General features: G+C 60.7%; 59 protein-coding genes and 3 tRNA genes (2 of these 62 only partly in view). 38 read left to right on the plus strand and 24 right to left on the minus strand.

The window, feature by feature from the left end; all coding sequences use genetic code 11:
* Positions 1–195 carry the start of a translation elongation factor 4 gene (lepA, locus tag CLV74_RS04405; RefSeq protein ID WP_106263003.1) on the minus strand. Its footprint begins 1,605 nt before the window's first position, so 195 of the gene's 1,800 nt are visible here — the first part of the coding sequence; it begins with the start codon at positions 193–195; its stop codon lies beyond the left edge, outside the window.
* A gap of 95 nt (positions 196–290) precedes the next feature.
* Entirely contained in the window at positions 291–755 is a 465-nt protein-coding gene (locus CLV74_RS04410; RefSeq protein ID WP_106263004.1) for an Lrp/AsnC family transcriptional regulator, read from the minus strand.
* A gap of 130 nt (positions 756–885) precedes the next feature.
* On the opposite strand from CLV74_RS04410, the gene CLV74_RS04415 reads away from it, so the two are divergent.
* A complete protein-coding gene (locus tag CLV74_RS04415) occupies positions 886–1,932 on the plus strand; it encodes a Glu/Leu/Phe/Val family dehydrogenase (protein ID WP_106263005.1) in 1,047 nt (348 codons plus the stop codon).
* 71 nt (positions 1,933–2,003) lie between these two features.
* Positions 2,004–2,318 (plus strand): hypothetical protein, encoded by a 315-nt coding sequence (locus tag CLV74_RS04420; RefSeq protein WP_245888456.1) that lies wholly within the window; start codon positions 2,004–2,006, stop codon positions 2,316–2,318.
* Here the strand turns inward: CLV74_RS04420 and CLV74_RS04425 are convergent.
* A complete protein-coding gene (locus CLV74_RS04425; protein ID WP_106263006.1) occupies positions 2,315–2,758 on the minus strand; it encodes a low molecular weight protein-tyrosine-phosphatase in 444 nt (147 codons plus the stop codon). The two genes, CLV74_RS04420 and CLV74_RS04425, sit on opposite strands and share 4 nt — an antisense overlap.
* Positions 2,759–2,812: 54 nt before the next feature.
* On the opposite strand from CLV74_RS04425, the gene CLV74_RS04430 reads away from it, so the two are divergent.
* Complete coding sequence (locus tag CLV74_RS04430) at positions 2,813–3,508, plus strand: NAD-dependent deacylase (protein WP_106263007.1); 696 nt, start codon at positions 2,813–2,815, stop codon at positions 3,506–3,508.
* A gap of 61 nt (positions 3,509–3,569) precedes the next feature.
* Here the strand turns inward: CLV74_RS04430 and CLV74_RS04435 are convergent, their stop codons facing one another.
* From CLV74_RS04435 to meaB, 4 genes are all read right to left on the minus strand, one after another.
* Entirely contained in the window at positions 3,570–4,088 is a 519-nt protein-coding gene (locus CLV74_RS04435; protein WP_106263008.1) for a copper chaperone PCu(A)C, read from the minus strand.
* A gap of 52 nt (positions 4,089–4,140) precedes the next feature.
* A complete protein-coding gene (locus CLV74_RS04440) occupies positions 4,141–4,488 on the minus strand; it encodes a hypothetical protein (protein ID WP_146134897.1) in 348 nt (115 codons plus the stop codon).
* A 102-nt stretch (positions 4,489–4,590) separates the two neighbouring features.
* Positions 4,591–4,881: a 50S ribosomal protein L28 gene (rpmB, locus tag CLV74_RS04445; RefSeq protein ID WP_106263010.1), complete on the minus strand. Its 291-nt coding sequence runs from the start codon at positions 4,879–4,881 to the stop codon at positions 4,591–4,593.
* A gap of 139 nt (positions 4,882–5,020) precedes the next feature.
* Positions 5,021–6,007 (minus strand): methylmalonyl Co-A mutase-associated GTPase MeaB, encoded by a 987-nt coding sequence (gene meaB / locus CLV74_RS04450; RefSeq protein ID WP_106263011.1) that lies wholly within the window; start codon positions 6,005–6,007, stop codon positions 5,021–5,023.
* 97 nt (positions 6,008–6,104) lie between these two features.
* Between meaB and hrpB the strand changes: the two genes are divergently transcribed.
* The gene (gene hrpB, locus CLV74_RS04455; RefSeq protein WP_106263012.1) at positions 6,105–8,540 is read left to right on the plus strand and encodes an ATP-dependent helicase HrpB; all 2,436 of its coding nucleotides are present in this window, start codon (positions 6,105–6,107) and stop codon (positions 8,538–8,540) included.
* Between the two features lie 137 nt (positions 8,541–8,677).
* Here hrpB and glyA read toward each other — a convergent pair whose 3' ends face one another.
* Positions 8,678–9,973 carry a serine hydroxymethyltransferase gene (gene glyA / locus CLV74_RS04460; protein WP_106263013.1) on the minus strand — a complete coding sequence of 432 codons (1,296 nt, stop codon included), beginning with the start codon at positions 9,971–9,973 and terminating at the stop codon, positions 8,678–8,680.
* Positions 9,974–10,137: 164 nt separating this feature from the next.
* Here glyA and CLV74_RS04465 point away from each other — a divergent pair, with 164 nt between their 5' ends.
* Positions 10,138–10,899 carry an NAD kinase gene (locus CLV74_RS04465; RefSeq protein ID WP_106263014.1) on the plus strand — a complete coding sequence of 254 codons (762 nt, stop codon included), beginning with the start codon at positions 10,138–10,140 and terminating at the stop codon, positions 10,897–10,899.
* Between the two features lie 91 nt (positions 10,900–10,990).
* On the opposite strand, the gene prpE is transcribed toward CLV74_RS04465, so the two are convergent.
* A complete protein-coding gene (prpE, locus tag CLV74_RS04470) occupies positions 10,991–12,883 on the minus strand; it encodes a propionate-CoA ligase PrpE (protein WP_106263015.1) in 1,893 nt (630 codons plus the stop codon).
* Positions 12,884–13,232: 349 nt separating this feature from the next.
* Entirely contained in the window at positions 13,233–15,512 is a 2,280-nt protein-coding gene (locus CLV74_RS04475; RefSeq protein ID WP_106263016.1) for an NADP-dependent malic enzyme, read from the minus strand.
* Positions 15,513–15,709: 197 nt separating this feature from the next.
* Between CLV74_RS04475 and CLV74_RS04480 the strand changes: the two genes are divergently transcribed.
* From CLV74_RS04480 to CLV74_RS04505, 6 genes are all read left to right on the plus strand, one after another.
* The gene (locus tag CLV74_RS04480; RefSeq protein ID WP_106263017.1) at positions 15,710–16,105 is read left to right on the plus strand and encodes a cytidine deaminase; all 396 of its coding nucleotides are present in this window, start codon (positions 15,710–15,712) and stop codon (positions 16,103–16,105) included.
* The gene (locus CLV74_RS04485) at positions 16,105–17,412 is read left to right on the plus strand and encodes a thymidine phosphorylase (protein ID WP_106263092.1); all 1,308 of its coding nucleotides are present in this window, start codon (positions 16,105–16,107) and stop codon (positions 17,410–17,412) included. The genes CLV74_RS04480 and CLV74_RS04485 overlap by 1 nt, the downstream gene beginning before the upstream one ends.
* Entirely contained in the window at positions 17,409–18,620 is a 1,212-nt protein-coding gene (locus CLV74_RS04490; protein ID WP_106263018.1) for a phosphopentomutase, read from the plus strand. The genes CLV74_RS04485 and CLV74_RS04490 overlap by 4 nt, the downstream gene beginning before the upstream one ends.
* A complete protein-coding gene (locus CLV74_RS04495; RefSeq protein ID WP_106263019.1) occupies positions 18,617–19,615 on the plus strand; it encodes an adenosine deaminase in 999 nt (332 codons plus the stop codon). Before CLV74_RS04490 ends, CLV74_RS04495 begins: the two co-directional genes overlap by 4 nt.
* Positions 19,612–20,256, plus strand: a complete 645-nt coding sequence (upp, locus tag CLV74_RS04500) for a uracil phosphoribosyltransferase (protein WP_106263020.1) — start codon at positions 19,612–19,614, stop codon at positions 20,254–20,256. The genes CLV74_RS04495 and upp overlap by 4 nt, the downstream gene beginning before the upstream one ends.
* Positions 20,257–20,477: 221 nt before the next feature.
* Positions 20,478–21,365 (plus strand): SPOR domain-containing protein, encoded by an 888-nt coding sequence (locus CLV74_RS04505; protein WP_106263021.1) that lies wholly within the window; start codon positions 20,478–20,480, stop codon positions 21,363–21,365.
* A 15-nt stretch (positions 21,366–21,380) separates the two neighbouring features.
* On the opposite strand, the gene CLV74_RS04510 is transcribed toward CLV74_RS04505, so the two are convergent.
* From CLV74_RS04510 to CLV74_RS04550, 9 genes are all read right to left on the minus strand, one after another.
* On the minus strand, positions 21,381–22,406 hold the full coding sequence (locus CLV74_RS04510; RefSeq protein WP_106263022.1) for a hypothetical protein: 1,026 nt from the start codon (positions 22,404–22,406) through the stop codon (positions 21,381–21,383).
* 67 nt (positions 22,407–22,473) lie between these two features.
* Entirely contained in the window at positions 22,474–24,099 is a 1,626-nt protein-coding gene (locus CLV74_RS04515; RefSeq protein ID WP_106263023.1) for an AMP-binding protein, read from the minus strand.
* Positions 24,100–24,282: 183 nt separating this feature from the next.
* The gene (locus tag CLV74_RS04520) at positions 24,283–26,481 is read right to left on the minus strand and encodes a 3-hydroxyacyl-CoA dehydrogenase NAD-binding domain-containing protein (protein WP_106263024.1); all 2,199 of its coding nucleotides are present in this window, start codon (positions 26,479–26,481) and stop codon (positions 24,283–24,285) included.
* Between the two features lie 32 nt (positions 26,482–26,513).
* Positions 26,514–27,725 carry an acetyl-CoA C-acetyltransferase gene (locus tag CLV74_RS04525; RefSeq protein ID WP_106263025.1) on the minus strand — a complete coding sequence of 404 codons (1,212 nt, stop codon included), beginning with the start codon at positions 27,723–27,725 and terminating at the stop codon, positions 26,514–26,516.
* Positions 27,726–27,760: 35 nt separating this feature from the next.
* Positions 27,761–28,399, minus strand: a complete 639-nt coding sequence (locus tag CLV74_RS04530) for a glutathione S-transferase family protein (protein WP_106263026.1) — start codon at positions 28,397–28,399, stop codon at positions 27,761–27,763.
* Between the two features lie 254 nt (positions 28,400–28,653).
* The gene (locus CLV74_RS04535; protein ID WP_106263027.1) at positions 28,654–28,866 is read right to left on the minus strand and encodes a hypothetical protein; all 213 of its coding nucleotides are present in this window, start codon (positions 28,864–28,866) and stop codon (positions 28,654–28,656) included.
* A 61-nt stretch (positions 28,867–28,927) separates the two neighbouring features.
* Positions 28,928–30,706, minus strand: coding sequence for an acyl-CoA dehydrogenase C-terminal domain-containing protein (locus CLV74_RS04540; RefSeq protein WP_106263028.1), 1,779 nt, complete (start codon positions 30,704–30,706; stop codon positions 28,928–28,930).
* Positions 30,707–30,739: 33 nt separating this feature from the next.
* Positions 30,740–31,147, minus strand: a complete 408-nt coding sequence (locus tag CLV74_RS04545) for a MerR family transcriptional regulator (RefSeq protein ID WP_106263029.1) — start codon at positions 31,145–31,147, stop codon at positions 30,740–30,742.
* Positions 31,148–31,284: 137 nt separating this feature from the next.
* Positions 31,285–31,662, minus strand: a complete 378-nt coding sequence (locus CLV74_RS04550) for a MerR family transcriptional regulator (protein ID WP_106263030.1) — start codon at positions 31,660–31,662, stop codon at positions 31,285–31,287.
* A gap of 115 nt (positions 31,663–31,777) precedes the next feature.
* On the opposite strand from CLV74_RS04550, the gene CLV74_RS04555 reads away from it, so the two are divergent.
* Genes CLV74_RS04555 through CLV74_RS04565 form a run of 3 tightly spaced genes read left to right on the plus strand, consistent with a single transcriptional unit; the run spans position 31,778 to position 34,006 of the window.
* Complete coding sequence (locus CLV74_RS04555; protein WP_106263031.1) at positions 31,778–32,206, plus strand: PaaI family thioesterase; 429 nt, start codon at positions 31,778–31,780, stop codon at positions 32,204–32,206.
* On the plus strand, positions 32,203–32,694 hold the full coding sequence (locus CLV74_RS04560) for a PaaI family thioesterase (RefSeq protein WP_106263032.1): 492 nt from the start codon (positions 32,203–32,205) through the stop codon (positions 32,692–32,694). The genes CLV74_RS04555 and CLV74_RS04560 overlap by 4 nt, the downstream gene beginning before the upstream one ends.
* Positions 32,687–34,006, plus strand: coding sequence for an MATE family efflux transporter (locus tag CLV74_RS04565; RefSeq protein ID WP_106263033.1), 1,320 nt, complete (start codon positions 32,687–32,689; stop codon positions 34,004–34,006). The genes CLV74_RS04560 and CLV74_RS04565 overlap by 8 nt, the downstream gene beginning before the upstream one ends.
* Positions 34,007–34,055: 49 nt before the next feature.
* On the opposite strand, the gene CLV74_RS04570 is transcribed toward CLV74_RS04565, so the two are convergent.
* Both CLV74_RS04570 and CLV74_RS04575 read right to left on the minus strand, forming a co-directional pair.
* On the minus strand, positions 34,056–35,114 hold the full coding sequence (locus CLV74_RS04570; RefSeq protein ID WP_106263034.1) for a quinone-dependent dihydroorotate dehydrogenase: 1,059 nt from the start codon (positions 35,112–35,114) through the stop codon (positions 34,056–34,058).
* Positions 35,111–35,452 carry a DUF952 domain-containing protein gene (locus CLV74_RS04575; RefSeq protein ID WP_106263035.1) on the minus strand — a complete coding sequence of 114 codons (342 nt, stop codon included), beginning with the start codon at positions 35,450–35,452 and terminating at the stop codon, positions 35,111–35,113. Before CLV74_RS04575 ends, CLV74_RS04570 begins: the two co-directional genes overlap by 4 nt.
* A gap of 114 nt (positions 35,453–35,566) precedes the next feature.
* Here CLV74_RS04575 and CLV74_RS04580 point away from each other — a divergent pair, with 114 nt between their 5' ends.
* The 6 genes from CLV74_RS04580 (at position 35,567) to CLV74_RS04605 (ending at position 42,428) form a co-directional block, all read left to right on the plus strand.
* Positions 35,567–37,120, plus strand: coding sequence for a bifunctional metallophosphatase/5'-nucleotidase (locus CLV74_RS04580; RefSeq protein ID WP_425430965.1), 1,554 nt, complete (start codon positions 35,567–35,569; stop codon positions 37,118–37,120).
* A 153-nt stretch (positions 37,121–37,273) separates the two neighbouring features.
* Positions 37,274–37,933, plus strand: coding sequence for an SOS response-associated peptidase (locus CLV74_RS04585; protein WP_106263037.1), 660 nt, complete (start codon positions 37,274–37,276; stop codon positions 37,931–37,933).
* A gap of 35 nt (positions 37,934–37,968) precedes the next feature.
* Positions 37,969–38,042 (plus strand) — tRNA-Gly (locus tag CLV74_RS04590).
* Positions 38,043–38,246: 204 nt separating this feature from the next.
* On the plus strand, positions 38,247–38,531 hold the full coding sequence (locus tag CLV74_RS04595; RefSeq protein WP_106263038.1) for a DUF2218 domain-containing protein: 285 nt from the start codon (positions 38,247–38,249) through the stop codon (positions 38,529–38,531).
* A 100-nt stretch (positions 38,532–38,631) separates the two neighbouring features.
* A complete protein-coding gene (locus CLV74_RS04600) occupies positions 38,632–40,431 on the plus strand; it encodes an ABC transporter transmembrane domain-containing protein (protein WP_106263039.1) in 1,800 nt (599 codons plus the stop codon).
* Positions 40,432–40,550: 119 nt separating this feature from the next.
* Entirely contained in the window at positions 40,551–42,428 is a 1,878-nt protein-coding gene (locus CLV74_RS04605) for an acyl-CoA synthetase (RefSeq protein WP_106263040.1), read from the plus strand.
* A 60-nt stretch (positions 42,429–42,488) separates the two neighbouring features.
* On the opposite strand, the gene CLV74_RS04610 is transcribed toward CLV74_RS04605, so the two are convergent.
* Positions 42,489–43,235: an SDR family NAD(P)-dependent oxidoreductase gene (locus CLV74_RS04610; protein WP_106263041.1), complete on the minus strand. Its 747-nt coding sequence runs from the start codon at positions 43,233–43,235 to the stop codon at positions 42,489–42,491.
* 184 nt (positions 43,236–43,419) lie between these two features.
* Positions 43,420–43,494, minus strand: a tRNA-Thr gene (locus CLV74_RS04615).
* Positions 43,495–43,662: 168 nt separating this feature from the next.
* Here CLV74_RS04615 and CLV74_RS22750 point away from each other — a divergent pair.
* The 18 genes from CLV74_RS22750 to CLV74_RS04705 all read left to right on the plus strand — a co-directional run bounded on the left by CLV74_RS22750 (position 43,663) and on the right by CLV74_RS04705 (position 55,092).
* Positions 43,663–43,818 (plus strand): hypothetical protein, encoded by a 156-nt coding sequence (locus CLV74_RS22750; protein ID WP_170107980.1) that lies wholly within the window; start codon positions 43,663–43,665, stop codon positions 43,816–43,818.
* Entirely contained in the window at positions 43,818–45,086 is a 1,269-nt protein-coding gene (gene murA / locus CLV74_RS04625; RefSeq protein WP_106263043.1) for a UDP-N-acetylglucosamine 1-carboxyvinyltransferase, read from the plus strand. The genes CLV74_RS22750 and murA overlap by 1 nt, the downstream gene beginning before the upstream one ends.
* Positions 45,083–45,547 carry a DUF2948 family protein gene (locus tag CLV74_RS04630; protein ID WP_211299006.1) on the plus strand — a complete coding sequence of 155 codons (465 nt, stop codon included), beginning with the start codon at positions 45,083–45,085 and terminating at the stop codon, positions 45,545–45,547. Before murA ends, CLV74_RS04630 begins: the two co-directional genes overlap by 4 nt.
* Before the next feature lie 127 nt (positions 45,548–45,674).
* Positions 45,675–46,976, plus strand: coding sequence for a histidinol dehydrogenase (gene hisD, locus CLV74_RS04635; protein WP_106263045.1), 1,302 nt, complete (start codon positions 45,675–45,677; stop codon positions 46,974–46,976).
* 13 nt (positions 46,977–46,989) lie between these two features.
* Positions 46,990–47,403: an arsenate reductase (glutaredoxin) gene (gene arsC / locus CLV74_RS04640; RefSeq protein ID WP_106263046.1), complete on the plus strand. Its 414-nt coding sequence runs from the start codon at positions 46,990–46,992 to the stop codon at positions 47,401–47,403.
* Positions 47,400–48,110, plus strand: a complete 711-nt coding sequence (gene arsH, locus CLV74_RS04645; RefSeq protein WP_106263047.1) for an arsenical resistance protein ArsH — start codon at positions 47,400–47,402, stop codon at positions 48,108–48,110. The genes arsC and arsH overlap by 4 nt, the downstream gene beginning before the upstream one ends.
* Before the next feature lie 76 nt (positions 48,111–48,186).
* A complete protein-coding gene (locus CLV74_RS04650; RefSeq protein ID WP_106263048.1) occupies positions 48,187–48,666 on the plus strand; it encodes a UPF0262 family protein in 480 nt (159 codons plus the stop codon).
* A gap of 3 nt (positions 48,667–48,669) precedes the next feature.
* The gene (locus CLV74_RS04655; RefSeq protein ID WP_106263049.1) at positions 48,670–49,134 is read left to right on the plus strand and encodes an arsenate-mycothiol transferase ArsC; all 465 of its coding nucleotides are present in this window, start codon (positions 48,670–48,672) and stop codon (positions 49,132–49,134) included.
* A 1-nt stretch (position 49,135) separates the two neighbouring features.
* Positions 49,136–49,537: a ketosteroid isomerase-related protein gene (locus CLV74_RS04660; RefSeq protein ID WP_106263050.1), complete on the plus strand. Its 402-nt coding sequence runs from the start codon at positions 49,136–49,138 to the stop codon at positions 49,535–49,537.
* On the plus strand, positions 49,534–50,121 hold the full coding sequence (locus tag CLV74_RS04665; protein ID WP_106263051.1) for a GNAT family N-acetyltransferase: 588 nt from the start codon (positions 49,534–49,536) through the stop codon (positions 50,119–50,121). The genes CLV74_RS04660 and CLV74_RS04665 overlap by 4 nt, the downstream gene beginning before the upstream one ends.
* Before the next feature lie 373 nt (positions 50,122–50,494).
* Positions 50,495–51,373, plus strand: coding sequence for a carbon-nitrogen hydrolase family protein (locus tag CLV74_RS04670; protein WP_106263052.1), 879 nt, complete (start codon positions 50,495–50,497; stop codon positions 51,371–51,373).
* Between the two features lie 80 nt (positions 51,374–51,453).
* Positions 51,454–51,672, plus strand: a complete 219-nt coding sequence (gene infA, locus CLV74_RS04675) for a translation initiation factor IF-1 (protein WP_007205486.1) — start codon at positions 51,454–51,456, stop codon at positions 51,670–51,672.
* 2 nt (positions 51,673–51,674) lie between these two features.
* The gene (locus CLV74_RS04680; protein WP_106263053.1) at positions 51,675–52,253 is read left to right on the plus strand and encodes a Maf family protein; all 579 of its coding nucleotides are present in this window, start codon (positions 51,675–51,677) and stop codon (positions 52,251–52,253) included.
* Positions 52,250–53,287: a ribonuclease E/G gene (locus CLV74_RS04685; protein ID WP_106263054.1), complete on the plus strand. Its 1,038-nt coding sequence runs from the start codon at positions 52,250–52,252 to the stop codon at positions 53,285–53,287. Before CLV74_RS04680 ends, CLV74_RS04685 begins: the two co-directional genes overlap by 4 nt.
* A gap of 3 nt (positions 53,288–53,290) precedes the next feature.
* A complete protein-coding gene (locus CLV74_RS04690; protein WP_106263055.1) occupies positions 53,291–53,473 on the plus strand; it encodes a DNA gyrase inhibitor YacG in 183 nt (60 codons plus the stop codon).
* Between the two features lie 77 nt (positions 53,474–53,550).
* Positions 53,551–53,625, plus strand: a tRNA-Phe gene (locus CLV74_RS04695).
* Positions 53,626–53,798: 173 nt separating this feature from the next.
* Entirely contained in the window at positions 53,799–54,257 is a 459-nt protein-coding gene (locus CLV74_RS04700) for a MarR family winged helix-turn-helix transcriptional regulator (protein ID WP_106263056.1), read from the plus strand.
* A 73-nt stretch (positions 54,258–54,330) separates the two neighbouring features.
* Positions 54,331–55,092 (plus strand): SDR family NAD(P)-dependent oxidoreductase, encoded by a 762-nt coding sequence (locus CLV74_RS04705; protein ID WP_106263057.1) that lies wholly within the window; start codon positions 54,331–54,333, stop codon positions 55,090–55,092.
* A gap of 4 nt (positions 55,093–55,096) precedes the next feature.
* On the opposite strand, the gene pqqE is transcribed toward CLV74_RS04705, so the two are convergent.
* Positions 55,097–55,338: the end of a pyrroloquinoline quinone biosynthesis protein PqqE gene (gene pqqE, locus CLV74_RS04710; RefSeq protein WP_106263058.1), read on the minus strand. The gene runs 865 nt beyond the window's last position; 242 of the gene's 1,107 nt are visible here — the last part of the coding sequence; the start codon falls outside the window, past its right edge; it ends in the stop codon at positions 55,097–55,099.

Consider the following 55,338-nt stretch of genomic DNA (forward strand, 5'->3'; position numbering starts at 1 on the left):
CTCGATCCGGACGGTGTTGGCCTTGATCGTGATGCCACGTTCGCGCTCGATATCCATCGAGTCGAGAAGCTGTGCTTTCATATCGCGTTCGGCCACGGTGCCGGTCAGCTGGATCAGGCGATCCGCCAGCGTGGATTTACCATGGTCGATGTGCGCGACGATCGAAAAGTTACGGATGTTCGAGAGCTCTGTCATGGATGGCGATATGCGTTGGAAAAGGGGATTGGTCAAGCGACTCGATAGGGGGATCGGGGCCTATTTCACACTTGTTTCGCAGCTTTAAGGTGGTCTCAGGCCAGCGGCAAGGTGTCCCGTTGGACAAGGGGCCGCAGGGCGAAGGATGTGGTCATGGACCGGATGCCGCTGACCTGCATCATATGACGCTCCAGAAAGCGGTCATAGGCGGTCAGATCGCGGGCCACGATCCGCAGCAGGATATCGCGCGATCCGCTCATGAGGTGGCATTCGATCACCTCGTCGAAGGCACTGATCTGGCGGGTAAAATCTTCGACCGCGCGGGTGGATTGCTCGGCCAGTTCCACAAAGACAAAGACCGTCAGGGTCAGGCCCACCTGCGCGGCGTTGATGCGGGCGCCATAGCCGCTGATGACGCCGGATTTCTCCATCTGGGCGACGCGGCGGGCGCAAGGCGTTGTCGAGAGGCCCACGCGCTCGGCCAGCTCGGTCATGGGAATCCGGCCCTCTTTTTGCAGGATGGCAAGGATACGGATGTCTTTGGTGTCTAGGGAATGCATGGTGTTTTGTGTGGCTTTATTAGTGAATATCACTCAGAATGTGGATAACATTGGGTGATATTTGGCGAAAGACCTTAGTTCAGGTTTGATAGATTCCTCCGCAATAGAGTTTTTCGCAGGGAATGGCAGAATGCTGACCAAACTGGATCAATCGGGATATGAAGGCGTTTACCGGGTCGAGGATGCGGCCAGCGGCCTACGCGGCTATATCGCTGTGCACTCGACCGTGCGCGGTCCGGCGGCAGGTGGTCTGCGGATGCGCCCCTATGCGGCCGAGGCCGAGGCGCTGGAAGATGTGCTGCGCCTCAGCGCGGGCATGACCTACAAGAATGCCGCAGCCGATCTGCCTTTGGGCGGCGGTAAGGCCGTGATCATCGGTGATCCTGCCAAGGACAAGTCTGAGGCCCTGCTGCGGGCCATGGGCCGCGCAGTTGAGGCGCTTGAGGGCAAGTACTGGACCGCCGAAGACATGGGCATGAGCCCCGATGACATGGCCGTTCTGGCGCAAGAGACCAAATATGTCGCGGGTCTGGGTCAGGGCGACTTCGCCAGTGGCGATCCGTCGCCCGTCACCGCCGCAGGTGTTCTGGGCTGCATGGAAGTGGCGGCGCGTCACGCGTTCGGCTCTAGCAATCTGCAGGGCAAAACCGTTGCCGTTCAGGGGCTTGGCCATGTGGGTATGTATCTGGCCGAAGGGCTGCACCGCGCTGGTGCCAAGCTGATCGTGGCCGATACCAACGCCCGTGCCGTGCAAGAGGCGATGGAGCGGTTCGAGGCCGTGGCCGTGGCACCCGAGGCGATCCACGGGGTCGAAGCGGATATCTACGCCCCTTGCGCCATTGGCGGCACCGTGAACATGGGCACCATTCCCGAGATCAAAGCCAAGCTGATTTGCGGTGCGGCGAACAACCAGTTGGCCAGCCGCCGCGAACGCATGCTGCTTGAGGCGCGCGATATCCTTTATGCGCCCGATTACGTGGCCAACGGGGGCGGGATCATCAACGTCGCGGCCGAGATCCTCAAGATCGAAACCCGTGCTCCTTGGGTCGCGGCGCGGCTTGGCCGTCTTGAGGAAACCATGGATCAGATCCTGAACCGTGCCTTACGCAATCGGCAAACACCTGCCGACGTTGCCGACGCACTGGTCGAAGAGCGTCTTACGGTCAAGGCTGCGTGATTGAAATGTTAACGGTTTTGCGGCATGCTTTTTGCAATTCTCAAAAATAGAGAAACAAGAGGCAGACCCACATGATCCGCAAAACCGTTCTCATGATTACCGCAGCCAGCGCTTTCACTGTTGGCACCGCAGGCGTGTCCCACGCCGGTGCCGTTGAAAAAGCTTGCCGTGCGTCCGACCGTCCCGCCGCCACAGCCAGCCTGTGCCGCTGCATCGGCTCGGTCGCTGACCGCACCCTGACCGGCGCTGACCAGCGTCAGGCCGCCGCCTTCTTCAAGGACCCGGACAAGGCGCAGGAAATCAAGATGTCCAACAGCCGCCGCCACAGTGAATTCTGGGATCGCTACAAAGCCTTCGGCGCGGCTGCGGAACAGTATTGTTCCTAAACGGGCAGGGCCGCTAGCAGGCCCTTGGCGCAGACCTCGACCATATCGAGGGTTTTGTCGAATTCCCGAGTATAATAAGGGTCCGGTACATCAGTGCCGGGCCTTTTGCTGTATTCAGAGAACAGTTTCACCGGCGTTTGGTTCCCCGCAGGGCGCAGGGATTCGATGTCCGTGATGTTGTCCCGATCCATCCCGATAATCAGGTCGAACCTATCGAAATCCGCCGCCGTGAACAGCCGTGCACGCAGATCTGATAGATCATAACCGCGTGCCTTGGCGGCCCGTTGCATGGGGCCGTAGGGCGGCTCTCCGATGTGCCAGCGACCGGTGCCTGCGCTGTCCAGCGACAGGGCGCGATTGCCCGCCAGCGCCCGCGTGACCCCCTCGGCCGAGGGCGAGCGGCAGATGTTGCCAAGACAGACAAAGAGGATGCTGGTCATGGGGCGGCTCCTTTGACAGGGTGGTCCTGTAGGGGGCTAGCAGAGGCAGGGGCTATGGAAAAGATCGTGATTCTCACCGGCGCAGGGATTTCTGCGGAAAGCGGGCTGGGGACGTTCCGCGATGAAGGCGGCCTTTGGGCGCAGCACCGGATCGAGGATGTGGCAACCCCCGAGGGCTTTGCCCGCAATCCCGCGCTTGTCTACAATTTCTACAATGCCCGCCGCGCACAGGCCCGCGAGGCGATCCCCAATGCGGCCCACGGGGCTTTGGCGCAGTTGGAGCGGGACTTTCAAGGCGAGGTTCTGATCATCACCCAGAACGTTGATTGCCTGCATGAGGCCGCGGGCAGCCGCAATGTCTTGCACATGCATGGCTTTTTGGAAGGGGCGCTGTGCGCCGCGTGTAATCACCGCTGGGAGGCGCCCTTGGTGATGAAAGGGGCGGATCAATGTCCGCGCTGCCTACAGACCGCCACGCGCCCTGATATCGTCTGGTTCGGCGAGATGCCCTATTACATGGAAGAGATCTGGGACCACCTGCGCAGCGCCGATGTATTCGCGGCGATCGGCACCAGCGGTAACGTCTATCCGGCAGCGGCCTTTGTGCAGGATGCGGATCGCGCAGGCGCCCATACGGTTGAATTGAACCTAGAGCCCTCGGCGGTCGTGTCGGACTTTGCCGAGGTGCGGGCGGGTAAGGCCAGCGAGACCGTGCCTGTGTGGGTCGAAGAGCTGCTGAAGGGCCGCTGAGCGGGCATGAAAAAGGGCGGGCCGTGATGGCGCCGCCCTTCGTGTTGGTGGTGCAGGGGGCTTAGTTGGCCGCCTTGCCGTGCTGCATTTGGCCGTGATCCATATCACCGTGCTTCATGTCGCCCTGTTTCATCTGGCCGCCCATCGGGGTGTCCAGCTTGACGGGGATGTCGAGTTCGACCTCGCCCGCTTTTTCAAAGACCAGCGTGACGTGGATGGTCTGGCCGTCCTCGAACGGGGCGTTCAGGCCCATGAACATGACGTGATCCCCGCCGCGCTGTAGGGCATGGGTGCCGCCTGCGGGGATGGGAAAGCCGTCTTCGTCTTCGCGCATTTGCATCACGCCGTTGCCCGCGTCGATGTGGGTGTGCAGTTCAACCACCTTTGCCACGTCCGAGCGGGCGCCGATCAGGGTGTCATCCTCGGTGCCTGCGTTGTGGATTTCCATAAAAGCCGCGCCGGATTTCGAGGTTGCCATAGACGAGCGGGCATAGGCACCGTCGATTTCCATCTCGGCAGTGGCGGAAAGGGGCAGGGCGCAGACGGTGGCTGCCGCGGCAGCGATCAGTTTGAAAGACATGGAAGTCTCCTGTCGTGAAAGTCTTTAGAATTTGGATGTCAAAGGGGGTGGCTTAGGCCATCGCCGGAGGGCCGCGGGCGCGGCTGGGGACATCGGAAAGACTTTCAGCATGGGTGCCGGTGACAGGGTAGGTCAGCGCCTGTGCGCTGGTGCTATGGGCTGCGGTGGGCTGCCACGGGGCGGCAGCGGCCAGCAGGTGCAGCGCACATTCGGGGCAGTAGCGGGCCTTGGTCGGGTTGCCGTCTGCATCCACCTGAATGTCGACGGGGCCGTGTCCGGTACACAGGGTGATCTGCCCCACGGCAGGGGCCTGGCCACGGATAAATCCCATGTGGACGGCGGTGAACGCCATCAGCATTGCCAGCACAAGGCTTAGGATATGGACCCGTGTTTTCAACATTGATCAGGATTTAGGCACTGTCCCAGATCACAACAACCCCAAAAGCAAAGACCCCGCGGCCAAGGGGCACGCGGGGTCTGAGACCAGTGGTCGCAGGGGCGATTAGGCGTTAGCTGCCTGAGCCTTTGCGATCTCTTTTTTCACTTTCAGCGCGTTGTCCGACAGCTCGGTGTCCTTGGCTTTTGCCAGGAACGCGTCCAGACCACCGCGGTGGTCGACGCTACGCAGAGCAGCTGCCGAAATGCGCAGCTTCACGCCGCGGCCCAGAGTTTCGGACTGCAGGGTGACGTCGTTCAGGTTCGGCAAGTAACGACGGCGGGTTTTGTTGTTCGCGTGGCTGACATTGTTGCCAACCATGGGGCCTTTACCGGTCAGTTCGCAGCGGCGAGCCATTGTGTTATCCTCGTTTCGATCTCGATGTCAGTGGCATGGGCGCCACTGCGCCCTCGAATATCAAAGGGGCGCATTTTCTTGCGCCCCGGAAATCCGTGTCGAGGCCGTTTATGGCAGTTTCACGGGAAGGTCAAGCGATTCACCCGCTTTCCATTCCCAGAGTCTTCAAGATTTCTTGGGCCGCCGCGCTAGGGGTGGTTTGGCCGGTGGCAACCTGACCGCCAAGGGCCTGCATCCGGTCCTTTACAGGGCCGGGGGTGGTCAGTTGCGCCAAGAGGGTCTGGCGGACCTCTTCTTCGAACCAGTAGCGGGCCTGTTCGGCGCGGCGGCGGTCGAAATGGCCCTGTTCGCGGCGCCAGTTGGTGAGGGTCTGCATCTCTTCCCACGCGGTGCTGAGGCCGTTTTCCTCAAGGGCAGAAACACTCATGGCTTTGGGAAAGCCTTCAGGGTCTTGGGGGCGCTTGCGCAGCAGGCGCAGGGCACCGGCGTAATCGGCCTGTGTGCGGGTGGCGACGGGCTTCAGCTCGCCGTCGGCCTTGTTCACTAGGATCATGTCGGCAATCTCCATGATGCCACGCTTGACGCCTTGCAACTCGTCCCCGCCCGCAGGGGCCATCAGCAGGTTGAATAGGTCCGAGATTTCGGCAACCACGGTTTCGGACTGACCAACGCCCACGGTCTCGATCAGGATGACGTCAAAACCGCTGGCCTCACACAGCGCGACAGCCTCGCGGGTGCGTCGGGCCACGCCGCCAAGGTGCGATTGGCTGGGGGAAGGGCGGATGAAGGCGTTTTTGTCGCGGCTTAGACGCTCCATCCGCGTTTTATCACCAAGGATCGAGCCGCCCGAGCGGGCCGAGCTGGGGTCCACCGCCAGCACCGCGACCCGTAGGCCAAGGGCGGTCAGCATCATGCCAAAGCTCTCGATAAAGGTGGATTTGCCAACCCCCGGTGTGCCCGAAAGGCCGATGCGCAACCCCTGACGGCCGCAAGGGCGCAAGGTTTCAAGCAGTTCGGTGGCTTGGGCGCGATGGTCCGCGCGACCGCTTTCCACAAGGGTGATCGCCCGCGCCAATGCGCGGCGGTCGCCTGCCAGGATACGTTCGGCCATCTCGGTAATCGTCATCGCTTGTCCCTTCCTCCGTCTTGGCGGCGTTTGTGCCAAGGGGGCAGGGCGCTGTCCACCCGTGGACGGGCGCTAACACCTGCGTCATAAGCACTATATGACACGCTTGCCCATTCATGACGCCCTAGATGAACTGATCTCAGCCTTGCGCACGCGGGGTCGTGCGGTGCTACAGGCCCCGCCCGGTGCCGGTAAAACCACCGTTGTCCCCTTGGCGATGCTTGAGGCCGGCCTAACCAAGGGCCGAATCGTCATGCTAGAGCCGCGCAGGCTGGCCGCCCGCGCTGCCGCCGAGCGGATGGCCGAAACTTTGGGCGAATCGGTGGGCCAGACCGTGGGCTACCGCGTGCGGGGCGAATCGAAGGTCGGCAAGGACACGCGGATCGAGGTGGTGACAGAAGGCATCCTGACCCGCCGCCTGCAAAACGATCCCGAACTGGCGGGCGTTGGCGCGGTGATCTTCGACGAATTCCACGAACGCTCTCTGAACGCTGATCTGGGGCTGGCTTTGTGTCTGGAGGTGGCAGGCGCCCTGAGGGACGATCTGATCCTTGTGGCGATGTCCGCGACCTTGGATGCCGAGCCTGTGGCCACCCTGATGGATGCGCCGATGGTGACCTCGGAAGGGCGCAGCTATCCGGTGGAAACCCGCTGGCTGGACCGTCCCCTTGGCCCCAAGGCCCGCATCCCTGAGGCCACCGCCGATCTGGTCGCGCAAGCTGTTGCTGAGGCCGAGGGTGGCGTGCTGGTCTTCCTGCCCGGCGAAGGGGAAATCCGCCGCGTCGAAGGGCTGCTGTCAGGGCGCTTGCCTTCCGATTGCCAGATCAGGCCTCTGTTTGGCGCGATGGAGTTCGCCGCACAGCGCGCCGCCATCCAGCCCGCCACATCGGGGCGCAAGGTGGTGCTGGCAACTTCGATCGCCGAGACCTCGCTGACCATTCAGGATATCCGCGTGGTGGTAGATGCAGGCCGCGCCCGCCGGTCACGGTTTGATCCGTCCTCTGGTATGAGCCAGCTGGTCACCGAACGCGTGACCCGCGCCGAGGCCACCCAGCGGGCGGGCCGTGCAGGCCGCGTGGCCGAAGGGATTTGCTACCGCCTCTGGACCAAGGGCGAAGAGGGGGGCATGCAGCCCTTCCCCCTCGCCGAGATCGAAAGCGCCGATCTGTCCGGTCTGGCGCTGGAACTGGCCCAATGGGGGGCGGACCCCGCCGACCTGCCGCTGCTCAGTCAGCCGAACGCAGGTTCTTACGCCGAGGCGGTGCAACTGCTGAAGATGCTCGGGGCTCTGGACGACAGCGGCCGCATCACGCCCCACGGGGCCGAGATCGCCCGCCTGCCGTTGCACCCCCGTTTGGCGCATATGCTGATCAGAGGCGGCAAACCCGCTGCGCCTTTGGCGGCTCTGCTGGCTGATCGCGATGTACTACGGGGCGCGCCGGTTGACCTCTCCTTGCGCGTAGAGGCTCTGCAAGACCTGCAAAAGTTCCTGCGCGAGCGGCCCTATCAGCCACACCGCCCGTCCTTGGAACGGGTCCGGCAAGAGCAGCGCCGATTGTCCAAATCCGCACCCGATGGGATGCGCCCGTCCATGGCGCAGATGGCCGCGCTGGCCTATCCAGACCGGATCGGTGCCCGCCGCAAAGGGGATACGCCGCGCTACCTGCTGTCAGGTGGCTCTGGCGCGATCATGGCTTCCGAAGACCCAATGGCCAGCGCACCCTTCATCGTCGCAACCGATCTGGACGGAGACCGCAAGGATGCCAAAATCCGACAGGCCATCCAGATTTCAGCGGCTGAGCTACGAGAGCTTTATGAGGACCGGATCGCATGGGTGGACAGTTGCGAATGGTCAGACCGCGAAAAGCGCGTTGTTGCCCGCAGTCAGGAACGTTTCGGCGCAATCGCCCTGCAAGACCGCATCTGGAAAGATCCCAGCGATGAGGCGGTTAGCCGCGCCATGCTTGCTGGCGTGCGCCAGTTGGGCCTGCCTTGGAGCGATGCCGCCCGCCGGTTTGCTGCCCGTGTCACTCTGGCCCGCGCCGAAGACCCTGACTTACCGTCTGTTGCCGAGGCAGACCTTCTGGAACGCGCAGAAGATTGGCTGCTGCCCTATTTGCAAGGGGTGAAGACAGCGCAACATTGGAAGAATTTCGATCTTCTGCCGCCCCTGCGTAGTTTGGTGGACTACAATCAGACCCAGCACCTTGACCGCAGTGTGCCCGCCCACTTTACCACGCCCTTGGGCCGGAAAATTCCGATCGACTACAGCGGCGAAGCCCCCGAAATCCAGCTGCGCCTGCAAGAGCTTTTCGGACAAACCACTCACCCGACAGTCGCCGGAACGCCCCTGCGTGTGACACTGCTCTCGCCCGCGCAGCGTCCTGTTCAGACCACGATGGATATTCCGGGCTTCTGGGACAGTTCCTACGCCGATGTGCGAAAAGACATGCGCGGGCGATACCCCAAACACCCGTGGCCTGAAGACCCGCGCCAAGCTGACCCGACCCTCCGCGCCAAGCCTAGAGGGTGAGGCAATGAGTATTTAAGCAATAAAGAAGCTTCTGTGTGATTGGACTTCTTTATTGCTTAAATACTCAAAAAATAACCACGCCCGAAGGCGTGGCTACGTGAGTTCAAGTTTTCAGAGACGCTAGAAGCGCCGTGAAATCAGAGGTTCGGGTAGAGCGGGAAGCGGGCGCAGAGGGCTGCGACTTCGCCGCGGACTTTCTCTTCGACTTCGCCGTTATCGCTTTCGCCATTGGCGGCTAGACCGTCGACGACTTCGATGATCCACTTGCCGATCTGGCGGAACTCTTCCTCACCGAAACCACGGGTGGTGCCGGCGGGCGAACCCAGACGGATGCCGCTGGTGATGGTGGGCTTTTCGTCGTCGAAAGGAACACCGTTCTTGTTGCAAGTGATGTGCGCGCGGCCCAGAGCGGCCTCTGTCGCGTTGCCCTTCACGCCTTTGGGGCGCAGGTCGACCAGCATCAGGTGGGTGTCGGTGCCGTGGGTTACGGTGTCCAGACCGCCTTTGTGCAGCTCGTCCGCAAGCGCCTGAGCGTTCTTGATTACCTGTTTCTGGTACTCTTTGAACTCGGGGCGCAGGGCTTCACCGAAGGCAACCGCTTTGGCTGCGATCACGTGCATCAGCGGGCCGCCCTGAATGCCGGGGAAGATCGCCGAGTTGATCTTCTTGGAGATGGCTTCGTCGTTGGTCAGGATCATGCCGCCGCGGGGACCGCGCAGGGTCTTGTGGGTGGTGGTGGTGGCCACGTGCACGTGCGGGAAGGGGTTGGGGTATTCGCCAGCCGCGACCAGACCGGCAAAGTGCGCGATGTCCGCCATCAGGATGGCGCCAACGCTGTCTGCGATCTCACGGAACTTGGCGAAGTCCAGCTGACGGGGAATGGCCGAGCCGCCAGCCACGATCAGGGCGGGCTTGTGTTCGTTTGCCAGTTCCTGAATCTGGTCGTAGTCCACATCGAGGGTCTGACGGTTTACGCCGTACTGCACGGCGTTGAACCACTTGCCCGACTGGTTGGGCTTTGCGCCGTGGGTCAGGTGGCCGCCTGCATCAAGGCTCATGCCCAGAATGGTGTCACCGGGTTTGATCAGCGCCTGGAACACGCCCTGGTTCGCTTGCGAGCCCGAGTTGGGCTGAACGTTGGCGAATTCACAGCCGAACAGTTCTTTCGCGCGGTCGATCGCCAGATTTTCGGCGATGTCCACGTACTGGCAGCCACCGTAGTAGCGACGGCCTGGGTACCCTTCGGCGTATTTGTTGGTCATGACCGAACCCTGTGCTTCCAGCACAGCAGCCGAGACGATGTTCTCGGAGGCGATCAGTTCGATTTCGTCGCGCTGGCGACCCAGTTCTTTGCGGATAGCGCCAAAGAGTTCGGCGTCGCGGCTTTCCAGAGTTTCAGTGAAAAAACCGTTGTCACGATGAGGGGCGTTCATGGGAGCCTCCATAGCCAAAGGGAGTGATGGGCGGGTTCCTATAGCAATCTGTTACAAAGGCAAAGATCGTAAAACGACCTAGTTGCTTCTGGGGGCGGCAGTGCTGGAACATCGGGGAAACTTGTGATTGTTTCGGAACGAAACGCGCCTTTAGGAACTGTCAGATGACCATCAAGATCGCCTTTACTGCCAGCCGTGCCACGATTGCGCAGTCCGCTCAGGAGGCTCTGGTGCGGCGCTACGGCAATGTGCCGATGGAAGAGGCCGATATTATTGTCGCCCTCGGCGGGGATGGTTTTATGCTGCAAACCCTGCACGCTACACAGAAATTACCGGCTCCGGTCTACGGGATGAACCGCGGGACGGTAGGTTTTTTGATGAACGAATACTCGGAAGCGGACCTTGTTGGCCGACTAAGTCGCGCCGAGGAAGAGATCATTAACCCCCTATCCATGAAGGCGACCTGCGCCGATGGCTCGGTCCATGAGGCTTTGGCGATCAACGAAGTCTCCTTGCTGCGGGCTGGCCCTCAGGCGGCGAAACTGCGAATCACCGTGGACGGGCGCTTGCGCCTGCGCGAACTGGTTTGCGATGGGGCGCTGGTCGCGACACCTGCGGGATCGACCGCCTATAACTATTCCGCACACGGGCCGATTCTCCCCATCGGCGCGGATGCTTTGGCCCTGACCGCAATTGCGCCGTTCCGTCCCCGCCGCTGGCGTGGCGCGTTGTTGCCGAAAAAGGCCAAGGTGCGGTTCGATGTGGTGGATGCGGAAAAGCGCCCTGTGATGGCGGATGCGGATTCGAATTCGGTCCGTGATGTATTGTCCGTGGAAATCCAGAGCGAGCCGAGCATCGCCCACCGTATTCTCTTCGATCCGGGTCACGGGTTGGAAGAACGTCTGATCCGCGAGCAGTTCGTCTAACGTAAAACGGCGGCCTTTGCAGACCGCCGTTTGGAAAAATTTTAGTATAAAATTTTTAGGTTACAAAATCCTTCTGCGAAGGATTTTCGCCTTAGGCTGCCGGGTAGCCCAGAGTTTTCAGGGCGACCGCGATTTCATCCAGAATGACCGGATCGTCGATGGTGGCAGGCATTTTGAATTCCTGCCCGTCAGCGATTTTGACCATGGTGGCGCGCAGGATTTTGCCCGAGCGGGTTTTGGGCAGGCGATCCACGACAACAGCCAGTTTGAAGGCCGCCACGGGGCCGATCTTTTCACGGACCAACTTGACGCATTCCTTGACCACATCGGCGTGGTCGCGCCCCGAGCCCGAATTCAGGCACAGGAAGCCCAGAGGCAGCTGGCCCTTCAGTTCATCAGCAACACCGATGACGGCGCATTCTGCCACGTCGGGATGGCTGGCCAGAACCTCTTCCATGCCGCCTGTGGACAGGCGGTGGCCCGCGACGTTGATGACGTCGTCGGTGCGCGCCATGATGTAGAGGTAGCCGTCTTCGTCCTTCATGCCCGCATCACCGGTCTCATAGAAGCCGGGGAAGGTGTTCAGGTAGCTCTTCTTGAAACGCTCTTCCGCGTTCCAGAGGTTCGGCAGGGTGCCGGGGGGCAGGGGCAGCTTGATCGCGATGGCGCCAAGGGTGTTGGGGCCGACCGGATGACCGGCCTCGTCCAGGATCTGCACGTCATAGCCCGGCATCGGCACCGAGGGGCTGCCCAGTTTCACGGGCAGTTCTTCAATCCCAAGCGGGTTCGCGGCAATCGCCCAACCGGTTTCGGTTTGCCACCAATGGTCGATGATCGGCACGTTCAGCTTTTCCTGCGCCCATTCGATGGTGGCGGGGTCTGCACGTTCGCCAGCAAGATAGACGGCGCGCAGGTGGCTGAGGTCGTATTTGCCGATGAATTCGCCCGTGGGGTCTTCGCGGCGCACGGCACGGAAGGCGGTGGGCGCGGTGAAGAAGCTGCGGACTTTGTATTCGGAGATAATGCGCCAGAAGGTGCCCGCATCGGGGGTGCCGACGGGTTTGCCTTCAAAGACGATGGTGGTATTGCCGGTGATCAGCGGGCCGTAGCAGATGTAGCTGTGGCCCACGACCCAACCCACGTCCGAGGCGGCCCAGAAGACTTCGCCCGGCTCGACGTTGTAGAGGTTCTTCATGGTCCAGTTCAGCGCGACCAGATGGCCTGCGGTGGGACGCAGAACACCTTTGGGCTGACCGGTGGTGCCTGACGTGTAGAGGATATAGGCAGGGTGGTTGCCTTCGACGGGCACGCATTCCGCCGGCTCGACGCCATACTGGAAGCCGTGCCAGTTGTAGTCGCGACCCTCAATCAGTTGCGCCACTTCCTGTTCGCGCTGGAACACGACGCAGAAGTCGGGTTTGTGCTGGGCCAGATCGATCGCGCCGTCCAGGAGGGGTTTATAGTGAACCACGCGGCCGGGCTCGATCCCGCAGGAGGCGGCGATGATGGCTTTGGGCTTGGCATCGTCAATGCGTACGGCCAGTTCGTTCGCAGCAAAGCCGCCGAAAACCACCGAGTGCACAGCGCCGATGCGGGCGCAGGCTAGCATAGCCTCAAGCGCTTCGGGGATCATCGGCATGTAGATGATGACGCGGTCACCCTTTTCAACGCCTTTGGCGCGCAGGGCACCGGCAAGGCTGGCCACACGGTTGCGCAGCTCGAAATAGCTGATCTCGCGCTTGGTGTGGGTGACGGGGCTGTCGTAGATGATGGCGGTCTGATCGCCACGGCCTGCCTCGACGTGGCGGTCCACGGCGTTCCAGCAGGTGTTCACTTTGGCGTCCGCGAACCATTCGTACAGGGGCGCGTTGTCGCTGTGCAAAGCTTTGGTCGGCTTCTCGACCCAATCAATGGCCTCGGCCTGCGCCATCCAGAACCCCTCGGGGTCGTTCTGCCAGCTTTGGTAAACCTCTTGATAGCCCATGGCATCCTCCTCCAATTCCCTTGGCAATGTGCTAGGGCACGGATGGGCCTTTGGGCAAGCACGTTACCGACAACATTTGGCGGAATTTGCAAAATGCCGCAGGTGCAGCATGGCGGGGTTTGCAAACCCTCCGGCGCTATGCAATCGTATCATCAGATATTCAAGGATTTGCAAATTTTCGGAAGCGCGATGCAAATCTGGCGCAGGGTGCAAAGAGAATCACCCCTGAGGCGTAAAGGCTAGGCGAGTTGCACCCCAGCGGCCAGCAGGACCTTTCGGCCATACTGTATATACAACGCGAAAAGGGCCAGCGCAGTGGCTGGCCCTTTCAAGCTGTGTCGTGGTCGTTCTACCCGTAGTGGGCGACCGGCGTGCCTGCGATAGCGGCCATGTTCAGCAGCCCGCGCGAGGTGATCGAGTGGTTCACGATATGGGCGCGGTTGCCCATGCCCATCAGGATCGGACCCACTTCCAGACCGCCGCCTTTCATCTTGAGGATGTTGCGCACGCCTGATGCCGCATCCGCGTGGCCAAAGATCAGCACGTTCGCTGCGCCCTGTAGGCGGTTCTGCGGGTAGACGCGGTGGCACAGATCGGGGTCCAGCGCGGCGTCAATATTCATCTCGCCTTCATAGATAAAGTCGCGGGGGGCGCTATCCAGAATGTCGATGGCAGCACGCAGACGGCGGCCGGTGTCACATTCGGTCGAGCCGAACTGCGACTGGGCACAAAGCGCGATGCGCGGGGTCAGGCCAAAGCGTTTGACGTGGCGGGCCGCGCCGATGACGCTTTCCGCGATCTCCTCGGGCGAGGGGGTCGAGCGGACGTGGGTATCGGCGATGAAAAGCGGGCCATCTTCGAGGATCATCATCGAAAGGGCGCCGTGGGGGTGGTATTCACCACCACCCAAGATTTGCTGCACGTATTTCAGGTGCCAGCGGTATTCGCCAAAAGTGCCGCAGATCATGCTGTCCGCCTCGCCGCGCTGAACCATGATGGCCGCGATGGCGGTGGTGTTGGTGCGCATGATGGCACGGGCCAGATCGGGGGTGACCCCGTTGCGGCACATGATCTGGTGGTAGGTTTCCCAGTAATCGCGGTAGCGCGGGTCGTTCTCGGGGTTCACCAGATCGAAGTCGCGACCGTGACGGATGTTCAGGCCAAGACGTTCGCAGCGCATCTCGACCACTTCGGGGCGGCCGATGAGGATGGGCTTTTCGGTGGTCTCTTCCAGAATGGCTTGCGCGGCACGCAGGACGCGTTCGTCCTCGCCCTCGGCGAAGACGATGCTGCGCGAAGCCGAACGGGCGGCTTCGAACACGGGGCGCATCAGCATGGCCGATTTGAAGACCGACTGGTTCAGCTTTTGCTTATAGGTCTCAAGATCTTCCAGCGGGCGGGTGGCGACGCCGGTCTCCATCGCCGCTTTCGCGACCGAGCTGGAAACAACGCCCACAAGGCGCGGATCAAAGGGCTTGGGGATCAGGTAATCGGTGCCGAAGGTCAGCTGTTCGCCCTGATAGGCGGCGGCAGCCTCGGCGCTGGTGGTGGCGCGGGCAAGGGCGGCGATGCCGTCGATGCAGGCCAGCTGCATTTCGTCGTTGATCTCGGTCGCGCCTACATCCAGCGCACCACGGAAGATGAACGGGAAGCACAGAACGTTGTTCACCTGATTAGGGAAATCGCTGCGGCCCGTGGCGATGATCGCATCGGGGGCCACGCTGCGGGCCAGATCGGGCAGGATTTCAGGGTTCGGGTTGGCCAGCGCAAAGATGATCGGCTGTTTGGTCATCTTGGCGACCATTTCGGGCTTCAGCACGTTCGGGCCGGAAAGGCCAAGGAACAGGTCCGCCCCGTCAATCACATCGTCCAGCGTGCGCAGGTCGGACTTTTGCGCAAAAGCGGCCTTCTGCGGGTTCATGTCCACTTCGCGGCCTTCATAGACCAGCCCGTGGATGTCGCAGAGCCAGACGTTCTCACGCTTGACGCCCAGTTTCAGCAACATGTTCAGGCAGGCGATGCCCGCCGCGCCACCACCGGTCGAGACGATCTTGATGTCCTCGAAGGTTTTGCCCGCCACATGCAGCGCGTTAGTAGCCGCAGCGCCCACCACGATCGCGGTGCCGTGCTGGTCGTCGTGGAAAACGGGGATGTTCATCCGCTCGCGGCAGATCTTTTCAACGATAAAGCAGTCGGGGGCTTTGATGTCCTCAAGGTTCACCGCGCCGAAGGTCGGCTCAAGCGCGCAGACGATCTCGGCCAGCTTTTCGGGATCGCTTTCGTTCACCTCGATGTCGAAGGCGTCGATGTTGGCGAATTTCTTGAACAGAACCGCCTTGCCTTCCATCACCGGCTTTGAGGCCAGCGCCCCGATGTTGCCCAGACCCAGAACCGCCGTTCCGTTCGAGACCACCGCCACAAGGTTGCCCTTGGCCGTGTAGCGCGAGGCATTCTTCGGGTCATCCTTGATCTCTAGGCAGGCTTCGGCCACGCCGGGCGAGTAGGCGCGGCTAAGATCGCGACCGTTTGCCATCGGCTTGGTGGCGCGGATTTCTAGCTTACCGGGCTTGGGGTGTTCGTGGTAAAATAGAGCGGCTTGACGTTGGGTGTCGTTCTGCTGGTCGGACATATCCGTATCCCTCGGGGAATTTTTGTTTAGCGTTAAACTATTTTTTGAACCGTTGGAACCCACTGCTTCGGAAAACCTACGCTGCACTGCCGCAACCGGCAAGGATTAGCGCAACGGAAATCGGGTGAGGCCTTGCATAATTATCCTATCACATGTTCATTCAGATTTGACCGTTTGATCAAACACCGGAGGTCCTCATGTCGTTGAAACAAGGTGCATTGGATGTGCGTGAAAACGCCCATGTTCCCTATTCGAATTTCAAGGTCGGTGCGGCGATCCGTGATGCCGAGGGGCGCGTGCATTTGGGCTGCAATGTGGAAAACGTGGCCTATCCCGAGGGCACCTGTGCCGAGGCGGGCGCTATTGCCGCCATGTGCGCGGCAGGGGGCAACCGTCAGATCACCGAGGTCTATGTGGTCGCCGACAGCCCGACGCCGGTGACGCCCTGCGGCGGTTGCCGTCAGAAACTGGCCGAGTTCTCGGACGCTGAGGTCAAAGTCACTATGGCAAATCTTGAGGGGACCGAATTGGTCCTGACCGTGGGCGAGCTGCTGCCCGGTGTCTTTAGCCAATCCCACATGGATCGCGCATGATGCAGGTGCGCCGTGTTCTTGCCGATTTGCGTGCGGGGCGTCAGCCTGCCACGGATGACCTGCGGGTGTTCGCGCAAGGGCTGGCAAGTGGCGCGGTGACTGATGCTCAGGCCGGTGCCTTTGCGATGGGCGTTTGCCTTGGGGGCTTGGGCGACGCGGGCCGTGTCGCTTTGACCGAGGCGATGCGCGACAGTGGCGATGTGCTGGCGTGGGATATGCCGGGACCGGTGCTGGACAAGCATTCAACCGGCGGGCTGGGCGATTGCGTCAGCCTTGTGCTGGCGCCCGCCTTGGCGGCCTGCGGGGCCTATGTGCCGATGATCTCGGGGCGCGGGCTAGGGCATACGGGTGGTACGCTGGATAAGCTGGAAGCCATCCCCGGTTTCAATGTTGATGCCACTGAGGCGCAGTTGCGCCAGATCGTGGCGGATGTGGGCTGCGCGATTGTCAGCGCCTCGGGTCAGATCGCCCCTGCGGACAAACGCCTTTATGCGATCCGCGATATCAGCGGGACTGTGGATAGCATTGATCTGATCACCGCCTCGATCCTGTCGAAAAAGTTGGCGGCGGGGCTGCACAGTTTGGTGCTGGATGTGAAATGGGGCAGCGGAGCCTTCATGCAGACTATTGATGACGCACGGGCATTGGCGCAGTCCTTGGTCGGCACGGCCAATGCGGCGGGTTGCCGGACCTCTGGCTTGATCACCGATATGAACCAGCCGCTGGTGCGGTCCTTGGGCAATGCGCTTGAGGTGGCCGAGGTGATGCTGGAACTGACCGGCGCGGCCCGTGGTCCGCTGTTCGAGTTGACCTGCGCCTTGGGGGCCGAGGTTCTGGTGCTGAGCGGTCTTGCCGCGACTGTTGCCGAAGGCTGCGACAAGATTGCTATGGCGATCAACAGCGGCGCGGCAGCAGAGCGGTTTGACCGGATGGTTGCGGCCCAAGGCGGTCCAAAGGATTTCAGCGCCGAATGGGCGGCATTGATGCCAGAAGCGCCTGTGATCCGAGAGATTTACGCAGAGCGTCCCGGATTTGTGGCGGCGCTGGATGGGCGCGCTTTGGGCATGGCGGTGGTCGGCCTTGGTGGCGGGCGTCTGGTGGAAACCGACAAGGTGAACCCTGCGGTTGGCCTGTCGGACATGGTGCGGCTGGGGCATGAAGTGCAGCGTGGCAGCGTTCTGGCGCGGATCCATGCACGCAGCGAGGCGGACGCCGACAAGGCAGAGGCCGCCGTGCGGGCCGCGATCAACCTTGCTGATCACGTGCCAAAGGCGTGGCCGTTGATCGTGGAAAGGGTCGCTCCGTGACACGTTCTTTTCTTGTAGTGATCGATAGCGTCGGGATTGGCGGCGCGCCCGATGCGGACCGGTTCTTTAACGGGGACTTGCCCGATAAAGGGGCGAACACGCTGGCCCACATCGCGCAGGCCTGCGCTGAGGGGCGTGCGGAAGAGGGCCGCAGTGGCCCTCTGCGCTTGCCCCATCTGGATGCACTGGGGCTTGGCGCGGCCATCAGCTTGGCCAGCGGCGATATGGCCCCGAACCTCAGCGCCACGCCGCAAGGGCTGTGGGGTGCCGCGACCGAGGTCAGCCCGGGCAAGGATACTCCCAGTGGCCATTGGGAACTGGCAGGCGCGCCGGTGCCATGGGACTGGACCTATTTCCCCGACACGCTGCCTGCGTTCCCGCAAGACCTGATGGATTTCGTTGCCGAAAGCTGCGGGGCAGGGGGCACGCTGGGGAACTGCCATGCCAGCGGCACGGCCATTATCAACGAACTGGTGCAGCAGCACATCGAAAGCGGCTGGCCGATCTGCTATACCTCGGCCGATAGCGTGTTCCAGATCGCGGCGCACGAACAGCATTTCGGGCTAGAGCGGCTGCTGGATCTGTGCCGCGCGATTGCGCCGCGCCTGCATGACATGAAGGTTGGCCGCGTGATTGCCCGCCCCTTTGTGGGCGATGCGGCGCAGGGGTACACCCGCACCACCAACCGGCGCGACTTTGCCATCGCGCCCCCCAGTCCGACCCTGTGTGATTGGGCCTCAGGCGCGGGGCGCGAGGTGATCGCTGTTGGCAAGATCGGTGACATCTTCTCGATGCAGGGGATCACGCAGCTGCATAAGGGCAGTGACGTGCAGCTGATGGACCATCTGGACCGGCTGATTGATGATGCGCCCGAAGGCAGCCTGACCTTTGCCAATTTTGTTGAATTCGACAGCCTCTTTGGCCATCGCCGCGATGTGTCGGGCTATGCCCGCGCTCTGGAGTGGTTCGATGGGCGGCTGGGGGCGATCCTGCCGCGCATGCGGGACGGTGATTTGCTGCTGGTGACGGCAGATCATGGCAATGACCCCACGTGGGCGGGCACCGATCATACCCGCGAACGGGTGCCGGTGCTGGCCGCAGGTGTCGGTGCCCGCGCCATCGGGAATGTGGGTTTTGTGGACATCGCCGCCAGTGTTGCGGCCAATCTTGGAATACCGGCCAGCGGGCCGGGAAGGAGCTTTCTATGAACGACGCCGATGTGCGTGACACCCCCAAGGTCGAGCTGCACCTGCACATCGAAGGGGCTGCGCAACCTGATTTGATCCGCCAACTGGCGTTTGAAAAGAAGGTCGATATCAGCGGGATTTTTGATGCCAAAGGGGCCTACCGATATAAGGACTTCCTTGAATTCCTTCAGGTCTATGAGGCCGCAACCGAGGTCTTGAAAAGCCCCGATGATTTTCGCCGCCTGACCCTCTCGGTTTTGGAGAATTGCGCCGCGAACGGTGTGGTCTACGCCGAAAGCTTTCTGAGCCCTGAATTCTGCGGAGGTGGCGATGTGGCCGCGTGGCAGGAATATCTGCACGCGATGGAAGAAGGCGCTGCCGAGGCCGAAAAGAAGTTCGGCATTATCATGCGCGGCATCGTCACCTGCATCCGCCATTTCGGCCCTGATCGCGCCAAAGCCAGCGCCCTATGCGCGGCGGAAACCGCCGGTCACTTCATCACCGGCTTTGGCATGGGCGGGGACGAAAACAAGGGCAATCAGCGCGATTTCGCATGGTCCTACGACTGTGCCCGCGAGGCAGGCTTGGGCCTGACCACCCACGCCGGCGAATGGCGCGGCCCGCAAGAGGTGCGCGAAGCCATTGATGATCTGGGGGTCAGCCGCATCGGCCACGGGGTCCGTTGCATTGAAGACATGCGGCTGGTGGAACAACTGGCCGAAAAAGGCGTGGTGCTAGAGGTCTGCCCCGGGTCCAACGTGGCACTGGGTGTCTATCCTGACCTGAAGAGCCACCCGATTGAGCGTTTGCGGGGCTATGGCGTGAAAGTTACGGTTTCAACTGATGATCCGCCTTTCTTCCATACCACGATGCGGCAAGAGTACGAAAACCTCTCGCGCACCTTCGGGTGGGAGGACTGGCACTTTGCACAAATCAACCGCGATGCTGCCGAGGCCGCGTTCTGCGACGCCGCCACCCGTAAACGCATTCTTGACCGTCTGGAGGCCGCCGAATGACCCTTGCTTCTGATCAGAATCTGACCATCGTCAACCACCCGCTCGTCCAACATAAATTAACATTGATGCGCAAAAGTGGTACTTCCACTGGCGAATTCCGCCGCCTCCTGCGTGAGATCAGCCAGCTGCTGGCCTATGAGGTAACCCGCAATCTGGAGTTGACAGAAGAGACGATTGAAACCCCGATGTGCCAGATGCAGGCTCCGGTTCTGGATGGCAAAAAGCTGGCGTTGATCTCGATCCTGCGGGCGGGCAACGGTCTGTTGGATGGCGTTCTGGAACTGGTGCCTTCGGCCCGCGTGGGCTTTGTAGGCCTTTATCGGGACGAAGAAACACTGGAGCCCGTGCAATATTACTTCAAAGTGCCGGATGCATTGGGTGAACGACTGGTGATCGCCGTGGACCCGATGCTGGCCACCGGCAACTCGGCTGTGGCGTCGCTGGACCTGCTGAAAAAGGCGGGGGCGACGAACCTGTGCTTTATGTGCCTGCTGGCCGCGCCTGAAGGGGTCAAGACCCTGCACGCTGCACATCCTGACGTGCCGATCTACACCGCGTCACTTGATAGCCACCTGAACGAGAAAGGTTACATCGTTCCCGGTCTAGGCGATGCCGGAGACCGTATGTTCGGCACAAAGTGATGTGGTAGCTAGTTGCCTTAACCCTAACGATTGTGCATTCTAGGCGCGAATTGTTCGAGGGTTGACGAATGAAAAGACTAATTGCGGCTGCCACCGCGTGTCTTTTGGCCTCTACTGCTGCGTTTGCGCAGGTTCCGGCGAATTATCCGCCGGAAAGTTTTAAGGGCCGGCAATACGTAGATAGCGCCGGTTGTGCTTACATCCGGGCAGGCGTGGGCGACATGACCACATGGATCCCGCGCATGACCCGTGCGCGTGAACCCGTGTGCGGCATGACCCCGACCTTTGGGGCCCCTGTGACCGCCAAAGCGGCACCCGCGCCGACACCTGCTCCGGCTCCGGTCAAAGCGCCCGACCCGGCTGCGCCCAAAGTGGCTGCGGCTGCACCCAAAACGACGGGCCGCACCACCACCAAAGCGCCGATCAAGACCATTGCCTCTGCGCCTGCCCGCAAGGTGGCCCCTGCGCCCAAGGCGAAAAAGGTGCAGACCGTCGCGGCCCCTAGGGTTGTGGCGACCCAAACGGTTGTCGCCCCCAAAACGGTCGAGCCCGCACCGCGCACTGGCGTGATCGTGTGCCCGAACGCCTCGCAGAGCAGCAACGGCTATATTAACCAAGGTGATGTGCGCTGTGGTCCTCAGGACCTCGCGGCGACTTCGGTGATCGGCTACAAGAAGGCCGACGGGACCATCGTCTATGAGGCCCCTGAAGGCTATGTGAAGGTCTGGAAAGACGGGCGCCTGAACCCCCAGCGCGGTCCGCGGACCGAAACGGGTGATGCGCAGACCGATCAGGTCTGGACCCGCGATACGCCGCGCCAGTTGGTTGATCCGGCGTTGGCGCCTTCTGTGCAGGTGGCCTCGGTCGCAGGAACGCCCGTCAAGGCGCAGCAGATCGCAGGCAATTATGTGCAGGTCGGCACCTTTGGCGTACCCACCAACGCGCAACGCGCCGCGCAAAGCTTTGCTCAGGCCAATTATCCCGTGCGGATTATCGGGACCAAGAAAGGCATGCAGGTGGTGATCGTTGGTGCCCCCGCTGGTGGCAACGTACAGCAGACGCTGACCGCCGCCCGTGCAGCCGGTTTCATGGACGCATTCGTCCGCTAAGCCAAACCCTCAGGGTCAGCCTTCGCAGATATTCTGAAGGCTGATCCAGTCCCCGTCCGAGATCAGCGGCGGTGGAACTTTCCCCGCATATGGGTCAGCCTCGATCAATCCCAGAACGCTTTCGCCCGTGGTGTCCAATGCATAGGCATAGGGCGCAGCTGGCACGCCTGCGGCCTCAAACCCGTTCAGAATGGTGGGCAGAGGCAGGGGCGGCGGGCTTTGGGTCATCACCCATTCCGCATAGCTGTCCAGCGCACTGGCAGGCAGATCGCCCGAGGTCAGGAACCGCACAACCGAAATCAGGCTGGTGTGGTGCAGCAAGTCCCCCAACGGATCATCGCTGCGGGCGCGCTGTGCCTCGACCAGCGCGTATCCCGCGACAACGGCTGGGTCTTCATAGTCTTCTAGCAGGATCTTGTTCAGAACAATGGTGCCGCCGGGCAGGTAGGCTGCCTCGCGCGCGCCGCCAGGTACGACGACCAGCCGTAGGTTGGGGCGGTCAGGGAACAGGCGGGTCTTGAGGCGCACCAGTGCCGCGCTGCCCAAAGTGTCCTTGCAGCGGGGGCCGGTCACGCGGGTGATCCGGCTTAGCAATGCCTCGCCGATCTCGGCCCGTTTGACGCGGGGCGCGACCGTGACCGCATGATCGCGCAGGGCTTCTGGTAGCCAGAAGATGGCCAGCCCCAGCGCCGTTGCGGCAATCGTGCTGGTGATCAACCAGCGCACCCGCCCCGAGCGGGGCCGGTCCTTGTGGATCGCTTTACGCAGCTTTTCGATGGCGGCGATCATATCCACTTCGTCTTCGGGCAGTTCCAGCCGCTCAGAAGGATCGCCATCAGGATGGTAAATCGGTGGGGTCTGACCGGGGTTCAGGCGGGCCACCGCAGGGATGGCCCAATGGGCCAGCGCCCGACCACTGGTATCCATGATCACCAGCGTCGCATCCCCCAGCGAGACAACAACGTCGCGCCTTTGGGCATCCGGCCCTTCCCGCCAGATGCCAGTGGATTCCAACCGCTGGTAGCCCTTGAGTGCTGTCATGTCTGCCCGTTTATTCTTCTCTCAAGGCGATAGCACGGCTAACGGGGCGCGTCCATGCAGGCCTGCCTTACCCATCCCGAAGGCCTTTGCGCAGCTCGAATTTCTGGATCTTTCCTGTCGAGGTTTTCGGCAGTTCGCCAAACACCACCGCCTTGGGGCACTTGAAGCCAGCCAGATGTTCGCGCGTATAGGTGATCAATTCGGCCTCGGTCACCTCTGCGCCATCCTTCAGTTCGACGAAGGCACAGGGCACTTCGCCCCACTTTTCATCGGGTTTGGCGACCACTGCCACCAAAAGCACCGCCGGATGGCCCATCATGACGCCTTCCACCTCAACCGAGCTGATGTTCTCGCCGCCCGAGATGATGATGTCCTTGGCCCGATCCGCGATCTGCAGATAGCTGTCAGGATGCTGGACGGCGATGTCGCCGGAATGGAAATAGCCACCTGCAAAGGCCTCTTTCGTGGCGCGGGGGTTCTTCAGGTAGCCTTTCATGACGCCATTGCCGCGGAACATGATCTCTCCCTTGGTCTCGCTGTCACGGGCAATCGGGATCATGTCGTCGTCCATGGCGATGGCCTCTTCGATGCAGGGCATCGCCACCCCTTGGCGGGCCTTGATTGCGGCGCGGGCTTTGCCTTCCAGAGGCTCCCATTCGGCGCGCCAAGTGCATTCGGTGGCGGGACCGTAAACCTCGGTCAGACCGTAAACTTGCGTGATGTTGAAGCCCATCGGCTCGATGGCGGCCAGTGTGGCGGGCGCGGGAGGAGCGCCCGCGGTAAACACCTCGACCACATGGTCGAAATCGCGGCGTTCGCTGTCCTTGGCGTTGACCAGCATGTTCAGCACGATCGGCGCGCCGCCAAAATGGGTCACGCCCTCATCCGCGATGGCGTTGTAGATCGCAGGGGCGGTGATGTCGCGGCAACAAACCAAGGTGCCCCCCAACAGCGGCATCATCCACGTGTGGCACCAGCCGTTGCAGTGGAACAATGGCACGATGGTTAGATAGACAGGGTGCAACACCATGCGCCAGCTGACCACCTGCGACATCGCATTCAGATGGGCGCCGCGATGGTGATAGACCACACCCTTGGGTCGCCCCGTCGTCCCGCTGGTATAATTCAGCGAGATGCTCTCCCATTCATCTTCAGGCATGACCCAGACAAAGTCCGGATCGCCATCGGCCAGCAGCGCCTCATATTCCGTGTAATGGCCGTGGCTGTGAACACCGGCCTGATCGTCCGCCACTTCGATGATAATAGGCGGCTCGCCTTCCATCCGCTCGATGGCACTGGCGGCCAACGGCAGGAACTGCGGGTCACACAGCAGAACCTTCGCCTCGCCATGATCAAAGATATAAGCGACCGTGTCGGGATCCAGACGGGTGTTGATCGTATTCAATACCGCGCCACAGGCCGGCACCCCGAAATGGGCCTCGGCCTGCGCGGGCAGGTTCGGCAGCAGGGTCGCGACAACGTCACCGGATTTCACACCCAGCCCCACCAGCCCCGAGGCCAGACGGCTGACCCGTTCATGATACTGGGCATAGGTCTTGCGATGGGTGCCATAGACCACGGCTAACTGGTCCGGAAACACCTCGGCTGCCCGCCGCAAGAACGACAATGGCGTCAGCGGAACATGGTTCGCCGTGCATTTCTCCAAGCCTGTTTCATCTCGCAACCAACCCATACGCTCTCTCCCCTCGCGACGGTCTATCCTTGCTGCGGATCATTGCTTGGGAATGGGGAAAGGCCAAGGACCGATAGCGCAGATCAAACCTTCTTTATTGCCCAAATACTCAAAACGCCGCCCCGAAGGGGCGGCGTCGGTCCGATCCGCAAGGATCGGAAACACTTGGTAAATCCAAAGCGATCAGGCTGCGAAGGCCGCGCCCTCGCCATAGGCTTTGTAAAAGCTGCCGTTCTTTTCGGCCATCTGGCGCAACAGGGCAGGGCAGGCAAAGCGGGCACCGAACTTCTCGGTCAGCTGATCGCAGACCTCGGCGGCAAAGGGTGCGCCGATGATGTCCAGCCAGCTGAAGGGGCCGCCCGACCAAGGCGCAAAGCCCCAGCCAAGGATCGCGCCCACATCGCCTTCGCGGATGTCTTCCAGCACGCCTTCTTCGAAGGCACGCACCGCTTCCAGAACCTGAGCCATCAGCAGACGGTGCTGGACTTCGTGCAGATCAGGCTGCGCGTCGGCATGGGGGTATTTCTGACCCAGACCTTCCCACAGACCGGTACGCTTGCCCTTTTCGTCATAGGCATAGAAGCCAGCGGCTGATTTGCGGCCTAGACGCCCTTCGTCCGCCAGCCAGAACAGCACCTCATCCACATCGTCGTTGGCGTAGTCTGCACCCATCGCGGCCTTGGTCGCCTTGGCGATCTTGACGCCCAGATCGATCGAGGTCTCATCGGTCAGCTGTAGCGGCCCCAAAGGCATACCGACCAGCTTGGCGGCGTTCTCGATCAGGGCAGGGCTGACGCCCTCGTGCACCATACGGATGCCTTCGTTGATGTAGGGGATGATGCAGCGGTTCGCGTAGAAGAAGCGCGCGTCATTCACCACAATCGGTGTCTTGCGGATCTGGCGTACGTAGTCCAGCGCCTTGGCCACGGCCACATCGCCGGTCTTCTGACCCTTGATGATCTCGACCAGCATCATCTTCTCGACAGGGCTGAAGAAGTGGATGCCGATGTATTTCTCGGGCCGCTTCGAGGCCTTGGCCAGTTCCGAGATCGGCAGGGTCGAGGTGTTGGTGGCAAAGATGCAGTCCTCACCGATCACGGCCTCGACCTGAGCGGTCACTTCGGCCTTGATGGCGGGGTCTTCGAACACGGCCTCGATGATCAGATCACAGCCTGCCAGCGCCTGATAGTCGGTGGTGGCGGTGATGCGTGACAGCACCTGTTCTTTCTTTTCGGGCGTGGCTTTGCGCTTGGCAATGCCCTTGTCCATGTAGCTGGCGGTATAGTCGCGGCCCCGATCGGCAGCGGCCTGATCGCGGTCCAGCAGAACCACCTCGATCCCCGCCTGAGCGGACACCAGAGCGATCCCCGCACCCATCATCCCCGCGCCCAGAACGCCAACTTTCTTGACGGTCTGATCGGCAACGTCAGGACGGTTTGCACCCTTTTCCAGCTTTTCCTTGTTGATGAACAGGGACCGGATCATCGCGCCCGAACTGGGGTTCATCAGAACATGGGTGAACCAGCGGGCCTCGATCTTGAGGGCGGTGTCAAAGGGCACCATCGCGCCTTCATAGACCGCCGAGAGCAGAGCCTTGGCTGCCGGATAGACGCCCTTGGTGTTGCCGTTGACCATGGCTGAGGCCCCCACGAAGGTCATGAAACCCGCAGGGTGATAGGGCGCGCCGCCGGGCATCTTGTAGCCCTTGGCGTCCCATGGCTTCACGATGTCTTTGTCGGTCGCCGACAGGACCCAAGCACGGGCGTCGGCCATCGGGTCAGCGCTGACCTCGTCGATCACACCCAGCATCTTGGCCTTCTTGGGGGCGTTCAGCTTGCCTTCCAGCAGCAGCGGCGCTGCCGCCATCGCGCCCATCTTGCGCACCAGTCGGGTGGTGCCGCCCGCACCGGGGAAGATGCCGACCATGATTTCGGGCAGGCCGATCTTGGCCTTGTCGTTGTCGGCGGCAAAGATGCGGTGGCACGACAGGGGCAGCTCTAGCCCGATCCCCAGCGCGGTGCCTGGTAGAACAGCGGCCACAGGCTTGCCGCCCTTGTTGGTCTTGGGGTCCATGCCCGCGCGTTCGATTTTGCGCAGTAGACCATGCATGTTCATGATGCCGTCAAAGAGGCCCTGAGCGGGGTTGTCGCCCGCACTGTCCTTCATCTTGGCGATGATGTTCAGGTCCATGCCGCCAGCGAACGTGTCCTTGCCGCTGGTGATGATGATGCCTTTCACAGCCTCATCCGCCAGCGCGTCATCGACCAGATCGTTCAGTGCTGCTAGACCTTCCAGCGACAGCACGTTCATCGACTTTTCTTTGACGTCCCAAGTGATCGTTGCGATCCCTTCGGCGTCTTTAACCATAGTGAAATCGGTCATTTCGAATTCCTCCTCGCAGGTCTTGCGCCCGCTTAAACCCGTTCGATGATGGTGGCTGCGCCCATGCCGCTGGCAACGCAGAGGGTGGCAAGGCCGGTGCTTTTGCCCGTCCGCTCCAGCTCGTCCAGCAGGGTGCCGATGATGATCGCGCCCGAGGCCCCCAGCGGGTGGCCCATCGCAATCGCGCCGCCGTTCACGTTCAGCTTGGAATGATCCACGTTGAAGCGCTGCATAAAGCGCAGGACCACGGCGCTGAACGCCTCGTTTACCTCGAAGAGGTCAATGTCGCTGATCGACATGCCGCTTTCGCGCAGGATCTTTTCAGTGACAGGCACGGGGCCGGTCAGCATGATGGTCGGATCGGTGCCGATCTTGGCCGTCGCGCGAATAACTGCGCGGGGCTTCAGACCGTGACGCTCGCCGAATTCTTTCGAGCCAACCAGAACGCCTGCCGCACCATCCACAATGCCGCTGCTGTTGCCCGCGTGGTGGATGTGGTTGATCCGCTCAAGATGCGGGTATTTCATCAGTGCGATCTTGTCGAAACCGGGCATCACCTCGCCCTGATCCTTGAAGCTGGCCTTCAGCGCGCCAAGCGCCTGCATGTCAGTGCCGGGGCGCATGTATTCGTCATGGTCCAGAATGATCAGACCGTTCACATCACGCACTGGAATGACCGAGTTGCCAAAGCGGCCCGCCGCCCATGCCTCGGCAGCGCGGCGCTGGGATTCCACGGCAAAGGCATCGGCGTCGTCACGGCTGAAACCGTATTCGGTGGCGATGATGTCAGCGGCAATGCCCTGTGGAACAAAGTAGTGATCCATGGCCACGGTAGGGTCTACTGCCACGGCGGCGCCATCGCTGCCCATGGCCACGCGGCTCATCATTTCAACGCCGCCGGCGATATAGGCATCGCCCGAACCGCCCTTGATCTGGTTGGCTGCCAGATTGACGGCCTCCATACCGGATGCGCAGAAACGGTTGATCGACAGGCCTGGTACATTCTCGGCCAGATCCGACGCCATGACGGTGGTGCGCGCCAGACAGCCGCCCTGTTCCATCACTTGGGTCGCGTTGCCCCAGATCACGTCCTCGAATTCATCACCGGTCAGATCCGAGCGCTCTTTCAGCGCGTTCAGAACCGTTGCGCCCATGCGCACTGCGGTCACCTCATGCAGGCTGCCATCCTTGCGGCCCTTGCCGCGCGGGGTGCGCACTGCGTCATAGATAAAGGCGTCAGCCATCTGCCTCTCCTCTTGGTCAGATAATTGTATTGGTGTCAGGCCCGATCACTGGGATTGCCGGGCATGAGATCATAGGGGTGCTTCCAACCGGGCTGAGCGCTGATGCGGCTCAGCCAGGCGTCGATATTGGGCCAGTCCGCGCGGTCAAACCCGAATGGCTCGGGGTAGTAGAGATAGCCGCAGCAGGTCAGATCGGCATTGGTGATACTGTCGCCGACGATCCAGTCGCGGCCGGCAAGATGTTTATCCAAAACCGCATAGGCCGCTGTGACGCGGGCAGTTGTAAAGGCGATCACTTCTTGCGGGCGCTTTTCTTCGGGAAGAAAATTCATCAGAAACCGCAACATACCAACTTGACCAGAAAGCTTATGGTTGTCCCAGATCTGCCAGCGCAGAATCTCGCGCTTTTCCGCGTCCGAGGTGCCGCCGAACTTGCCCGTCTTTTCGCTCAGATACTGCTGGATCACGGCCGACTGGCTCAGCTTCAGATCGCCGTCGACCAGAACCGGCGCTTCGCCCATCTCATTGACGTTCGCGCGATAATCTTCGCTGCGCGTCTCGCCCTTGAAAAAGTCGATAAAGACCGGCTCCCAATCCGCGCTGGACAGGGCCAGCGTAAGGGCCACTTTGTAGGAATGGCCGCTTTCACCAAAGCAGTGCAGTTTCATCGTCATCGCGTTCCTCCGGTCATGGCGCATTTGGAAAAACCAGCGCCGTGAGTATTTGGGCAATAAAGAAGCCCATTTTCTCGTAGGAGGGTAACGAGGCGTTTACCCCGATGACCCATTCTCTGTTCGGGCAGCGCCTTTTCCCATGATGTACCGCAGTCGCAACGGGCGACCCGATCCGGCATGGGCGCTGCCTCTTTCATCTTGGACCAAATACCTTCGCGCCGAAGGCGTCCTGTGATCTCCACAGGCGCGCCGGTTTATCGTTTGCGTGCGTCCAGTTCCCCGTTGAACAGGCGCAGGCGGTGGGGAAAGCGTTCTTCGTGCATGATGCTGTCGAAGTTCTCGAAGATGAACGAGAGGGCTTCCCCTTCTTCCAGACCCGCTTCTTGGGCGAACCGCTTCAGGCGGCGGTAGCCGTCCTCGCTCATGGCGATGGGAAAGCGGCGGGTCAGGCGGAGGCGTTTGGGCATTTGGTACTCTTCTTACTGATCGTCATAGGCTGGCCAGAGAACCGGCCAGCCCTGTGGCTGATCAGAAGTTGGCGGCCTCCAGCGTCATCACCGTATCAGCGCCTGTCTCGATACGCGACAGGTGGAGTGCAGTGGCGGGCAATTGGCGGGCCATGTAGAAACGGCCGGTTTCGATCTTGGTCTTGTAGAACTCCTGATCGCCGGTCCCGCTTTCCAGCGAGGCATAGGCCGCTTTTGCCATTTGCGACCAGACCAGACCCAGACAGACATGACCGAAGAGGTGCATGAAGTCATAGCTGCCGGCCAGCGCGTTGTGCGGGTTTTTCATGCCGTTCTGCATGAAGTACATGCCTGCTGCCTGAAGGTCCTTGCTGGCCTTTTTCAGGGGATTAAGGAAGCCTGCTTTCAGGGCCTCGTTGCCTTCGTTCTCTTTGATGAAGGTTTTCACCATGTCGAAGAAGGCCATGATGGTCTTGCCGCCGTTCATTGCCAGCTTGCGGCCCACAAGGTCCAGCGACTGGATGCCGTTGGTGCCTTCATAGATCATGGTGATGCGGGCATCGCGGACGAACTGTTCCAGCCCCCACTCCTTGGTGAAGCCCGACCCGCCAAGGGTCTGCTGGGCCAGAACGGTGGTCTCGAACCCTTTGTCGGTCAGGAAGCCTTTGATGACGGGGGTCAGCAGCGAGACCATGTTGTCGGCCTCTTTGTCGCCTTTGCGGTGGGCGGCGTCGATCATCTGGGCGCCCCAGAAGGCAAACGCGCGGGCGCCTTCGACAAAGCTCTTCTGCATCAAGAGGTTCCGGCGCACGTCGGGGTGGACGATGATCGGATCAGCGGGGCCATCGGGGTTCTTGACGCCGGTGACTTCGCGCCCTTGCAGGCGCTCGCGGGCAAAGCCCAGAGCGTTCTGGTAGGCAACCGCGCCTTGGGCATAGCCTTGCAGGCCAACGCCGATGCGGGCTTCGTTCATCATGGTGAACATGGCGCGCATGCCTTTGTGCATTTCGCCAATCAAGTAGCCAGTGGCACCGTCATAGTTCATCACGCAGGTGGCGTTGCCGTTGATGCCCATCTTGTGCTCAAGCCCGCCGCAGCTGACGGCGTTGCGCTCACCCAGACTGCCGTCTTCGTTCACCATGAACTTGGGCACGATGAAAAGAGAGATGCCTTTCGTGCCTTCACCACCGCCCGGTGCCTTTGCCAGCACCAGATGGATGATGTTGTCGGTCATGTCGTGCTCGCCCGCCGAGATCCAGATCTTGGAGCCGGTGATCTTGTAGCTGCCATCATCCTGAGGCTCGGCCTTGGTGCGGATCAGGCCCAGATCGGTGCCGCAGTGGGGCTCGGTCAGGTTCATGGTGCCGGACCATTTGCCTTCGATCATGTTGGGCAGGAACTTGGCCTTTTGCTCGGGCGAGCCATGGGTCTGGATCGCCGAGATCGCCCCGTGGCTGAGGCCCTGATACATGTTGAAGGCCATGTTGGCGGATACGAACATTTCGCTCACAGCCGAGTTCATCAGGTAGGGCATGCCCTGACCGCCGTATTCGGGGTCACAGTCCAGACCGATCCAACCGCCTTCGCGCATCTGGTCATAGGCTGCCTTGAAGCCTTCGGGTGTACGAACCACGCCGTTCTCCAAGGTGCAGCCCTGTTCGTCGCCCACCTTGTTCAGGGGCGCCAGAACGTTTTCCGACAGCTTCGCGGCTTCGTCCAGAATGGCCTGCGTGGTGTCGCGGTCCATTTCGTCATAACCGGGAATATCCGAGCCCGAGACGTTCAGCACCTCGTGCAGGATGAACTGCATGTCTTTGGTCGGAGCGGTGTAGGTAGGCATGTGTTCTCTCTCTCCCTGAATGCAGACCGAGGGCTACTCGGCAGCCTTCTTGTTGTCCTGTTGCTGAAGCGAGAGGATGACTTTCTCGCCCCATTTGAGTTGGTCTTTGAGGTCTTCGATGGCCTCTGTCAGTTCGTCGCGCTGCTGTTCCATGTCGCGCAGGCGTTCTTTGCCGATTTCATAAGAGCGGGACAGCTGGGTCAGCTGTTGATCACCCATGTGATACAGGTCCAGAAGCTGGCGGATTTCCTCGAGGCTGAAGCCGAACCGTTTGCCACGCAAAATCAGTTTCAGACGCGCGCGGTCGCGCTTGGTGAAAAGCCGCTTCTGCCCATCGCGGATGGGGAAAATCAGCTCTTTCGCCTCATAGAAACGCAGGGTGCGCGGGGTCACATCGTAGGCCTCGCACATCTCGCGGATGGTCATAATCTTGTCGTTCATTCGTCTCTCCCGTGGGATGCGATCCGAAACGCAGATAGCGTCTGGGCATCACGATACAACGGGAGTTTACGTTTACGTAAACGATACGTCACGTCACTTTGTGGTGTGACGGAGGGTCATTTTTTGAACTGAACGGTTTAGACTGCTTTTTTCAGCGCTTCGGCCGTGTCATCGCGCAATTGCTGCAATTCCTTGCGGGCCAATTCCAGTTGCGCCTGTTGTTCGGCCAGTTCCTTCAACTGCCCGTCGGCCATGACGATCCATGCCTCCATCTGGGCCGTTGTGCCTTCTTTTTCATAGATCAGCAGCCACTGGCGGATGTCTTCCAGTTGAAAGCCAAAGCGCCGTCCACGCAGAATCAGTGTCATGCGCGCAATCTCTTTGGGGCCATAGAACCGCGACCGGCCTTCGCGCTCGGGGGCGAGAAGCTCGATATATTCGTAATAGCGCAAGGTTCGCGGCGTCACATCGAACTTGGCGCACATTTCTTTAAAGCTTAGACGGGGTTCGGTCATGGTCATCCTCCACTTGGCGCGGAGGGTAGGGCGAAGTTTCATGCAGGGCAACCAGCGCTCTTTACTGTGACGCCGCGATGTTCTCATATTCAGGGCGAATAGCAGGGAGACGGCAATGACCGCAGATAAGGCCAAGCTTGCGGCCCAGTTTATCGAGGCGATTCCGCATTCGCGTGCGCTGGGAATGAAGCTGACCGGAATCGGGGATGGCGAAGCCACGATCGAAATGCCCTATAGCGAAAGGCTGATTGGCGATCCCGAAACAGGGGTGATCCACGGGGGCGCTGTCTCGGCGCTGATGGATACGTGCAGTGGCGCCGCCGTCATGAGCCATCCTGACGGGCCGAAGGCCACCGCGACCATCGATCTGCGGATCGACTACATGCGTGCCGCAACACCGGGTCAGACCATCCGCACACGGGCCTATTGTTATCATGTGACCCGCGCCGTGGCCTTTGTTCGCGCCGAGGCGGTGGATGATGACCCGGACCGTCCTGTTGCCACCGCCACTGGTGCCTTTACTTTTGAGAGGTCCAAAGCATGAGCCGTCCCCGTCCCGAACCCGTTCAGGTCGTCAAGCAGCGGCGCGATGCGGCGCTGGCCGCTTTGGTGGCACGTGTGCCCTACATCCAGTTTCTCGGCGTGACCTTTGACCGTCGCGGGGATGAGCTGACCGCCATCATGCATTATGATGACAAGCTGATCGGCAACCCCATGCTGCCCGCCATTCACGGTGGGGCCACGGCAGCCTTTCTGGAAACCACTGCGATCATCGAGCTTGGCTGGAACCAGATCTGGCAGGAGATCGAGACCGAGGGTAATGAACTGCCCCCCCTGCGCCTGCCGCGCACGATTGATTTCACCGTGGACTATCTGCGATCCGGCCTGCCGCGGGATGCTTATGCGCGGGCGCGGATCAATCGCGTGGGTCGCCGCTATGCCAGCGTCCACGTTGAGGCATGGCAAGACAATCGCGATAAGCTGTTCGCGCAGGCCACCGGCCATTTCATGATGCCGCAACTGAATGACTGAGACACTGCGCGAGGTCACGCACCGCCGCGTTCTGAAGATCGCGGCGCCGATTGTGTTGTCAAATGCGACTGTGCCGATCTTGGGCGCGGTGGATACGGGCGTTGTCGGGCAGATGGGGCTGGCCGCGCCGATTGGGGCAGTGGGCGTGGGTGCGGTGATGCTGACCAGCGTTTACTGGATCTTCGGGTTCCTGCGTATGGGCACCACCGGCTTTGTCAGTCAGGCCGCAGGGGCAGGGGACCGGTCTGAGGTGGCTGCCCTTTTGACCCGTGTCCTGATGATTGCGCTGGTGGGGGGGCTTGCCCTGATCGCGCTGCAAGGGGTGATCTTTGATCTGGGGTTCCGGCTGGCCCCCGCCTCGGACGAGGTCGAGGCACTGGCCCGCGAATATATGTCCATCCGCATCTGGTCCGCGCCTGCGCCGATTGCCCTTTATGGCATCACCGGCTGGTTGATCGCGCAAGAGCGGACGCGGGGCGTGTTGGTGATCCAGCTATTGATGAACGGCATGAACATCCTGCTGGATTTGCTGTTCGTGCTGAAACTGGGCTGGGGCGTGCAAGGGGTGGCCTATGCCACGCTGCTGGCAGAACTGTCCGGTCTGGCCGTGGGCCTATGGCTGTGCCGTGCGGCGTTCAACGTGCCTGCATGGCGGGACTGGCAGCGTGTTTTTGACACTGCTCGTCTGCGGCAGATGGCGTTGGTGAATACTGACATCCTGATCCGCTCGGCCCTGCTGCAAGGCATCTTTGTCAGCTTTATCTTCCTCAGTTCCGACTTTGGCGATGTGTCGCTGGCGGCCAACCAAGTGCTGTTGCAGTTCCTTAGCATCACCGCCTATGCGCTGGACGGTTTCGCCTTTGCTGCCGAGGCGCTGGTGGGTGTGGCCTTTGGCGCGGGCAGTGTCAGCCATCTGCGCAAAGGGGCGGTCTATGCCTCGGTCTGGGCGGCGGGGGCGTCGGTGCTGATGGCGCTGGGATTTGCACTGGCGGGGGGCTGGATCATTGATCTGATGGCCAAGGCACCTGACGTGCAAGAGGCGGCCCGCATCTATCTGCCGTGGATGGTCGCCGCGCCTTTGGTGGGGGTGGCAGCGTGGATGCTGGACGGCATCTTTATCGGTGCGACCCGTAGTCAGGACATGCGCAACATGATGGTGGTCAGCTTTCTGATTTATGTGGGCGCGGTGCTGGTGCTGGTGCCGATGTTCGGCAATCACGGCCTTTGGATGGCGATGCTGATCAGCTTTGTGGTACGGGGCATCACGCTGGGGCTGCGCTATCCCGCGCTAGAACGGGCTGCCCTGAAATAGCAAAACGCCGCGCGGGTGGCGCGGCGTTTCATCAGTCCGGTAAGGCGCGTTACAGCCAGTCGCCGCGCCCTGATCCCACCGCTTGGCCGATGTTGCCAAAGCCGTCGCGCAGCAGGAAACCGTCCAGCCCTTCAAGGATGTCTTCCACCAGCGAAAGCCCCTCATAAACCAGTGCCGAATAGATCTGCAGCGCCGAGGCCCCCGCACGGATCTTGGCATAGGCTTGCTCGGCGTTGCCGATGCCGCCCACACCCACCAGCGGGATTTTCCCTTCGGTCAGCACAGACAGTTGCGCCAGAACGCGGGTGGATTTTTCAAACAGAGGCTGGCCCGACAGACCGCCCATCTCACCTGCTTGGGCGCTTTTAAGACCATCACGGGACAGGGTGGTGTTGGTGGCGATGATCGCGGATAGCTTGGCCTCAATGGCGACCTCGGCGATCTCGGCCAATGCATCGTGATCCAGATCGGGGGCGATCTTCAGGAAGATGGGGATCGGCTTGTCCAGACCCGCGTTTGCTTCCATCACACCGGCCAGTAGCGCCGACAGTGCCTCGCGCCCTTGCAGGTCACGCAGCTTTTCCGTGTTGGGAGAGCTGACGTTCACCGTGGCAAAATCCAGATACTGGCCGCATTTCGCCAGCACCTTCGCGTAATCGCCGGCGCGGTCGTCACTGTCCTTGTTCGCACCAAGGTTCAGACCGATCACCGCGTCCTTGGGGCGGTTCGCCAGACGCTCGGCCGCGACGACCATGCCTTCGTTGTTAAAGCCAAAGCGGTTGATGACACCTTTGTCTTCGCTCAGGCGGAACAGACGCGGGCGGGCGTTGCCGGGTTGGGCGCGGGGCGTGATGGCACCCACCTCAAGAAAGCCGAAGCCCACTTTGGACAGGGGCGCGAGCGCCACGGCGTTCTTGTCGAAGCCTGCCGCAAGACCCAAAGGGTTGGCCAGAGGAAGGCCCGCCAGCTTGGTGGTCAAACGCGGAGACTTCACCACGCCGGGGCGCGGGGCCAGTCCGCTTTGCAACGCCTTCAGCGCCAGACCGTGGGCGGCCTCGGGGTCGAACGAACGGATCGCCCGCATTCCGATCTTTTCGATCAGCTTCATGTCATGTCCTCAGGGAATTGATGCAGCCCGTCGGGGCCAAGGGGCAGCGGCTTGTGCCACAGCACGTCTTCCATCTGTAACGCACGGTAAAGATGAGGGAACAGAGCCCCGCCGCGCGACGGCTCCCAGCGCAGATCGCCATCCATCCTGTCGGTCTCTACCGCCAGCAACACCAGTCCTTCGGCACCGGCGAAATGCTTGGCCGCTGTCTCGGCCGCCTGTTTGGCGGTCGAGAAATGGATATAGCCGTCCGTGACATCCACCGGCGCGCCGATGGTCTCGCCCTGAGACTGCAAAAGGGCCCACTCGGGGGCGCGAAAGATCTTGTAAATCAGCATATGGCGGTGATGGCCCCTGCGCGTCCCCACGTCAAGTTCACAAAGGTGTCGTCGATTGAGAGCTAATGCCTTTAGCATCACCCCATTGGACTGAGTCGAAAGAAAGGTTTCCTGATGATCCGTCTGTTTACGACCAGCGCAGCGCTTGCTTTGGCCGCGTCTGCCGCCACCGCTGACTATTCACTGACCATCCTGCACACGAATGACTTTCATTCGCGGTTTGAACCGATCAGCAAATACGACAGCACCTGTGGGGCCGAAGATAATGCCGAAGGCAAATGCTTTGGCGGTTCTGCCCGTCTGGTGACCGCGCTGGAGGCCGCCCGCGCCCGCAGCAACAACAGCGTTCTGTTCGATGGCGGAGACCAGTTTCAGGGCACGCTGTTCTACACCTATTACAAAGGCAAGCTTGCCGCCGAGATGATGAACAAGATGGGTTACGACGGGATGACCGTTGGCAACCACGAATTCGACGACGGCCCCGAAGTGCTTGCAGGCTTTATGGATGCGGTAACCTTCCCCGTCCTGATGTCGAACGCCGATGTCTCGATGGAGCCCGCGCTGGCAGGCAAGCTGCAGAAATCTACCGTGATTGAGCGGGGCGGCGAAAAGATCGGCCTGATCGGCCTGACGCCGCAAGACACCGACGAACTGGCCTCGCCCGGCAAAAACGTCGTCTTCACCGATCCGGTGCAGGCCGTGCAGGGCGAAGTGGACAAGCTGACCGCAGAGGGTGTGAACAAGATCATCGTCCTGTCGCACTCGGGCTATGTGGTGGATCAGCGCGTTGCTGCCGAGACCACGGGCGTCGATGTGATCGTGGGCGGTCACAGCAACACCCTGCTGGGCGACATGGAAGGCGCCGAAGGCCCATATCCGACGGTCGTCAACGGCACGCAGATCCTGTCGGCGTATGCTTACGGCAAGTTCCTGGGCGAGTTGAACGTCACCTTCGATGATGAAGGCAACATTCTTGAGGCATCGGGCCAGCCGATCATCATGGACGCCGCCGTCACCGAGGATGAAGCCACCGTTGCCCGCATCACCGAAGCAGCCGCGCCGCTGGAAGAAATCCGCAACAAGGTTGTCGCTGAATCCGCCGAAGCCATCGACGGTGACCGGAATTCCTGTCGTGCTGGCGAATGCCAGATGGGGAACCTTGTTGCCGACGCCATGCTGGCGCGCGTGAAAGGTCAGGGCATCCAGATCGCCATCCAGAACGGCGGCGGCGTCCGTGCCAGCATCGACGCTGGCGAAGTGACCATGGGCGAAGTGCTGACCGTGCTGCCGTTCCAGAACACCCTCTCGACTTTCCAGGTCAGCGGCGCCACCATTGTTGAGGCGCTTGAGAACGGCGTCAGCCAGATCGAGGAAGGCGCAGGCCGCTTCCCGCAGGTTTCCGGCATGAGCTTCAAATTTGATGCTGCCGCAGAGCCGGGTAGCCGCGTCAGCGATGTAATGGTCGGCGATGCACCGATCGATCCCGCCGCAACTTACGGTGTTGTTTCAAACAACTACGTTCGGAATGGCGGCGACGGGTTCAAAATGTTCGTTGATGCGGAAAATGCCTACGATTTTGGCCCTGATCTGGCAGATGTCGTGGCGGAATACATCGCGGCGCAAGGCCCTTATAAGCCCTACACCGACGGCCGTATCAGCGCGAAGTGATCGCACTGTAATCGCAAATTTGTGGGCCGCACTTGAGGGTGCGGCCCGTTTTATTTGAGTATTTAAGCAATAAAGAAGCGGTGGTGGACTTCTTTATTGCTTAAATACTCATAATAGCTTCAGTGAAGCGGCTAAGCTTGGAAGGTCGGGGCCATGTGCGGAAGATTTTCGATCACAATTCCCGAAGAGGCGATGGCGCAGATTTTTGACGCTTTGCCCGCAAATGATTTGCCCGAAACGCCGAATTACAATGTCTGTCCGACCAATGATGTTGCTGTTGTACTGGCCGGAGAGCGGCGCAGGTTGGTGTCGATGCGCTGGGGGTTTATTCCCAAGTGGTACAACGCGCCTAACGACGGTCCGCTTTTAATCAATGCGCGGGCTGAGACGATTGCACAGAAGCCCGCCTTCCGTGAGGCGTGCAGGCAGCGGCGGTGTATCTTGCCGGTAAGCGGGTTTTATGAATGGACCAAGACACCGGACGGCAAACGCTTACCTTGGTATATTTTTCGCACGGATGGGGCGCCGATGGCGTTTGCGGGGGTTTGGCAAGAGTGGGAGGGGCCTGAGGGGCCGACCCGCACTTGCGCAATTGTGACGTGTGCGGCGAATGAGGGAATGTCGACGATCCATCACCGGATGCCCGTAGTGCTGGAGCCCGAGAATTTCGGCCTGTGGCTGGGCGAAGAGGGACACGGTGCCGCGCCTTTGATGCGTCCGGCAGCGGAAGAGGTTTTACGATGGTACCGCGTTGATCCGGCGGTGAATTCCAACCGCGCAGAAGGGCCGGAATTGATTGAACCGATCCCTTGACCTCGTCCGTGCCATGGCATACCTACAGGCGGAGCGCGGGCGTTGTGTAGTGGTAAGACCTTAGCCTTCCAAGCTAATGACGCGGGTTCGATTCCCGCCGCCCGCTCCAAAAAATCCCAACTTTTTTGATGTCTTGTTTGCGGGGGCTGGCCACTTGTGCGGTCCTTTATCCCAGCTGTCCTATAATGTTGTAGTGGGCCGGGCAGTGGGTACGGTCGCTCGCCTCTTTGTGATGGTTCTGGTGCAAGCACCCGTTGTTTTCTGGCAGTACACGATTTATCCTGATAGAAATACTAAGATTTCAGGAAGTACGATGAAAACCTTCACGATTTTTCGAACCGACAACGCAAGCCGCTATTTGCAGCAACTCTGCAAACACTTTCAGCACAAGACCGAAGTCGTCTTTACTGCCACCGAAGGGCGCTGTGTTTTTGACGTGGCGACGGCCCAGATGATTGCGGGGGACGATCTGTTGAAAGTCACCATCGAAGCAGAGGATGCGGCGGGGTTGGAGCGTGGCCAGAACGTGATCTGGAAGCATCTGGAGCGCTTTGCTTTTCGCGAATCCCTGCCTGCACCGGACTGGCAGATAGTCTGAACTACGCCGCGTTTCCCGCGGTAGTGTCGTTCTTCACGCACTGAGTGCTTGACCCGCCATCCCCCGACGGCCATGTAACCTGCGTTATTCCGGAGGACCCATGGCCCGCAGACCCTCATCCAGTGCTTCTTTGCCCGAACGTGAAAAATCCAAGCGTGTGGGGGCTCTTCGGTCATTGTTGCCGTTCATCATGCCTTATCGCGGGTTGGTGGCTCTGGCGATGGTGGCGCTTGTTCTGACGGCGGGGATCTCGTTGATGTTGCCGCTGGCGGTGCGCCGCGTGGTGGACAACTTCGGCGTCACTGATGGGGCGATGCTGAATCTTTATTTCGGCTCTGCGCTGGCTTTGGCGGGGCTTTTGGCCCTTGGTACGGCGGCCCGCTATGCCTTGGTCACCCGCTTGGGCGAACGCGTGGTGGCCGACATCCGCAAGGCGGTGTTCGACCGGATGGTGGGTATGAGCCCCACTTTCTACGAAAACATCATGACCGGCGAGGTTCTGAGCCGGATCACTACCGATACGACCCTGATCCTGTCGGTGATCGGCTCGTCCATCAGCGTGGCGCTGCGCAATGTTCTGATCCTCTTTGGTGGTCTGATCCTGATGCTGGCGACCTCGGCCAAGCTGACCGGTCTGGTGCTGCTGATTGTGCCGCTGGTGCTGGTGCCGATCTTGACGCTGGGGCGCAAGCTGCGTGTCCTAAGCCGTGAAAACCAAGACTGGATCGCGGCAAGCTCGGGCGAGGCGTCAGAGGTGTTGCTGTCGGTCCAGACTGTGCAGGCCTTTACCGCAGAGAGCAAAAGCCGTGGCCGGTTCTCTGATGTGACCGAGAAATCCTATGACGCGGCCAGACGCCGGATCACCACGCGTGCTTTTATGACGGCGATCGTGATCTTTCTGGTCTTTGCGGGCGTCGTGGGCGTGCTGTGGATCGGGGCGCTGGATGTGCGGGCAGGGGGCATGTCGGCCGGTGCGCTGATCCAGTTCGTGATCTACTCGGTTATGGTTGCGGGCTCTGTCGGGGCGTTGTCCGAAATCTGGAGCGAATTGCAGCGTGCCGCTGGCGCGACCGAGCGTTTGGTTGAGCTGTTGAATGCCGAAGATACAGTGACCGATCCTGCGCAGCCTGCGGCGCTGGCGAAACCGGTGCGCGGGGCGATTACGTTTGATGACGTGAGCTTTGTCTATCCTGCCCGCCCAGATGCCCCTGCGTTGAACAATGTCACGCTGGATGTGGCCCCGGGTGAGACTGTGGCGCTGGTTGGCCCCTCGGGTGCGGGCAAATCCACCGTCATCCAGTTGCTCGAGCGCTTCTATGATCCGAGTGCCGGTCAAATCCTGCTGGATGGTGTGGCACTGACTGATCTGGATCGTGATGCCTTCCGCCGTGAGATGGCGCTGGTGCCGCAGGATCCGGTGATCTTTGCGGCCTCGGCCCGCGAGAATATCCGCTTTGGTCGTCCCGATGCCACCGATGCACAGGTTGAGGCCGCCGCCGCCGCCGCTGCCGCCCATGACTTTATCGCCGCTCTGCCCGACGGGTATGACACCTATGTGGGTGAGCGGGGCGTGATGCTGTCGGGCGGTCAGAAGCAACGTATCGCCATCGCTCGTGCCATCCTGCGCGATGCGCCAGTTCTGCTGCTGGATGAGGCCACCAGCGCCCTAGACGCAGAATCAGAGCGGTTGGTGCAACAGGCCGTGGACGAGTTGTCCAAGAACCGGACCACCATTGTTGTGGCGCACCGTCTGGCGACGGTGAAGAAGGCTGATCGTATTGTGGTCATGGAAGACGGGCGCATCGTTGCCCAAGGAAAACATGACGCTTTGGTCGCCGAAGGTGGCCTTTATGCGCGGTTGGCCCGACTGCAATTTACCGATGGTCTGGCGGCGGAATAACGCTACGGCGCAAAGCTGACTCTTTCGTTGCGTCAGGCTTGCGCCATCGCAATGGACACCGCATCCTTATAGCGAGGAACAAAAACGGGGTCCGGACCAACGGGCCGGGGAGGAATTATATGACCTTTGCATCTGTAAAGGATCGCACGGATATCGAAGCCGAAAAGTCTTGGGCGGACCGTAACGTCGCCCGGACCATTCATGACTTCATCGCCAACGCCAAAGACCAGCACGGTCATCGTCCTGCGGTGAGTTTCCAGCTGACGTCCGATCCTTCGGATAAGGGTGAGACGCTGACGTGGTCCGAACTGTATGGCAAAGTGTGTCAAACCGCGAACTTGCTGCGCAGTTTGGGGATTGGCCCGAATGATACTGTGGCCTTCCTGCTGCCCAACAGCAATGAGACTGTTTTCACGCTGCTCGGGGGCATGGTTGCGGGGGTCGTGAACCCGATCAACCCATTGCTGGAGCCTGAGCAGATTAGCGCCATCCTGCGTGAGACGAACGCCAAGGTGCTGGTTACTCTGCGCAGCTTCCCCAAGACGGATATCGCCCAGAAGGCCGCTGAGGCCGTCAAGCACGCGCCGAACGTCCATACGGTGCTTGAGATTGACCTGCTGCGCTATCTGACCCCGCCCAAGTCGTGGATCGTGCCGTTGATCCGCCCCAAGGCACCGGACTATGCCCATGCGGATGTGATGAACTTTACCAAGGCCATCGCGCGCCAGAACCGCACGCTGGATTTTGAAGATGTGAAAGAGGATCGCGTTGCGGCCTACTTCCACACCGGCGGCACCACGGGCATGCCGAAAGTGGCGCAGCACAAGTATTCGGGCATGGTCTATCAGGGCTGGCTTGGGGCCCGTCTGTTGTTTGACGAGCAGGACACGGTGATCTGCCCGCTGCCGCTGTTCCACGTTTTTGCTGTGCATCCGATCCTGATGTCAATGATCGCCAGCGGCGCCCATGTGGTCTTCCCGACCCCTGCGGGTTATCGCGGGGAAGGGGTCTTTGATAACTTCTGGAAGCTGGTGGAAAAGTGGCAGGTGACCTTCATGATCACGGTGCCGACCGCCGTTTCGGCGCTGATGCAGCGGAAAGTGGACGCGGATATCTCGACCCTTAAGACGGCGTTTTCGGGTTCAGCCCCGATGCCGCTGGAGTTGTTCCGCCGCTTTGAGACCGCTTGCGGCGTCACCATTTGCGAAGGCTATGGTCTAACCGAGGCGACCTGTCTGGTTTCGATCAACCCGCCGGCTGGGGAAAAGCGTGTGGGCAGCGTGGGCATCCCGTTCCCTTATACCGAAGTCAAAATCCTGCGCAGCACTGCGGATGGTCCTGTGGAATGCGCCCCCGATGAGGTGGGCGAGATTTGTGTGGCGAACCCCGGCGTCTTTGCAGGCTCGACCTATACCGAGGCGGACAAGAACCGCGATCTGTTCCACCACGATATTTACCTGCGCACGGGCGATCTGGGCCGTCTGGATCCTGACGGATATCTGTGGATCACAGGCCGTGCCAAGGACTTGATCATTCGTGGTGGTCACAATATCGACCCTGCCGAGATTGAAGAGGCGTTGCTGACCCATCAGGCGGTGGCCTTTGCCGGTGCGATCGGCCAGCCGGACCCCCATTCGGGCGAGGTGCCTTGCGCCTATGTGGAACTGGTCAGCGGGGCCGAGGTCTCGGTCGAGGAACTGATGGAGCATGCGCGCAAGCATATCCATGAGCGGGCAGCTTACCCCAAGCATCTGGAGATTATGCCGGAATTGCCTAAGACGGCTGTCGGCAAAATCTTCAAGCCGGACCTGCGGAAGATGGCGATTGCGCGGATATACTCGGCAGCTTTGGCCGAGACCGGCTGTCATGTGGCCGAAGTGGTGGATGACAAAAAACGCGGGCTTGTGGCGCGGGTTCAGAAGGGTCCGAACGGCGCTGATCCTCGTGTGGCCGAAATTCTGGCCAGCCATACCCGTCCGTGGGAATGGATCGATTGATCTGCCTTTGAGGGGTGGAACGAACAAGGGGGGCATCGAGCCCCCCTTGTTCGTGGGGTGCTACTGGGCGGTGTAGCCGCCATCGACCAGATGGTACGAGCCTGTGATAAAGCTGGCCTTATCCGACAAGAGGTAGACCACGAGTGAGGCCACCTCTTCGGGGGTGCCCATGCGTTTGAGGGCATGGATGCTTTCCAGATAGGCCTGCGCGTCTTTGTCCAGCGCATCGTCAACCAGCGGCGTATGGATAAAGCCCGGCCCGACCGAGTTGACGCGGATGTTGTCGGCGGCATGTTCAAGGGCTGTCGATTTTGTCATGCCAACCACCCCATGTTTTGCTGCCACATAGGCCGGTGATTGTGCGAACCCGACCGAGCCCAGAATCGATGCGATGTTCACAATCGCTCCGCCGCCGGTCTTTTTCATTTCGGGAATCGCATAGCGCATTCCGTAGAAAACGCCGCTGAGGTTCACATCGATCACCTGACGCCAGCTGTCTGTGGGGTATTCGCCCGTTGGAGCCAGTGCACCGCCTATGCCTGCGTTGTTGACCAGATAGTCCAGACAGCCGGTTTTCTGCACTGCCAGAGCCATGAGGGCTGCAACGGATGATTCGTCGGCGACATTGACCGCTGCGCCGATTGCCCCATTGCCGCAGGCCTTGGCGGCGGCATCGGCTTTGCTCTGATCCAGATCGGCCACTATGACTGTTGCGCCGGAGGCTGCCAGTTCGGCGGCGATGGCAGCACCGATTCCCGAGGCGGCACCCGTGACAACGGCGGTCTTACCTTCAAAAGTGATCTGCATCTTACTCTCCTCTCACCGGAAAATTCCTTTGATGAAAAGAGGATGAACCTGTTCGCTCTTTGGAAAAATGATCTACGACAGATTGCACTGTGAACTGGCGCACGCATTGGTCGCGTAAAATGCGCCGGCACATGGACGCGATGTTGTGCGATTGTGTTAAGCGTCTGTTTTATCGGGAATAAGATGGTGCTGCAGGGGAGGATTGAACTCCCGACCTCTCCCTTACCAAGGGAGTGCTCTACCACTGAGCTACTGCAGCATCCTGTGCTGAAAGGCGTTGTTTTCTAGCGACTTAGCGTTTCCGTTTCCGGTGTGTCCGCCGGTCCGCTGTGTCAGCGCCCTTTCGGTGAGGGGGCTTCTAATAACAAAATTCAGGGTGTGCAAGGGCAATCTGGACGGTTTTTTCATCTACATGTACAGACAGGGCATGACACAGCCGAACACACCGAAAAATACCAAGAAAAATAAGGACGCGGGCCGCGAAGAGCGTATGAAGGCCGCGCTGAAAGCGAATATGGCCAAGCGCAAAGCCCAAGCGTCGGCCCGAAAAAAAGCCGCCGAGCAGGACAAGGAACAAGATTGATGGATTCGATTATCGTACAGGGCGGCGCAGAGCTGCGCGGACAAATCCCGATTGCGGGTGCAAAGAACGCTTGTTTGACGCTGATGCCTGCGACCCTTCTGTCGGAAGAGCCGCTGACCCTGACCAACGCGCCGCGTCTGTCGGACATCCGCACCATGACCACGCTGCTGCAATCGCTGGGGGCCGAGGTGTCCAGCTTGCAGTCGGGCAAGGTGCTGGCGATGTCCTCGCACGATATCAACAACCACACGGCGGACTATGACATCGTGCGCAAGATGCGCGCCTCGATTCTGGTGCTGGGGCCGATGTTGGCCCGTGATGGTCACGCGATTGTCTCGTTGCCTGGGGGCTGCGCGATTGGGGCGCGTCCCGTGGACCTGCACCTGACCGCTCTGGAAGCGATGGGTGCCGATCTGGATCTGCGTGACGGTTATGTCCATGCCAAGGCGGCGGGCGGTCTGAAAGGCGGCATCGTTGATTTCCGTTTCGCCTCTGTTGGCGCGACCGAGAACGCCCTGATGGCGGCCACGCTGGCCAAAGGCACCACCGTTCTGAACAACGCCGCCCGCGAGCCCGAGATCGTCGATTTGGCGAACTGCCTGCGGGCGATGGGTGCGCAGATCGAAGGTGACGGCACCAGCCGCATCGAAATCCAAGGTGTAGACCGTCTGCACGGTGCGACCCATCAGGTCGTCGCGGACCGGATCGAACTGGGCACCTACATGCTGGCCCCTGCGATTGCGGGCGGCGAGGTTGAGCTGCTGGGTGGCTCGCTGGATCTGATCGGTGCGTTTGTCGAAAAGCTGGAAGAAGCGGGCGTTGAGGTCACTGCGACCGAAAACGGCATCAAGGTGCGCCGCAAAAACGGCCGCGTGAAGGCTGTGGACGTGACGACCGAGCCGTTCCCCGGCTTCCCCACCGACCTTCAAGCCCAGTTCATGGCGATGATGTGTACCGCCGAAGGCTCGTGCGTTCTGGAAGAGAAGATCTTTGAGAACCGCTTTATGCACGCCCCCGAACTGACCCGCATGGGCGCGAACATCGAAGTGCATGGCGGTACTGCCACCGTGCATGGGGTTGAGCGTCTGAAAGGTGCGCCAGTGATGGCCACCGACCTGCGGGCCTCGGTTTCGCTGATTCTTGCCGGTCTGGCTGCCGAAGGGGAAACCCGCGTGAACCGCGTCTACCATCTGGACCGCGGATATGAGAGCGTCGAAACCAAACTTGGCGCATGTGGTGCCAAGATCGAAAGGGTGAAAGAACAGTGACCGAAGACGCACGTTTCGAAGATGCCAGTCCGAAGCCTCTGAACCTTGGGGCGATGGATGCCGAAGATCTGGCTGTGATCTCGGCCCTTGCGCAGGATGCGGTGCTGCCGGTCTCAGAGTTGCGGTTTGAAAAGGGGGCAGGGCGCTTTGCCCTGCTGCTGAACCGTTTCCGCTGGGAGGATAAGACCGCCGCCCGTCCCGAACGTGTGCAATCGGTTCTGGTCTTTGAAAATGTGCAGGGCGTTGCGTCCCAAGGGGTTGATCGCAGCGACAAGGATCAGGTGCTGTCGCTGCTGTCGGTCGAATTTGCGGAAACCGACGCGCCCAGTGGCCATATTGTTCTGAACTTTGCTGGCGATGGCGCCATGCGCCTGAGTGTTGAGGCGGTTCAGGCGACATTGCGGGATGTGACGCGCCCCTACTATGCACCTTCGGGCAAAGTGCCGGATCACGGCGCATGATCCGCTGATAGAACTGTTTGGAAAGGCCGCACCTCTGATGCGGCCTTTTGCTTGTAGCGCGGGTAGTTCTTGAGGACCGCGCCCCTGCGGTCTATGTCTGCGCCCAGAGTTAAAGGAGCCGCAGTCCATGCCCGTTTTCCTGTCCACCCGTGACGCCGATTTCGAAGACCAGTTCACCGCGCTGCTTGGTGCCAAGCGTGAGGACAGCCCCGATGTGGATCATATCGTGGCCGAGATCATCGCAGATGTTCGGGCGCGGGGCGATGCGGCTTTGTTGGACTACACCGCCAAGTTCGACCGTATGGTCCTGAGTGCTGATCAACTGGCCTTCACGGCCGAAGAGATCGACGCACTGGTCGCGCAGGTCTCGGATGAGGAACGCGCTGCGCTGGAAGTCGCCGCCGCCCGTATCCGTGCCTATCACGAACGCCAAATGCCCGAAGATCAGCGCTGGGTCGATGACAGCGGGGCAGAGCTTGGCTGGCGCTGGACGCCGGTTTCGGCGGCGGGTCTATACGTGCCCGGTGGCTTGGCGTCCTATCCCAGCAGCGTTCTGATGAATGCGATTCCGGCCAAGGTGGCTGGCGTGGGTCGTCTGGCGATCACTGTGCCGACCCCTGATGGCATCGCGAACCCGCTGGTGCTGCTGGCCGCACGTCTGGCTGGCGTGGATGAGATTTACCGCATCGGTGGCGCACAGGCCGTGGCCGCATTGGCCTATGGCACCGAAACCGTGCGGCCTGTGGACAAGATCACCGGCCCCGGCAACGCCTTTGTGGCCGCCGCCAAGCGCCGTGTGTTCGGCAAGGTGGGCATCGACATGATTGCTGGCCCGTCCGAGATTCTGGTGATTGCCGATAAGGACAATGATGCGGACTGGATCGCTCTTGATCTGCTGTCGCAGGCCGAACACGATGAAAGTGCGCAGTCGATCCTGATCACGGACAGCGAAGCCTTTGCTAGCGACGTTGTCGCCGCCGTTGAAAAGCGTTTGGAAACGCTGGAACGCCGCGCCATTGCGGGAGCAAGCTGGCGTGATTTCGGGGCGGTGGTGCTGGTTGAGGATATGGATCAGGCTGCCGCGCTTTCTGATCGTATCGCGCCGGAACACCTTGAACTGTGCGTCGCCGATCCTGACGCGCTGTCGGAAAAGATCACCCACGCGGGCGCGATCTTCCTTGGCGCTTGGACGCCCGAGGCGATTGGCGATTACGTTGGCGGTCCGAACCACGTGTTGCCCACTGCGCGCTCGGCCCGTTTCAGCTCTGGCCTCTCGGTGATGGATTTCGTCAAGCGAACCACGCTGGCCAAGATGACTCCGGCGGCGTTGCGGGCCATTGGCCCCTCGGCCGAGGTGTTGGCCAAGAGCGAAAGCCTTGAGGCGCACGGCCTGTCCGTGACCGCCCGTCTGCAAAAGCTGAACGATTAAAGGGGCAGGGACCATGACAGCGACCATCTATCACAATCCCCGTTGCAGCAAATCGCGCAACGCGCTGACGATCTTGAAGGCAGCGGGCGAAGATCCGAAGGTGGTCGAATACCTGAAAACCGGCTGGACCCGCGATACGCTGGTCACCCTCTTCACCGATGCGGGCATCAGCCCCCGTCAGGCCATGCGCAAGGCAGAGGCGAAAGAACTGGGGCTGCTTGGCGATGATGTCAGCACCAACGACATCCTTCAGGCGATGATCGAAAACCCCGTGCTGGTGGAGCGTCCCATCGTGCAGACCCCTAAAGGCACCGCGATTTGCCGCCCCATGTCGAACCTGTTGCCTTTGCTGGCGCAGCCTCTGGCGGGACCGGTTATGGATGCCAAAGGCAATGTGCTGGTGGATGAGGAAGGGAACGCCCTGTGACCGATACGCCCAATATCGACGACGCGCAGTTTCAGGACTTTGACCCCCAGCGTTTGTTCGGCGCGGAACGCAGCACTCACGCGCCGCGTATACTGATGCTGTATGGATCGCTGCGCGAACGCTCATTCTCTCGCCTTCTGGCCGAAGAGGCAGGCCGCGTGCTGACCCGCCTTGGGGCCGAGGTGCGGTTCTATGATCCCAAAGATCTTCCGCTGCCCGATGGCGCCGACGCCAGCCATCCCAAGGTGGCCGAGCTGCGCGAGTTGGCTCAATGGGCCGAAGGTATGGTCTGGTCCAGCCCCGAACGGCACGGCAACATGACCGCTGTGATGAAGGCGCAGATTGACTGGATTCCCCTGTCGCTTGGCGGGGTGCGCCCGACCCAAGGCAAGACACTGGCCCTGATGCAAGTGTGCGGCGGCAGTCAGAGCTTTAACACCGTGAACCAGATGCGCACTTTGGGCCGGTGGATGCGGATGCTGACCATCCCGAACCAGAGCAGCGTGGCCAAGGCTTTTAACGAGTTTGATGCGGCGGGGCGAATGCTGCCTTCGCCCTATTACAACCGTATGGTTGATGTGATGGAAGAACTGGTCAAGTTCACCTGGCTGACCCGCGATTTGAACGATTATCTGCTGGATCGCTACAGTGAACGGGTGGAATCAGCCGAAGAGCTGTCCAAAAGGGTGAACCAGAAGTCCCTTTGACGTGGCATTCCGCTTGCGCCGCCTGCGGGCGTCGATAAAGTCGGGGGCGTATATGGAACAACCCCCTCAGTAAGCCATGTCTCGTATTTGTAATATTGCTCTGGACGACAGCAACCTGCCGCCGCCCACCCCCGAAATCGAACAAGAGCGCCGCGTCGCGATGTTCGATCTTCTTGAAGATAACAGCTTCGTGCTGCCCGTGCGTGATGACCGTGTCGTGCCCGATGGCCCGTATAGCGTGGATCTGGCGATCCGCGATAAACGTCTGGTCTTCGATATCAGCACCGAAGGCGGCGAGAAGGCGGCAGAGTTCCACCTCTCGCTCGGGCCGTTCCGGCAAGTGGTCAAAGACTACTTCCAGATTTGCGCCAGCTATTTCGACGCTGTGAAAAAGATGCCCCCCAGCCAGATCGAAGCAATCGATATGGCCCGTCGCGGTATCCACAACGAAGGCGCCCGCATCTTGCAGGAACGCCTTGAAGGCAAAGCCGAGGTCGATATCGACACTGCGCGCCGTCTGTTCACCCTGATCTGCGTTCTGCACTTCGGGGGCTGATAGGTGACGCGGGAACTTCCTCAATCAATCCTGTTTTGTTGTGATCATAACGCAGTCCGCTCGCCCATGGCGGAAGGACTGATGAAGAAGTTCTATGGCACGGATGTCTACGTGCAGTCTGTCGGTGTCAAAAACGATATGGAGATCGACGGCTTTACCGTCGCTGTCTGCAAAGAATTGGGCGTCGAGCTGGAGCGTCACCGGGCGCGCAGTTTCGACCAGATGGAAGAGTGGGGGGATGATCTGTCGTCGTTCGATCTGATCGTTGCCCTCTCTCCCGCCAGCCAGCGCCGTGCGCTGGAGCTTACGCGGTATTTCCACCTCGATGTCGAATATTGGCCGATTTTGGACCCTACCGGACTAGGCGAAACCCGCGAGGCCAAGCTAGCCCAGTTCAGGGCGGCGCGCGAACAGATCATCGAGCGCCTGAAAGACAATTTTGGCGAACCGATTGGCGAGGAGACTTGATATGAGCGCACGGGACACGATCGAGACTTATTTCACAGCGTTCAACGCCGGTGAAACCGACAAGATGCTGGACTGTCTGGCCGATGATATTGCCCACCATGTGAATGAGGGGCAGGTGCGTGAGGGCAAGGAAAAGTTCGCCGCCTTCAACGACCACATGACCCGCTGCTACAAAGAAGAGCTGACCGATATGGTCATCTTCGTGAACGAGGACGGCACCCGCGCCGCGGCCGAGTTCATTGTGAACGGCACCTATCTGGCGACCGATGAAGGTCTGCCTGAAGCCAAGGGTCAGACCTATCGCTTGCCGGCGGGCTCGTTCTTTAGCTTGCGCGACGGGAAGATCACCCGCGTGGTCACCTACTACAACCTTGCAGACTGGATTCGTCAGGTCTCGGCATGAGCCTGCGGATCGAGACGTTGCGCGGTGCCGCATTGGATGCGGCGCTGGATGATGTGGCGCGTCTGCGGATCGCGGTGTTCCGCGCGTGGCCTTATCTTTACGATGGTGATCTGGAGTATGAGCGTGGCTATATGCAGGTCTACCGCAACAGTGACCGCACCATTCTGGTCGGCGCGTTTGACGGGGATCGTCTGGTCGGCGCGGCCACCGGTACGCCTATGACCGATCACGCTCAGGACTTTGCCAGCGCCTTTGAAGGCAGCGGCTATGATCTAGGCGAAATCTTTTACTGCGCCGAATCCGTGCTGCTGCCCGAATATCGCGGGCAGGGGGCGGGGCACCGGTTCTTTGATTTGCGTGAACAGCACGCCCGCGACTTGGGGGCCAAATACACGGCCTTTTGCGGTGTGCAGCGGCCCTTGGATCATCCCATGCGCCCTGCGGATTATGCCCCGTTGGACCCGTTCTGGCGTAAGCGCGGCTATCAGCCTTTAGAAGGCGTGGTCGCCAAGTTCCGCTGGAAGGATCTGGGCGATGAAGCCCAAACAGAAAAGCCCCTGCAGTTTTGGCTGCGGGAGCTTTGAAAACTCGGGAATCGGTGAGGGGGCCAGGGGTTGGGGGATAGGTGAAACGTGCCGCGCGGGCCACTCGTACGACCGACCATGAAACTCATTACGCCCACTGGTAAAAAACCGCAAAGAACGCTTCATACGCTGTGGACGGGGATAGACGGTCACTCGAGAAAATATACTTCCGACCAGTGGCGCCGCTGGCGCCCCTCGGTTCAAGCACTGCCTGAACACATTTTTTGTAGCTTTTAATTTGCAGAAATGCTCGTTCGCAATGGTGCAGAATCTATCGGCATTTGGTGGGGTCGGGTGTCGTTCGGATATAATATGTAAACTAGTCTTAGTTTTTAACTGACCTAACGGACCCGAAAAACCGAAAGGATGTACGATGAAAGTCGCAGCCGCAGCATACCCGATCGATTGGCACGATTCGTGGGCCAGCTATGCCGACAAGATTCGGCGCTGGGTCTATGAAGCCGCAGAAAACGGCGCCCAGATGATGGTGTTTCCCGAATATGGCGCGATGGAATTGGCCTCATTGGCGGGGGCGGAACGGGCAGGGGATCTGGCCCAGTCGATCACTGCGGTCTCGGAGCGCGTGGCCGAGGCCGACGCGCTGCACGCGGCCCTAGCGCAAGAAACCGGCACCTACATTCTGGCTGCCAGCGCGCCTGTTCCCGACAGGGACAAAGTGGTGAACCGTGCACGGTTCTTTAACCCCGCGGGCGATATGGTGTTTCAGGACAAACAGATCATGACCCGATTTGAGCGGGAAGATTGGGATATCGCAGGCGGCGGCCCGCTGAAGGTCTTTGATACGCCTTTTGGCAAGGTCGGCATTCTGATCTGCTATGATTCGGAATTTCCCCTGCTTGGCCGCAGTTTGATTGAGGCTGGCGCCGAAATCATCCTTGTGCCTTCCGCGACAGAGGCGCTTGCCGGTTACACCCGCGTGCGCATCGGGGCCATGTCCCGCGCGCTTGAGGGGCAGTGTGTGACGGTCATGGCCTCAAACGTCGGTGAGGCCCCGTGGTGCGAGGCCGTGGATGTGAATACCGGCATGGGGGGCGTATTCTGTCCACCGGATAAGGGGTTTGCTGCCAATGGTGTGCTGGCCGAAGGGGTGATGAATACCCCCGGTTGGACCTATGCTGAGGTGGATGTTGAACAAATCCGGCAGGTGCGTCTGGACGGCGGGGTTCTGAATGTGCTTCATTGGCAAGAGCAGTATCCTCGTGTGAACAGGGCAGAAATCTCATCTTTCTGAGATTTGCCTTGAAAATCTGCTATAATGGCTCCATTTAGTAGCGCGCCCGACAAGAGGGCGGCTTTATGAATGGAGAGACCATGGCCAAGGAAGAATTGCTCGAATTTCCCGGTGTCGTGAAGGAACTCCTGCCTAATGCGACGTTTCGGGTCGAGCTTGAGAACGGCCATGAGATCATCGCACATACGGCAGGCAAGATGCGCAAGAACCGCATCCGTGTTCTGGCTGGCGACAAAGTTCAGGTGGAAATGACCCCCTACGATCTGACTAAAGGTCGGATCAACTACCGCTTCAAGTAACCGTGGCGCTTATTCTCGGCTCGGGAAGCCCCCGCCGTCGGGAGCTGCTGGCGCAGCTTGGAGTGGTCGCAGACGATATCCGCCCGCCGGATATCGACGAGACTCCGGCGCGGGGCGAATTGCCCCGCCCTTATTGCGAACGCATGGCGCGGGAAAAGGCGCTGGCCGTTCGGGCGGAGGCAGACGATATCGTCCTGTCCGCAGACACCACCGTTGCATTGGGGCGCCGCATTCTTGGCAAGCCCGCTGACGAAAAAGAGGCCGCAGAGTTCCTGATTGGCCTGTCTGGTCGTCGTCACCGTGTGATTACCGCTGTGGCCATCCGCCGGGGCGAGCGTCTGTGGGAGAAATCCGTGGTCACTCAGGTCGCGATGAAGCGTCTGAGCGACGATGAGGTGAACCACTACCTTGCCAGCGGCGACTGGAAGGGCAAAGCGGGCGGCTACGGCATCCAAGGCCCCGCTGGCGCTTTCATCCCGTGGATTAACGGATCATTTACCGCTGTCGTTGGCCTTCCCGTGGCCGAGACCGCAAACCTGCTGCGCGCAGCGGGCTACCCCCTATATGGAGAGAACGCATGAAGGGTCGTTTGATCGCTCTGGATCACCTCGGAGAATTGGAGGCCGCCGCACTGATCGTGGATGGTCGTCTGGAAGATCTGATCATCGACACGGATGCGCCGACCCCCGGCACCATCTACCGCGCCATCGCCGACCGTCCCATGAAGGGGCAGGGCGGCATGTTCCTGAACACGCCCGATGGTCATTGCTTTTTGCGCCAGACCAAAGGGCTTGCCCCCGGTCAGGCGGTGTTGGTGCAGGTCACCGGTTACTCAGAGGCTGGCAAAGCGATTCCGGTGACCGCAGACGTGCTGTTCAAAAGCCGCTTCGCCATCGTCACGCCGGAAAAGCCTGGTTTGAACATCTCGCGCTCGATCCGCGATGAGGACCGCCGCGAAGAGTTGCTGGCCATCGCGAACGAACAGATGGGTGATAATGACTTTGGTCTGATCCTGCGCTCTGCTGCTGCCACAGGCTCGGACGATGAGATCGCCGAGGACATCCGCGCGATGGTCGATATGGCCACCGCGGTTCTGGGCGATGTGGACGGCAAAGAGCCGGAAAAGCTGATCGAAGGGGATGGTCCCCACACCGTCGCATGGCGCGAATGGCATGAGCCTGCCACCATCGACACCGAAGAGGGCAGCTTTGAGGCCCATGGCGTCATGGACATGATTGAGGACCTTCGCCGTCCTCGCGTGGATCTGGGCATCGGCAACAACTCGTGCCTGTTTGTCGAACCGACCCGGGCGTTCGTTGCGGTGGATGTGAACACCGGTGCGGATACGTCGATGGCGGCGGGTTTGAAGGCCAACCTTGCGGCGGCCAAAGCGATCCCCCGTGCCCTGCGTCTGCGTGGTCTTGGCGGTATGATCATCATTGATCTGGCCCCTATGCCCAAGAAAGAGCGCCGTACCTTTGAAACCAGCCTGCGCGCGCAACTGAAGGCGGACGGGATCGACACGGTGCTGGCCGGTTGGACCCCGCTGGGGAACTATGAGCTTCAGCGCAAGCGCGAGCGTCGCCCCCTGAAAGATTGCCTTCCCAAGGAGTGATCCATGAGCTGTCCGATCTGCCAATCCAAGACCGACCCCAACTACCGTCCGTTCTGTAGCAAGCGCTGCGCGGATGTGGATTTGGCCAAGTGGCTTTCGGGCAGCTACGCTGTTCCCTCCAGCGATCCGGAGGATGTGGAACAGGCCATTGAGGCGGTCGAAGAAATAAATCGCAAGCCGCATTAAAAAAGTTCGAAAACGGTCTGGACACTCCTGAAAACTCGGCATAATACCTCCCTCACCCGAACGGAGACGTTCACCCAGCCCGGGTAGCTCAGGGGTAGAGCAGTGGATTGAAAATCCTCGTGTCGGTGGTTCGATTCCGCCCCCGGGCACCACTTTCTCTCAGAGAAAAGTCGTTACGAAACACAGCCTTACGCTGTGTTTTTTGCGTTTTGGCTTAGGCTTTGCGACCTCTGTCCTATGACTGGGTGCTGTACGCAGGCGCTGTAATCTGGCAGAAAAACGGATAGCCCGTGATCGGGACGAATACCCAGCGGAGACAGCCGAAATGACCGATAGCAGCCTTTCCGAACAGGACTCAGTTGAGCTTGGGGAACTGGGGCAGTCGCTGGGGTTTCTGATCCGGCTGGCACAGGTGCGCGTTTACGACCAGTTTTATGAACGCTTTGGCGAAAGCGATCTGCGGCCGGGGGAATTCTCGATCCTTTGGGCGATACACCTGAATCCCGGTATCCGGCAGGGGCTGTTGGCGCAGGCGCTGCATATCAAGGCCGCGCATATGACCAAGATCATCCGCCGGTTCGAAGACAGCGGCATCGTCGAGCGGCATATCCCTCAGGATGACCGGCGCTCGGTCCATCTGTCGCTGACCAAGGCAGGGGCGAAGCTGGCGCTGGAACAGCAGCCCGCATTCTTTGGCCCCGAAAGCTACAATCGTCACGATATGACTGATGAGGACGCGGCCATGCTGGCGCATCTTTTGCGCAAGTATATGGGTATGTCCTGACCCTCAGAATTAGTTTCCATGTAAACTGTTCTGGTGTAGAACCTTCCTCAGAGTTTCTGGAGGGAGAGAGCTTATGGACATCGCAGGTAACGCATATTTCGTCACTGGTGGCGGGTCGGGCCTCGGTGCGGCCACGGCCGAGCGTCTGGCAGCGCAGGGCGGCAAAGTCACAGTCTTCGATCTGAACGCAGAAGCCGCGCAAGAGGTGGCAGGCCGGATCGGCGGCGTGGCGTTTTCGGGCGATGTGGCGGACCCTGCAGCGGTTGAGGCGGCTTTGGACGGCGCTATCGCGGCCAACGGCCCCCTGCGCGGCGTGGTGCTGTGTGCAGGGATCGGGCGCGGGGGCCGTGTGGTGGGCCGCGACGGTGCCCTGCCTTTGGACCAGTTCGAGATTGTCCTGCGTGTGAACCTGACCGGTACCTTCAACGTGCTGCGCCTTGCCGCCGAGCGCATGTCCAAGACCGAAGAGCTGCCCAGTGGCGGACGCGGTGCCATCGTGATGACGGCCTCGCTGGCGGCATTTGATGGGCAGGTGGGGCAGGCGGCCTATTCGGCGTCCAAGGGCGGTGTGGCGGCGATGACCCTGCCGATTGCCCGCGAATTCTCGCGCTTTGGTATTCGGGTGATGACCATCGCGCCGGGCCTCTTCCACACGCCCCTGATGGCGGGTCTGTCGGATGACGCGATCGCCTCGATCACCAAGGATATCCAGTATCCTGCCCGCCTTGGCAAACCTGATGAGTTCGCCCAGATGGCCGAGAGCATTCTGGCCAACGACTACCTGAATGGCGAAGTGATCCGTCTGGACGGTGGCGCGCGTCTGTCCCCGAAGTAAGCGGTTATTCCGCCGGTTCGGTCTGCGCCTTGCCCGGCGCGGACCGATAGACCAGAGCGGCGTCAGACGCCGCATGGGCATCGGCGCGGGCTGCCAGATCGGGATGGTGGGGCGACTTTTTGCACACCGGATCGGTGACTGATGCATCGCCCGCCAGCGCCATCGCCTGACAACGGCAGCCGCCAAAATCCTTCAGCTTGCGGTCGCAACTGGTGCAGGGCTCGGACATCCAGTCGGTGCCGCGAT

Origin of the sequence: Donghicola tyrosinivorans, from assembly GCF_003003355.1 — a bacterium.
In the GTDB taxonomy this organism is placed as follows: Bacteria; Pseudomonadota; Alphaproteobacteria; order Rhodobacterales; family Rhodobacteraceae; genus Donghicola; species Donghicola tyrosinivorans.

Bases quoted from the DNA above. Each gene is read 5' to 3' on its own strand.
- CLV74_RS04685 (WP_106263054.1), top strand. From the start codon at position 52,250: ATGAAGGGTCGTTTGATCGCTCTGGATCACCTCGGAGAATTGGAGGCC.
- CLV74_RS04555 (WP_106263031.1), top strand. From the start codon at position 31,778: ATGACCGCAGATAAGGCCAAGCTTGCGGCCCAGTTTATCGAGGCGATT.
- CLV74_RS04585 (WP_106263037.1), top strand. From the start codon at position 37,274: ATGTGCGGAAGATTTTCGATCACAATTCCCGAAGAGGCGATGGCGCAG.
- hisD (WP_106263045.1), top strand. From the start codon at position 45,675: ATGCCCGTTTTCCTGTCCACCCGTGACGCCGATTTCGAAGACCAGTTC.
- CLV74_RS04545 (WP_106263029.1), bottom strand. From the start codon at position 31,147: ATGAACGACAAGATTATGACCATCCGCGAGATGTGCGAGGCCTACGAT.
- CLV74_RS04550 (WP_106263030.1), bottom strand. From the start codon at position 31,662: ATGACCGAACCCCGTCTAAGCTTTAAAGAAATGTGCGCCAAGTTCGAT.
- CLV74_RS04430 (WP_106263007.1), top strand. From the start codon at position 2,813: ATGGAAAAGATCGTGATTCTCACCGGCGCAGGGATTTCTGCGGAAAGC.
- CLV74_RS04415 (WP_106263005.1), top strand. From the start codon at position 886: ATGCTGACCAAACTGGATCAATCGGGATATGAAGGCGTTTACCGGGTC.
- CLV74_RS04425 (WP_106263006.1), bottom strand. From the start codon at position 2,758: ATGACCAGCATCCTCTTTGTCTGTCTTGGCAACATCTGCCGCTCGCCC.
- CLV74_RS22750 (WP_170107980.1), top strand. From the start codon at position 43,663: ATGACACAGCCGAACACACCGAAAAATACCAAGAAAAATAAGGACGCG.
- CLV74_RS04670 (WP_106263052.1), top strand. From the start codon at position 50,495: ATGAAAGTCGCAGCCGCAGCATACCCGATCGATTGGCACGATTCGTGG.
- CLV74_RS04520 (WP_106263024.1), bottom strand. From the start codon at position 26,481: ATGACCGATTTCACTATGGTTAAAGACGCCGAAGGGATCGCAACGATC.
- CLV74_RS04485 (WP_106263092.1), top strand. From the start codon at position 16,105: ATGCAGGTGCGCCGTGTTCTTGCCGATTTGCGTGCGGGGCGTCAGCCT.
- CLV74_RS04530 (WP_106263026.1), bottom strand. From the start codon at position 28,399: ATGACGATGAAACTGCACTGCTTTGGTGAAAGCGGCCATTCCTACAAA.
- infA (WP_007205486.1), top strand. From the start codon at position 51,454: ATGGCCAAGGAAGAATTGCTCGAATTTCCCGGTGTCGTGAAGGAACTC.
- CLV74_RS04420 (WP_245888456.1), top strand. From the start codon at position 2,004: ATGATCCGCAAAACCGTTCTCATGATTACCGCAGCCAGCGCTTTCACT.
- CLV74_RS04410 (WP_106263004.1), bottom strand. From the start codon at position 755: ATGCATTCCCTAGACACCAAAGACATCCGTATCCTTGCCATCCTGCAA.
- upp (WP_106263020.1), top strand. From the start codon at position 19,612: ATGACCCTTGCTTCTGATCAGAATCTGACCATCGTCAACCACCCGCTC.
- CLV74_RS04480 (WP_106263017.1), top strand. From the start codon at position 15,710: ATGTCGTTGAAACAAGGTGCATTGGATGTGCGTGAAAACGCCCATGTT.
- CLV74_RS04575 (WP_106263035.1), bottom strand. From the start codon at position 35,452: ATGCTGATTTACAAGATCTTTCGCGCCCCCGAGTGGGCCCTTTTGCAG.
- CLV74_RS04565 (WP_106263033.1), top strand. From the start codon at position 32,687: ATGACTGAGACACTGCGCGAGGTCACGCACCGCCGCGTTCTGAAGATC.
- rpmB (WP_106263010.1), bottom strand. From the start codon at position 4,881: ATGGCTCGCCGCTGCGAACTGACCGGTAAAGGCCCCATGGTTGGCAAC.
- CLV74_RS04600 (WP_106263039.1), top strand. From the start codon at position 38,632: ATGGCCCGCAGACCCTCATCCAGTGCTTCTTTGCCCGAACGTGAAAAA.
- CLV74_RS04580 (WP_425430965.1), top strand. From the start codon at position 35,567: ATGATCCGTCTGTTTACGACCAGCGCAGCGCTTGCTTTGGCCGCGTCT.
- CLV74_RS04705 (WP_106263057.1), top strand. From the start codon at position 54,331: ATGGACATCGCAGGTAACGCATATTTCGTCACTGGTGGCGGGTCGGGC.
- meaB (WP_106263011.1), bottom strand. From the start codon at position 6,007: ATGACGATTACCGAGATGGCCGAACGTATCCTGGCAGGCGACCGCCGC.
- CLV74_RS04515 (WP_106263023.1), bottom strand. From the start codon at position 24,099: ATGGGTTGGTTGCGAGATGAAACAGGCTTGGAGAAATGCACGGCGAAC.
- CLV74_RS04475 (WP_106263016.1), bottom strand. From the start codon at position 15,512: ATGTCCGACCAGCAGAACGACACCCAACGTCAAGCCGCTCTATTTTAC.
- CLV74_RS04660 (WP_106263050.1), top strand. From the start codon at position 49,136: ATGAGCGCACGGGACACGATCGAGACTTATTTCACAGCGTTCAACGCC.
- CLV74_RS04535 (WP_106263027.1), bottom strand. From the start codon at position 28,866: ATGCCCAAACGCCTCCGCCTGACCCGCCGCTTTCCCATCGCCATGAGC.
- CLV74_RS04525 (WP_106263025.1), bottom strand. From the start codon at position 27,725: ATGGCTGACGCCTTTATCTATGACGCAGTGCGCACCCCGCGCGGCAAG.
- arsC (WP_106263046.1), top strand. From the start codon at position 46,990: ATGACAGCGACCATCTATCACAATCCCCGTTGCAGCAAATCGCGCAAC.
- CLV74_RS04690 (WP_106263055.1), top strand. From the start codon at position 53,291: ATGAGCTGTCCGATCTGCCAATCCAAGACCGACCCCAACTACCGTCCG.
- CLV74_RS04440 (WP_146134897.1), bottom strand. From the start codon at position 4,488: ATGTTGAAAACACGGGTCCATATCCTAAGCCTTGTGCTGGCAATGCTG.
- CLV74_RS04700 (WP_106263056.1), top strand. From the start codon at position 53,799: ATGACCGATAGCAGCCTTTCCGAACAGGACTCAGTTGAGCTTGGGGAA.
- CLV74_RS04465 (WP_106263014.1), top strand. From the start codon at position 10,138: ATGACCATCAAGATCGCCTTTACTGCCAGCCGTGCCACGATTGCGCAG.
- CLV74_RS04570 (WP_106263034.1), bottom strand. From the start codon at position 35,114: ATGAAGCTGATCGAAAAGATCGGAATGCGGGCGATCCGTTCGTTCGAC.
- CLV74_RS04650 (WP_106263048.1), top strand. From the start codon at position 48,187: ATGTCTCGTATTTGTAATATTGCTCTGGACGACAGCAACCTGCCGCCG.
- CLV74_RS04505 (WP_106263021.1), top strand. From the start codon at position 20,478: ATGACCACATGGATCCCGCGCATGACCCGTGCGCGTGAACCCGTGTGC.
- prpE (WP_106263015.1), bottom strand. From the start codon at position 12,883: ATGGGCTATCAAGAGGTTTACCAAAGCTGGCAGAACGACCCCGAGGGG.
- CLV74_RS04605 (WP_106263040.1), top strand. From the start codon at position 40,551: ATGACCTTTGCATCTGTAAAGGATCGCACGGATATCGAAGCCGAAAAG.
- CLV74_RS04595 (WP_106263038.1), top strand. From the start codon at position 38,247: ATGAAAACCTTCACGATTTTTCGAACCGACAACGCAAGCCGCTATTTG.
- CLV74_RS04540 (WP_106263028.1), bottom strand. From the start codon at position 30,706: ATGCCTACCTACACCGCTCCGACCAAAGACATGCAGTTCATCCTGCAC.
- hrpB (WP_106263012.1), top strand. From the start codon at position 6,105: ATGACACGCTTGCCCATTCATGACGCCCTAGATGAACTGATCTCAGCC.
- CLV74_RS04510 (WP_106263022.1), bottom strand. From the start codon at position 22,406: ATGACAGCACTCAAGGGCTACCAGCGGTTGGAATCCACTGGCATCTGG.
- CLV74_RS04435 (WP_106263008.1), bottom strand. From the start codon at position 4,088: ATGTCTTTCAAACTGATCGCTGCCGCGGCAGCCACCGTCTGCGCCCTG.
- CLV74_RS04495 (WP_106263019.1), top strand. From the start codon at position 18,617: ATGAACGACGCCGATGTGCGTGACACCCCCAAGGTCGAGCTGCACCTG.
- CLV74_RS04560 (WP_106263032.1), top strand. From the start codon at position 32,203: ATGAGCCGTCCCCGTCCCGAACCCGTTCAGGTCGTCAAGCAGCGGCGC.
- CLV74_RS04665 (WP_106263051.1), top strand. From the start codon at position 49,534: ATGAGCCTGCGGATCGAGACGTTGCGCGGTGCCGCATTGGATGCGGCG.
- glyA (WP_106263013.1), bottom strand. From the start codon at position 9,973: ATGAACGCCCCTCATCGTGACAACGGTTTTTTCACTGAAACTCTGGAA.
- CLV74_RS04610 (WP_106263041.1), bottom strand. From the start codon at position 43,235: ATGCAGATCACTTTTGAAGGTAAGACCGCCGTTGTCACGGGTGCCGCC.
- murA (WP_106263043.1), top strand. From the start codon at position 43,818: ATGGATTCGATTATCGTACAGGGCGGCGCAGAGCTGCGCGGACAAATC.